Here is a 57,671-nt window from a genome sequence, read left to right as displayed (position 1 = left end):
ATTGATTTTATTTCAAGTTCTATTCGTAAGCGGATTATTTAATTTGTTTTAAAAGCATCTAATTCAGATGCTTTTTTGTATTTTTAAAGGTTATCAAAAAGGAGATATATCAGAAATTAGTATATTTGTATAAATATACAGATAATTATATTTATTTTTAAAATAAAAACAATTAAAAAGTATGTCATATTGAATGCCCATACATTCCCTGAATCACTGTGTTTTTTATGAAAAATCAAAAAAACATCAACATATTTGTCGATACATGTTGTATAATCTTGCGTGGGAAGCTATCATATAAATGTATAAAACGTTTACTAACATACGCGAAGGGAAGAATAGCATGTCACATTCAATCGAACAACTTTCTATCAACACGATTCGCACATTATCCATTGATGCGATTGAAAAAGCAAACTCTGGTCACCCAGGAATGCCAATGGGTGCAGCACCAATGGCTTATACATTATGGACTCAATTTATGAAACACAATCCAAATAACCCAACGTGGTTTAACCGCGATCGTTTCGTATTATCTGCAGGTCATGGCTCAATGTTACTATACAGTCTACTTCATCTATCTGGTTATGACTTAACAATGGATGATTTAAAGAACTTCCGTCAATGGGGAAGCAAAACTCCAGGACATCCTGAGTATGGTCACACAGCAGGTGTAGACTCAACAACTGGTCCACTTGGACAAGGTATTGCAACTGCTGTAGGTATGGCAATGGCTGAAAGACATTTAGCGGCTAAATACAACCGTGATGCGTATAATGTAGTAGATCATCATACATACGCTATTTGTGGTGATGGAGATTTAATGGAAGGCGTTTCTGCTGAAGCATCTTCATTAGCTGCTCATTTACAATTAGGTCGTCTTGTTGTACTTTACGATTCAAACGATATTTCATTAGATGGCGATTTAAATCGTTCATTCTCTGAAAGTGTAGAAGATCGTTACAAAGCATACGGATGGCAAGTAATCCGTGTTGAGGATGGAAATGATATTGAAGCAATCGCAAAAGCAATTGAAGAAGCGAAAGCTGACGAAAAACGCCCAACGCTAATTGAAGTAAGAACGACAATTGGTTTCGGTTCTCCAAACAAATCAGGAAAATCAGCTTCACATGGTTCTCCACTTGGTGTAGACGAAACAAAATTAACGAAAGAAGCATACGCTTGGACTGCTGAACAAGACTTCCATGTAGCAGAAGAAGTATATGACAACTTCCGTAAAACAGTACAAGATGTTGGTGAAACGACGCAAGCTGCGTGGAACACGATGCTCGGTGAATATGCACAAGCATATCCAGAATTAGCAAACGAACTGCAAGCAGCAATGAACGGTCTTCTTCCAGAAGGTTGGGAACAAAGCTTACCAACTTATGAATTAGGATCAAAAGCAGCAACACGTAATTCTTCAGGTGCTGTAATTAATGCAATTGCAGAGTCTGTACCATCATTCTTCGGTGGATCTGCTGACCTTGCTGGTTCTAACAAAACATACATGAATAACGAAAAAGACTTTACAAGAGCTGATTACAGCGGAAAAAACATTTGGTACGGTGTACGTGAGTTCGCAATGGGTGCAGCAATGAACGGTATCGCACTTCATGGCGGTTTAAAAACTTACGGTGGTACGTTCTTCGTATTCTCTGACTACTTACGTCCAGCAATTCGTCTTGCAGCATTAATGCAATTGCCTGTAACGTATGTATTTACACATGACAGTATTGCTGTTGGTGAAGATGGTCCAACACATGAACCAGTTGAGCAATTAGCAGCGCTTCGTGCAATGCCAAATGTATCTGTTATTCGTCCAGCAGACGGTAACGAATCAGTTGCAGCTTGGAGACTAGCTCTAGAATCTACAAAAACACCAACTGCATTAGTGTTAACTCGTCAAGATCTTCCAACATTAGAAGGTGCAAAAGACGATACTTATGAAAAAGTAGCAAAAGGTGCATATGTAGTTTCTGCAAGCAAGAAAGAAACTTCTGATGTAATCTTAATTGCAACTGGATCTGAAGTAAGCTTAGCAATCGAAGCGCAAAAAGCTCTAGCAGCAGACGGCGTTGATGCAGCTGTTGTTAGCATGCCATCTATGGATCGCTTCGAAGCTCAAACTGCTGAGTACAAAGAATCTGTACTACCAAAAGCAGTAACGAAACGTTTCGCAATTGAAATGGGTGCTACATTCGGATGGCACCGTTACGTAGGCCTTGATGGAGATGTACTAGGTATCGACACATTCGGTGCTTCTGCTCCTGGTGAGAAGATTATGGAAGAGTATGGATTTACTGTAGAGAACGTTGTTCGTAAAGTAAAAGAAATGCTTTAATGATTTTAGAAAAATCTCTCCAGCATGGGGAGATTTTTCTATGTAATTGAGTTTTTTCGACAGGAAAAGTTTTTTCTCTCTCCGTAGTCAGACAATCATTGCAAATCTTCTCTTATATAATGTAGGGAAAAGGTTGTCCAGATCGGGAGGGGAAAAATGAAAACGTATGAATTGTATTTAATTCAAGAGGATATTGCGAAAGCTTACTTTGGTCGTGAATATTTGTTTTTTGATTTATTTGCTCGATTTTCAGAATCTGGGTTCCTTTCGGAGAAGAAAGTATTATATAAACAAATGACGTATATTACGATGCCGTTACAAGTAATGAAAATTCATCATAAATTAGAACAAGCTTTGCGTGTTCTTGGTAAATATGAAAGAACAAATCATACTCATACGCTTTATACAGGAGCCGAATACGGAGAAATAATGGTGAAACCACAATATATTCGAATAAATACTTCTGGAAATGTATCCATGGAAACAACTTTCTTTGAGGTGCTTAGAAAGTGTGAGTTAACATTTTTAGCGATGGATTATGAAAATAAAAAGTACGGTTGGTTAAATCCTCTCAAACAAGTACGAACATATGTGTAAAAAATGTCGAATAGTATCTTGTCTTATTGAAAAGGTTTTAGTACACTGTAAGGTAGACAACATGAAGGAGGAAAAGATATGCCAATGTGGTTAGGTATTCTAGTGGGCGTAGTAGCACTAGTAGCAGGCGTGGCGTTAGGATTTTTCATTGCCCGCAAATACATGATGAATTACTTACAAAAAAATCCACCAATTAACGAACAAATGTTAAAAATGATGATGATGCAAATGGGACAAAAACCTTCCCAAAAGAAAATCAATCAAATGATGAGCGCGATGAACAAGCAACAAACAAAATAAGCGCCAAAGGGCACTCTTACCGAGTGCCCTTTTCTTTTGGTTATAAAACATATTTAAAACTTTTAAATATTCTGTATTTTTGTTACACTGAAAACATCGCTCATTTTAAGGGAGGAGGATAAATATGAAAGTGTTTTTTAATTTAGCTTGGTTTTTTAAGCAAGAAAAACGAGCGTACATAATCGGAATTATTATGTTATTTGGTGTCGCGCTTCTTGAACTTGTAGCGCCAAGAGTACTAGGGATTGTAGTAGATGAAATTAATAGTGGAACATTAACGTCTGAAAAATTGTTGAACTGGGTTATTCTATTAGTAGTTGTAGGAATTATGATGTATATATTACGTTACTTATGGCGTATTATGATTTTTGGATCTTCTTTAAAACTAGCTCGTCAACTGCGAAAGAATCTATATGAACATTTTACTAAGATGAGCCCATCCTTTTATCAATCACGTCGCACAGGCGATTTGATGGCACATGCGACAAATGATATTCAGGCGATTCAGCAAACTGCGGGGGCAGGTGTTTTAACACTCGTTGATTCATTAGCTGTTGGAGGATGTGTACTCGTAGCGATGGGATTTACAATTAGTTGGAAGTTAACGTTATTAAGTTTAATTCCGATGCCAATTGTAGCTATTTCTACAAATTATTATGGAACTTTATTGCATAGAAGATTTCATAAGGCACAGCAATCGTTTTCTGAAATCAATGATAAAGTACAAGAAAGTATGAGTGGGATGAAGGTAATTCGCTCACTTGGACAAGAGAAAGAGGATTTACAAGCGTTTCGGAAAAAATCTGAAGATGTCGTACATAAAAATATGCTAGTTGCACGTATTGACTCGTTATTCGATCCAACGATTTCCCTAATTGTCGGATTTTCATTTTTGATCGCAATTTGTTACGGATCATTATTAGTCGTACGAGGTGAATTAACTGTAGGGGAATTAGTAACATTTACAACGTACTTAGGGACACTTGTATGGCCAATGTTAGCTTTTGGATGGCTATTTAATATTATGGAGCGTGGACGTGCTTCGTATGATCGTGTGGAGAAAATATTTTCACAAACTTCAGATGTAGTGAATAAGGAAAATGCTATACACGCTATAGCAAGTGGTGATGTTTCGTTTGCTGTTGATTCGTTTTCTTATAAAAAGAATGAACTATTAAACTTAAAAGATATTTACTTTAACTTAAGAAAAGGTGAAACGTTAGGAGTTGTAGGGCGTACCGGTGCAGGGAAGACGACGTTATTAAAATGTTTAATTCGAGAGTATGATCATTTTAATGGTGAATTAAAAGTTGGGGAGCGGGATATTCGAGATTTAACACTTCACGGTGTGCGTTCTGCAATTTCATATGTACCGCAAGATCACTTTTTATTTTCAGCGAGTATTGGGGAGAACATTGCTTTTGGAAAGGCCGATGCTACATATAAAGAAATTAGCAGGGCTGCTGAGATTGCTTGTATTCATAATGATATTATTCAATTTTCGGAAGGATATGAAACGGTAGTAGGAGAAAGAGGGGTTTCGCTATCAGGAGGCCAAAAACAGCGGATTTCAATTGCACGTGCGTTATTAACGAATGCTGAAATTTTAATTTTAGATGATTGTTTATCAGCTGTAGATGCAAAAACAGAAGAAACTATTTTAACTGCATTGAAACGAGAAAGAGCAGAAAAAACGACGATTATTACTGCGCACCGTTTAAGTGCGATTCAGCATGCAAATCTTATTCTTGTTATTGATGAAGGTAAGGTTATGCAGCGAGGAACACATGAACAACTAATGAACGAAAATGGTTGGTATAAGGAAATGTATGAAAGCCAGCAGTTAGAGGCGTTGGTGGAGAAAGGAGGCGTATGATGGCTGAGAAAAAGCGGAGTGATTTAAGGCGATTGCTTTCTTATATGAGACCATATAAAAGGTTATTAGCGCTAGCATTTTTATTTCTAGTTGGTGCAACTGTAACTGAAATGATGGGTCCTTTTTTAATTAAACAATTTCTTGATGAACACTTAGTACCACGTAACTTTGAACAATCAGCACTTGTAACCCTATTTGTAGTGTATATTATTGCTCATTTATTAAAAGTATTATTTACTTATTTAGACTTATTGTACTTTCAAAATATCGCTTTTAAGATTGTCCAAGATATGCGAGTTGAAGTGTATGAACATGTTCAAAAATTGTCATTAAGCTTCTTTGATCGTACGCCGATTGGTACGCTCGTATCTCGCATAACGAATGATACAGAAGCGATTAAGGATTTTTATGTTAGTGTACTATCAACATTCGTGAAAAATGTAGTCTTTTTAGTAGGGATTTTAGTAGCGATGTTTTTATTAGATGTAAAATTAGCGCTATTTTCGCTCATATTAATTCCGGTAATGTTTGCAATTATGGTGTTGTATCAACGGAAAAGTGCAGCTTTTTATTTAGAGGTACGTAATCAGCTGAGTATATTAAATGCAAAGTTAAATGAGTCCATTCAAGGTATGAATATTGTTCAGGTGTTCCGGCAAGAAAAGCGGATGAGAAAAGAATTTGAAGAAGTGAACAATAAACATTTTAGTGCTGGACGTCGTACATTGAAATTAGATGCATTACTTTTACGTCCAGCAACAGATCTTGTTCATATTGTAGCAATTGCGTTAGTACTTGGTTTATTCGGAATCGATGCTTTAAAGAGTCCTGTTGAAGTAGGGGTTTTATATGCTTTCGTTAACTATATTCATCGTTTCTTCCAGCCGGTAAATGAGATGATGATGAAACTATCTTTCTTCCAACAAGCGCTTGTTTCATCATCGCGTGTATTTCATTTAATGGATGATAAAGATTTAGCTCCTGTTCAAATGGGGAGTGAACAGCCAGGAATAGCTAATGGGGAAATTCAGTTTAAAGATGTTACTTTTTCATATGATGGAAAGCGTGACGTTTTAAAAAATGTATCTTTTCACGTAAAGCCAGGGCAAACGGTTGCTTTCGTAGGGCATACTGGTAGCGGAAAGAGTACGATTATGAATTTATTAATGAGATTTTACAATATTAAATCAGGAAATATTGTAATAGACGGAGTAGATTTAGAGAAGTTTGAAGAACAAGAAATTCGAAAGAAAATTGGTCTTGTGCTGCAAGATGCATTTTTATTTGCTGGAAATGTAAAGCAAAACATTCGTATGTATAATGAAGAGATTACGGATGAAGAGATAGAGGAAGCAGCGCGATTTGTGCAAGCGAATACGTTTATTGAAAAATTACCAGAGCAGTATGATACAGAAGTAGTCGAAAGAGGAGCTGCATTTTCTAGTGGTCAAAGGCAATTAATTGCTTTTGCTAGAACGATAGCAACTAATCCGAAAGTATTAGTGTTAGATGAAGCGACGGCAAATATTGATACAGAAACAGAGGAGGCTATCCAAACGGCATTGCAGCAAATGCGAAAAGGCAGAACAACGATAGCGATTGCGCACAGATTGTCTACAATCCAAGATGCGGATCAAATATTTGTTATGCATGAAGGGGAAATTGTAGAAAGCGGAACACATCAAGAGTTACTTAGTAAACAAGGACTTTATTACAATATGTACTTACTGCAAAATAAAGGTAGTTTGCAAAAGGCTTTGTAATTACAAGGCCTTTTTTGCGGTGTTAAAAGTGTATTAATGGAGTTTTTGGTGAAGGGTGGTTTCAATTTCACTTTTTTCTTAAACAACTCGACAAAATAAATGTATTAGAACTTTATTACTATAGCATAAAAGTCGTGTCCTCTAACCGAAGTTGTACATATTGTATACGGAATAAAAAAATTTGATAGGAGCTTTTATATGCAAAATAGATCCAGTTCAAATGTTACGTTTATCGATGTGTCTCATTGGGAAGGAAACATTGATTGGAATGCTGTGAAGTCATCTGGTATTCCAGCGGCGTATGCAAAAGCGACGGAAGGTGTGAACTATATTGACCCTACTTTCGTTCAAAATGTACAAGCTGCGAGAAATGCGAATGTATTAATTGGTGCATATCATTTTGCGCACCCAGAACAAAATGATGCCATTTCAGAAGCGAAATATTTTGTGAATATATTACAGAGTAATCAGACGGACTTAATTCCTGTTTTAGATTTAGAATCGCCAACGGATACTAGCAATAGTAGTTTAACGGGTGCGACTATATCGAATTGGGCAAGAAGTTTCGTAAATTATGTGAAACAAGCTACTGGGAAAAATGTAATGTTATATACAGGAGTTTGGTATATTAATGAATTTGGAATTAGCGGATTAAGTGACATTCCACTATGGATTTCCAGATATTCTAGTATACCGCCTGCTGATGCTGGTGGATGGACAGAGTGGACAGCATGGCAGTACACAGATTCTGGGCAAATTTCAGGTGTAGGAAATTGTGACGTATCAGCAGCTGTTTCATTAGAAGCTTTACAAGGAAATGGAGCAAGTGGTGGAGGGAATGTTTCCACGCCTAATAATGCGACTCCAGTATACGGAGTTGCTGTAATTAATGGAGATAATGTGAATTTACGAAGTGGACCATCTTTACAGTCTAGTGTAATTCGCCAATTGAATCGTGGCGAATCATATGAAGTTTGGGGAGAACAAAATGGATGGCTCTGCTTAGGGACAAATCAGTGGGTATATAATGATTCAAGTTATATTCAGTATAAACATTATGTAGCAACTATTACTGGCGATAATGTGAATCTGCGAGATGCTCCATCATTAAACGGGAATGTTATAAGACAGTTACATCATGGTGAATCATATCGAGTATGGAGTAAGCAAGATGGATGGCTTTGCTTAGGGACAAATCAATGGGTATACTATGATTCAAGTTATATTCAGTATGGTGTACAATAAAGTGAATCTAAAAGGTATCTCGACTGAGGTGCCTTTTATGAAAAATATATAATTTTTACAAAGTATATATTGATAACATAGTATAATGTAATTGATATATGTTTAAAAATAATCGGAAATGAAATAAAGGAGTAATAATATGGAGTATGTGCTAATAGGTGGGATTTTAATATTATTAGCTGTAGTGTTTGTACTGTTTTATAAAAATAAACAGTTAGAATCAGAGAGTCAGCAAGTAGAGTTTGAAAAGAAACAAGCGATTGAAACGTATGAAAATGAGATTGCAGCTACGATTACAGGGCATAAAGAACAACAGGATACTTTAAAGAATATGGAACAGAAAAAATATAATGATTTACAAGTGAATACAGCTAGAGAACTTGAAAATATGCGTATGATGAAAAATCAATTGGCTGTTCAACATAGTAAAGAACGTAGTGAAATGCAAGATAAGCATAGTAGTGAAATACATATGTTTCAAAATTTAATTGCGGATTTACGAGAATATACCAAAAATGGTGCTGAAGTGAATGCGCATGAAACATTACATTATATGAAGCGAGGTTTCGTTGAGCAAGGAATAATACTAGAAGAAGAGTTTCATATTATACCGAACGTTTTTATGATACGCAATAAATATAGAGATAAACGTGACATAAATGATAATCGAATTCATCACCTTATCTTATGTAAAACTGGTATTTATCTACTTGAGACGAAAGAATGGACAGGGAAATTAATCCATGGCTTAACGAGAGAAAATGCGGGTATATATTCATTTATGATTGAGGAAATTGGTAAGTATCAACATGAAATTGAAAAAGAAGAGACATTTGAATTTATTACGGATGGAACTTCATTAACTTTGCAAGTAAGAAATGAAGGGAATCCAGCGTATAAAGCGAAAATGCTATCTCAAACTTTATATAATTGTTTGGAAGAAATGCAAGTAGATATTGTAAAGGAAAAAGTAAAACCAATTGTATATTTTGAAAATGAGAGTGGAAAAGAAGTTATTGATCTTTCTAATGAAGAATTGCCGAGATTTAAAGATAGAGAGCAAATTGTAATGTTTTTCAGAAATGAAGTTTTAACAAGTAAAGTAATATATACAGCACGAGAACTACAAAAGATTAGAGATATGATTGGCCAGATGAATTATGTTGCGAAGTGAAAAATAAAGTAAAACTTTAATTAGTGGGGGTTTATGGGCAACACGACTTCTACCCTTTACAGCCGAATTTTGAGGTGGGAGTCTAACTGCCCGCAAATAGCGGGATAAAGTAGGTGTTATTTGGGTGGAGAAAGGTAAAAGCTCTATATTGTGGGGAATGTTGTACATTTATATTTGTTTGCATATATTAATGTACATTGCGTTTATTTTCGTTATTGATATGGTTCATGTGTCATTGAGTGTAATGAGTATTTTGGTGGTAGTAATGCCTTTTATTTTATTAGTTATTATTCAAAAGTCTATCTTACATGTTTCGGCAAGACGTGATAAAGGTAAGAAACAACTGTTCACTATAATGATGGTAGGTCTCATTCCATTGCTAGTATGCACCGTACAATTAAGTATAAATAAATACACTTCAAATTTTAATCAGGATCGGTGGTTAAATTATGAAGAAAAACGAGTACATATGGTAGATGACCTATTACAGGAGCATAAATTGATAGGGAAATCAAACGAGGAAATTACAAAATTGTTAGGGGCCCCTACGAAAACAAGCAGTTTGGAAACGGGAATTACTACACTATACTATCTTGGGAATGAACGTGGTTTCATTCCTATAGATAGTGAATGTCTTGTTTTGCAATTTGATAAAGATGGTAAAGTTGTGAAATATGAGATGCAAAGAGATTAATGAGATTTAAAGAGAAGCTATATATTATAGCTTCTTTTCTATATTCCAATATAGAAAAAATAGGCAAATAGTAGTCATTCCTATCTATACGAATGAGATAGAGTTTGTTATATTGTAAAGGGTTATTTAGTTTAGAAGTCTGCTAGATAGCCTTAAATATTTTAGATTAGGGAGGGAAGTTAACACGAATTAAGATATAAACGTGTTAAATAATTAGTATGAAAAAAGAATTTTATAATGTTTTAGCTGCATCAATTGTATTTAGTATGGTAACGATTCCAAGTTTTTCCTATGCAGACACAGTAGAAAAGACCGTAACAATTTCAACAGACGAGCAAGCATTAAAAAGTATTGAAAGCCATATGAAAGATGAAGATGGACGTGGAGAGAGCAAAGGAATAACAAATGAAGTACAAGGAGATTTTTTTGTACATATAATAGGTTCAGCATCTTTATTTGATTCTGCTGAATTACAAAAAGCGACAGGTGTTCAGCTTTCTAATCAAGTAGTGAAAGCCGAAAAACAAAAAGGAAACGCTTACTATATACAAACAGAATCTGGAACTGGGTGGATACAAAGTAGTGAAGGAAATGTAGAGGTTAAGGAAGTTTATCACTTGGCAAACGAAAAGTTAGTAATTAATGAAGAGACAGCTACATATTCCGCACCATTTAATTCATATAAAGAAGAGAAAGTGTTACAACCGCAAACAATTATTGCAATTGGACAAGTTGGAGAGTGGTTCCAAGTTCAAATAGATAATGAGGTGAAATGGATTTATTCACCTTCAGCAAAATTTGAGGGTACAAAAGCATCTCTTATTCAAAGCACAACTCCAACTCGTACGAAACGTGCAGCGGTTATGTATACTGCACCAATAGAAGAGAAAACAGCGGATATTTACGGTGTACCATTAAAGGAAATGATTGTACCAACAGGTAATGAAAATATTCGTCCAGGTTATGCGATGAAACCAAAATACATTACAATTCATGAGACAGATAATTATAGTGTTGGAGCAAATGCTAGAAACCATGCACAATATTTATACAGTCAAGCAACAGGAACGACTGACCGTTCAGCATCTTGGCATTTTACAGTAGATGATAAAGAAATTTATCAACATCTACCATTAAATGAAAATGGTTGGCATGCTGGAGATGGATCAGAAGGAACCGGTAACAGAGAATCAATTGCAATTGAAATTGCTGTCAATCAAGATGGTGATTATAATAAAGCTGTGGAAAATGCTCGCAAACTAGCAGCCTATTTAATGGGGGAATTAAATATTCCTTTAGAAAATGTGAAAAAACATCAATTTTGGAGCGGAAAGAATTGTCCGGCCATTATGATAAGGAATAATGCGTGGGAGCCATTTTTACAGGGAACGAAAGCTTATTATGATGCGAATCATAAAGATGATATAACTGGCGGTTGGTATGAAGCAGATATTCGTGAATTAGATAAAAGAGGTATTATGGTTGGAGACGGTAAGGGTTCTTACTGGCCAGAACGTCTTGTAACACGTGGTGAATTTGCGAATTTAGTTTCAAGATCATTGCAATTACCAGAGGGGAAATCGAATTTCAAAGATTTAAGCACAGCTCATCCATCGCTAGTAGATGGTATTAATCGTGCAGCTAGTGCTGGGATTATAAGTGGACGAGGAAATGATATATTTGCTCCGAATGATACGATTAAACGTGATGAAGCTGTCATTATGATTGATCGTGCATTGCAATACAAAAATATTAAAGGTAATTTAGTTCCATTACCATTTACGGATCAAAATTTAGCGTATGATAAACAGGCGGTTCAACGTGTTTATGGGTTAGGTATCGTAAAAGGGAATGAGAATAATGAGTTTATGCCAAAAGGTTCTGCAACACGTGGGGAATCGGCAGCATTTATTAATAGAATGTTAAAAGTAATAGAGAGTAAATAATGGAAAGGCATTCGCTTTGGCGAGTGCTTTTTATTTTTCAATATGTTATAGAAAGGGGATGTGAATTTTGGCTGGAATAAGGAATGAAAGTGGAGGTGATGCATATATTTAGATGCATTGGGTAGTTTTTTGTAATTTCGTATAAAATGAAAAGGAGGTAGGGCGGTGAAATCAATACCGACTGATGTCCTGAGTAAGGAATTGATGGAAAGAGAAGGGGTTATATCTATTACAGTGATGGAATTTGAAAAGATAGAAGTGGCTGGAGTAGTTGTTTCTGGTCCAGCTGTTATTTTGATTAATCAAGAGTAAGTACATATTATTAATATAGAAAAGTAGAAAGAGCATCCATTTAGGATGCTTTTTGTTTGTATAGAGGTGCGCATGTGATAGATAATTGGAATATTGGAGGGGGAATATGTGGCAATTATTATAACAATGCTATTAATGGGAGTTTTATTAGGGTTTGTCGGAGCAGGAGGAGCTGGATTTATCATCGCGATACTCACTGTAGTATTCCATATCCCTATTCATGTTGCTCTTGCAACATCTCTAACTGCGATGGCATTTACGACATTATCTGGAGTAGTAAGTCATTACCGAGAAGGGAATGTTGTGCTTGTAATAGGCGGAGTTGTTGGGGGATTTGGCGCGTTTGGATCCTATATTGGTTCAAAGTTTGGTTCGTTAATACCAGCACATCTGTTGCATTGGTTTACAGCTGGTATGTTATTTTTATCGGCAATTTTTATGTTTATTCGGTTGATTATGTTTCAAAAAAGATCACAGTCGTCTTTAAAAGGGCATAAAGAACTTTCGAAAGATAACGTGATTAAATGTATATTCCTCGGATTGGTGACTGGAATTTTAGCAGGTGCATTTGGTATTGGCTCAGCACCTTTTATCCAACTCGGATTAATGGTTCTATTAGGTTTAACAATCCGTCAATCTGTAGGGACGACAATGCTCGTTATATTACCAATCGCAATTGGAGGTGGGTTTGGATATAGTTCGGAAGGGTATTTAGATTATGTATTATTAGTACAAGTTTTAATCGGGACAATGTTAGGAGCATATATAGGAGCTAAGTTTACAAATTATGCACCTCGCATGCTTCTAAGGTTTTCGATGATTATGACACCAATATTAGCTGGATGTATGTTGTTAGTAGAGTAAAGAAAACTATTAATATATTTTACGAATGAATTATATAAGTAATTCATATTTCTCATATAAAAGGATTTGCTTTAATATAATGAGTATAAAGTTCGAGTATTCGAAGTATTACTTGAATTATATCCCTATCCCTTTTCTAAAAATGCGAACAAGTTTTGCCCTATTCTATTCAATAGTTTATTGTATAGAAATATATTGTTCGATGACCATTATGGAACGCACATAATGGGTAAATCCCGATCCTTAAAGAGGATGCCCCTAATCTTCATGTGAAAATATGATCGGATAAGAAAGCTGGCCAATTTATGGTCAGCTTTCTTTTTGTTCAATGAGTAAGTCTTCTTTAATTTCTGTTTGCAGTAATAAAGTTTTTCCGAAGCGACGTTTACATTCAGCTCGTACTTTTTGAATGGCTAGTAGCTGAGAAGTAGCAGGCACTGTGACAATGGCTTGCCGAGGTTTTCGGTTTTCTTCACAAAAAACACATTCCACAACATATTTAGAAATCATAATTTCATCCTTCCGGTTTGAATTTCTAAGAAGGGACTGCTCATGAAGTTGATGTAAACTTTCGGCATCTTTTTACTTATTTCCTCTTTTTTTTCAAAGGGGAAATAAAAAAGAAGGTGAATTTTAGTAGGGGAGGGATGTATATGGAGAGATGGATAGGTACGGCAGCTATTTGTATGAATGAAAGAAATGAAATTTTAATGGTATTGCAAGGAAAAGAAGGGGAAGAAAAAAGGTGGTCTGTCCCAAGTGGAGGACTTGAAAAGGGAGAAACACTAGAAGAATGTTGTATCAGGGAAGTTTGGGAGGAAACAGGCTACAATGTGGAGGTTGTAAATAAAATATACGAAAAAGAAGGTATTACATACGGGATTCCGGTGTATGTTCATTATTACTTTGTTAAAAAAATAGGCGGTAATATGAAAATCCAAGATCCGGATGAGTTAATACATGAGATTGATTGGAAAGGGATACATGAAGTTGGAAAATTATCGTTAGCTTTTCCGGAGGATTACGAGCTAATATACCGATATATAAATAAAAAAGCAAGTGTGTAAATACTTGCTTTTTTAGTGTATCCAAGATAAGAAAAGTGGAACGATAACTAAACTAGCTCCAGCTGTTAAAAGCATTGATAAACTTGCAATTGTACCTTCTACAGGACCGATTTCAAATGCTTTTGATGTTCCGGTCCCATTCGCGCTAGTACCTAGCATTATACCTTTTGCGAGTGCTGTTTTAATACGGCATATGCGTATGAGTGTAGGGCCGAATAACGCTCCAGTTAAGGCAGTTAATACAACGAAAACTGCTGTTAATTGTGACATGCCGCCAATCATTTCTGAAATAGCCATTGCAATAGGTGTTGTTACAATGTGCGGTGCTAAACTTTGTTCTATTGTAGAGTCAATTTGAAAAAAATTAGCTAGTAGTGCGGAAGTAATAACAGATAGAAAAGAACCGACAATGACATTAATTAAAATAGCAGTGCCGTGTTTTTTTAATAGATCAAAATGTTTATAGATTGGCCATGCGAAAGCAACTGTTGCAGGTTTTAATAATTCTGTTAGCCAATGACTACCAGATTCGTAGGTTTCGTATGGTGTATCTAATCCAAGTAATAAAGCGATTAAAATGATTGGGCATACAAGAAGGGGAGAAAGCAAACTCCAATTCCAGCGTTGATACATTTTTTTAGATACCCAATATGTGAATAGTGTTAATAGTAAACAAAGAAAGCCGATCATTGTGTTGATCCTTTCCGCTTTAATAGCAATTCTGTTAAAAGTCCTGTTACGAGAGTGACACAAAGTGTACTAATCACGATAATTAAAATGAGATCGATTCCATACTGTGATAATGTATCTTTGTAACGAATGACAGCGACTGCAGAAGGGATGAAAAATAAAATAAGTTCTTTTAATAAAAAGTCTGCACCGTCTTGTATCCATTCTTTTTTCACTATATTAAATTTTAATGAGATTAACAATAAAAAAATACCGATTATACTTCCTGGAACTGGGAGGTGTGCCTGTTTTGCAATCCATTCACCTGTCCAAGCGAAACAAAATAATAATAAAATTTGTCCGCTTAACTTCCACCATTTCATACAGTAACCACCTCTTTGTTTTTTACATAAAAATTGTAAAAAAGAATTAACAATTTCTACTATACGTTCATTCGAAATATTTGTCTAATATATAAATTATATGTTATTAATATATTAGATGTATTAATCGAAAGTGAAAAGGGTGTCCAAAATGGAATTACGGCATTTGCAATATTTTGTTGTAGTGGCAGAGGAATTACACTTTGGACGAGCAGCTGCTCGTTTACAAATGACACAACCACCGCTTAGTCAACAAATTCAGCAATTAGAAAAAGAAATGGGAGTTATGTTATTTTCAAGAACGAAGAGAAAGGTTGAATTAACAGAAGCAGGAGAAATGTTTTTAAAAGAAGTAAAAAAAGCGTTTGAACAAATTGAAAAAGCAGTAGAAGTTGCACAAAGTGCTCAAAGGGGAGAAGTTGGATCACTTTCAATTGGTTTTGTAGGTGCGGCGATATATGATATTTTACCATCAATCGTCAGAGAGTATAGAAAGAAATTTCCGAGAGTTTCTGTAGCATTACATGAATTGTCCACACCGGATCAGGTGCATGCACTTCATGATAATCGAATTGATATTGGATTTTTACGTCCGCCAATTCCAACGCAATTACTTGAGTTAGAACCAATTCAAAAACTTTCATGTACGTTATGTTTACCGAAGGCACATCCTCTTGCTGAAAAGGACGAAATACATATCGAAGATTTAAGGGATGAACCGTTCGTATTTATTACGAGACCAGTATGGCCAGCGTTATATGATACAATTTTATCGCTTTGCCGTGATGTAGGTTTTAGTCCGCACATTGTACAAGAAGCAACGGAGTATCAAACTGTTATGGGGCTTGTAGCGGCAGGTATTGGAATTACGGTAATACCTGTATCCGCAAATAAATTGTATAAAACAGAAGTTGTATATAAAGAGTTATGTGATTCTAATTTTGTTGCAGAAATGTCAGTGGCTTATAAAAAAATGAATAACAATCCAGAGTTGTTAGAGTTTTTGAAAATTGCAAGAGAGAAAAAAAGGATTGAAGTGGAAGATGCGAAGGCTGAATAGTTGATGAAGTTACAAGGTAGTCATGATAATTAAGTTATATAAAGATTCACCTCGTTAAACAAAAAACGGAAATGTAACTAAAGTGCATTTCCGTTTTTTGTTTTTTTGTTCAATGCTAAAGAGGTAAATATGCTTGGTTTCTAGGACTAAAGGCTTAGTAAAGATTCCGATTGAAGTGCGATGTTTAAAATGTCATATTCTTATACACTAGTAGTATAGAATGCGTATGTTATGAAGTAAGGTAGGGGGAAATTATGTCTTTATTTCGGTTAGCGAGAAAAAATATACAAATATTTGCTACCAAAAGGTTAAAACAATTTATGTGGATTGCTATGAATACAATGATTTGTTTTTTTATGATATCATTCCGATTTAATGAAGCTGTAATAAGTAAAGCGGAATATACACCTATGTTTGTAAAGTGGTTTTATGCTATGTTTCTATTTATAGTTTTTGTGTGTATTTTCGTTACATATAAAATGACAACCTCTCTTTTACAGGTAAGAAGAGAGGAGTTTAAATCGTATGAAGTAGTGAAGATGACAAGAAAAGAAATGTTATGTTTATTATGTCAGGAGCAATTATTAACTTACGGAGGAGCTTTTGTTTTCGGATTAATTCATGGTATGTTATTTTTGAAATTATTTATTATTATTTTTATGAAAGCAGTAGGAATCCAAGGGATAACCAATGCACCGATTACGATGTATGCGGTAGTGATAACAGCAGTTGTTATGATAACCGTCATTATAATATCAATGTGGCAATGTTGTAGGTTTACACAAAGGTTAAAGGGTGAAAAGTCATATGAAACGAGGAGAAAGGCATGAGAAATCATGGCTTTTTCTTCATTTTACACATGTTATTAATCATGATACAGTGGGAAGAACTGAAAAAAAGAGTTAAGAAGAAAGGTTGTATGGAATGATAAATGAGCAAGCGATCGTAAAAGTTGATCGATTAACAAAGCGAATTGGTTCAAAGACGTTAGTAGAAAATATTAGTTTTGAAGTGAAAAAAGGTGAAGTAGTTGGCTTATTAGGACCAAATGGTGCTGGAAAAACGACATTAATGCGAATGATGGTCGGAATGATCCGTATGACAGAAGGGGAAGTATGGATTGATGGTCAATCTGTAAAACAGCAATTTGAAAAAACTGCTGCGAAAATTGGTGCTGTAATTGAGACACCAGAATTTTATCCTTTCTTAAGCGGCTATGAAAATTTAACATATTTCGGACGAATGAATGGGAATGTGACTGAAGAGCGTATCGATGAAGTAGTGCAATTGTTAGGAATGGGACAAGTAATTGACCGTAAAGTAAAAGCATATTCACTCGGTATGAGACAGCGTTTAGGAATTGCTCAGGCACTTATACATAATCCAGATGTATTAATACTAGACGAACCGACGAACGGATTAGATCCTAGTGGTATACATGAAATGCGGATGTACATAAAGAAAATTGCGCATGAACAAGGAAAAGCTGTCCTTGTTTCTAGTCACTTACTCTCAGAAGTTGAATTAATGTGTGACAGGGTTATTATTATTCAGCATGGAGAATATGTCGCAACACAAAATATTCAAAGTGATAAAAAGGAAGAAACAGAAGAAATACATATACGTGTAGATGATGCGAATAAAGCGGCAGAGGTTTTAGAATACGATGTTTTAGTAAAAGAAAACGAATTAATTATAAACGTGAAAGATGAAGAAGTTCCAAATATTCTTCGTACATTGATGGAGAAAAACATTCAAGTTTATCGTGTATATGAAGAAAGAAAAACGCTAGAAGAGCAGTTTTTAGAATTAACAGGAGGAAAAGATATTGTTTAATTTAGTTTATAACGAGCTGTATAAAATATTTAAGCGAAAGCGAACGATTATTCCTTTTGCAGTTATTGCGGTATTAATTATTGGATTAGGATGGGTTACGGTAAAATATTTAGAGCCAGAAACAAAAGGGTGGAAAGCGGATTATACAGAACGCACTGTAGAAATTGAGAAAAAGCTCGGCATGAAAAAAGAGGATATTTTAACAGAAAAGTCAGGAGACGAGCTTGTAAAGGAATACCAGCTTAAAATGAAGCATTTAGATACGAATACAGCGCCAGCAAGTAGTTCTCCGCTTTCATTTATGAGAGATACAGGTTTTATCGTATTTCCAATTTTACTTCCGTTTATTCTCGTATATGCGAGTACGATTTTTGCGAATGAATATAGCTGGGGAACATATAAATTTTTAACAATTCGTCCAGCGAGCCGATTTAAAATTTTAACATCTAAGTTTTTGGCAATCGTTATATTTGCGGCATTATTATTTATATTTAATATGATTTTTTCCGTATTATGCGGGTTGATTATTTATAAATTCCAACAACCAGCTTGGGCTGAATTTGTCGTTCAAAATGGAAATATAATAAAACAAAATATTTTCGTAGAAGCAAGTAAATATTATATTTTATCTTGGTTACCAACTCTTGTGTATGCTGCATTTGCCTTTATGATTTCCGTTTTAACGAGATCGAGCGGAGGTGCAATCGGGATTTCTTTATTTCTTGCATTATCAGGGGGAATAGCGCTAATTCCGGCAGCAAGATATGAATGGGCGAAATATTTATTACCAGCGAATACAGATTTATATGGGCTTTTAAAGGGTGGAAGCTTTATTGATGGAGTAACATTCCCATTTGCTTCTTGTATGCTTCTTCTATACTTAGCTGTATTTTTAGGGGTTTCCTATACTGTATTTATAAAACGAGATTTAACAGCATAAGCAAAAGCCGTTAAGGGTAACTTAACGGCTTTTTGTTTGTAATAATTGATGAATAGCTTCTTCGGCTAATAGGGCGAAATACTCTGCGCTAATAGGCAATGCTTTTTCATCTACTGTAAAAGCTGGATGATGCCATTCATGTGTACCACTTGTTCCCATAAAGACGAATGAACCTGGTATTTCTTGTTGGTAAAAAGAAAAGTCTTCTCCTGCCATTGATGGTGTAGGAGAGATAACGTTTAGATTCATTTTCTCTGCAATATGAATAGAAAAATCAGTGAGTACTTTATCGTTTTGAACGGCAGGAGGACCTGGATAAAATCGGAATTCTGTTTTTACACTTAGTGCATCAGAAACGCCTTTAATGATACGTTTCATTAATGCCGGAATCTTTTCACGTGTTTCAGCTTGGAATGTACGGACAGTTCCTTCTAATATTGCTTTTTCGGGAATAACGTTCCACGTATTCCCTGAATGAATGTTTGTTACACTTACGACAGCGTTATGAGAAGAACTAATATTTCGGCTTACAATCGTTTGAAGTGCCATAACGATTTGAGATGATGCAACGATAGGATCGACGCCGGCATCAGGCACAGCTGCATGTGTACCAACACCATGGATTTCAATTTCAAATCGATCAACTCCGGCCATTAGTGGCCCATCTTTAATGCCGATTGTACCTACTGGTAAATCAGGTTTATTATGCATACCGAAAATAGCTTGCACGCCACGTAAATGCCCAGCTTCAATAACTTTGCAAGCGCCATTACTACTTTCTTCAGCTGGCTGGAATATAAGGCGGACAGTTCCGTTAAGAGAAGATTCTTTTTCCTTTAATAAATAGGCTGCACCAATAATAGCAGCTGTATGAAAATCATGCCCACAAGCATGCATTTTACCTTGTATTTTTGAAGTGTATGGAAGGTCTGTTTCTTCCTGGATAGGAAGGGCATCGATATCAGCACGAAGCGCTACAACCGGTCCGTTTTTATTACCAGAAATTTCAGCGATAACTCCTGTTTCTAAATTGGAATCAATAATAGTGATATTGGCCTCGTCTAACCAATTTTTTATCGCTTTTGTCGTTTCAAATTCTTCGTATGATAGTTCTGGATTTTCATGTAAATGCCGGCGAATGGAAATAAGTTTTTCTGTTAATTGATCAGGAATAGATGCCACTTATTATGCCCTCTTTCTTAAGTGAAATATTTGTATTAATTATACAATAATAAAAGAGAGGATTCTCAAATGAAAATCCTCTCTCGTTTTATGCTGCAACTTTTTTATGAGTATGCTGTTTTTTATAACGTCCACGCATTGCGTATGCAATTTGCGGAATTGCGATACCGATTAAAATAAGTGATACACCGATCCATTGTGAAGATAGTACAGCTTCTTTTAAAACGAATACAGACATAATTGTTGTAACTGGCAGTTCTGCTGCACCAAGAATAGTTGCTAATCCAGAACCGATTTTTGGAATGCCAATTGTAAAGGCAATAGATGGAATAACGATACTAAATATTCCTAATCCTAAGCCGTATTTCCAAAGGCCTTGAGAGATCGCCCCATTAAAAATAAATGTTGGCGGGAATACGATCATGACTAAAGTTAAAGCGCCAGCCATTAAAAGGACACCGCGTGTTAATGAAGGTACTTCAACGGCAACTTTCCCGCTTACGAAAATGTATGTTGCAAATGTAACAGCAGATAATAAGCCTAAAATGATTCCAGTCGTATCGAAATCACCAGCTGATGTTTCTAATAACCCACTTGATAAAAATGTACCTGCAAGTAAGAAGATTACTGAAATAACTTTTTCTCTTGAAGGTAATGTTTTTGTTGCGACTGCTTCAATGATAATCCCAACCCAAACGAACTGGAATAAAAGTATAATTGCAATAGAAGCTGGTACAGTTTTTAAAGAAGCGTAATAAAAAATTCCAGTAAAACTTGCAGACGTTCCTGCGACGAATAAAATTAACATTTGTTTTAGTGGAACACGATGTCTAGAAAATAGAAGTGTAATAGCAAGTAAAATAATCCAACCGAACAAATACTGGCTACCAATTACCTCTCCAAGTGAAAACCCTTCTGCATATGCAAGTTTAACAAAAATAGCTAAAACCCCATAACTACACGCTCCTAATAAAACTAAAAGAGAATAACGAAGCATGAAAAATTCCTCCCATCTATATGAAATTGTTCCGTGACGGACATATATAACTAGAGGGAAGTATACAAAATTAAAAATGAAGGGTCAAATGAAAGAAAAGTGCAAAATTTTATAGAATAATAATAAAAGTATGATATTTATGCATAATCTTGAAATTAATAATAATTAAAGTATTGTAAAATCAGCTTTATGTTGTATAAAGACAGCATTTGAAAAAAAAATTTAAGGCCAATAGGTGTGAAGTCAATTGTAATGTGCTAATCATTTGAGAAACTGTGGAACCTTTGTTATGTTAGTAACAATTAGAAAGAGTTTCATAATTCAATTGAGATTTTTCTATATAATAGAAGGGAATGAAAACGTTTTATTAGAAAATGTGTGAAAGGGTAGTTTTTCTTATTGTCATGTTGGAAAAGTGAATTCATGAAATGTCCATAGTATTTTCAATTGTTTTTGCTACAATATTGAAGAGGAGAGGAGTGGAATAATGCAAGATATTAGTATTTTTTTAGCGTTTGGAGCTGGGTTCTTATCATTTATATCCCCATGTTGCTTACCGCTTTATCCGGCATTTTTATCATACATAACAGGTATGTCGGTTTCTGAATTGAAAGAAGAAAATGCAATGCTTCGCAAAAGAAGTATGATACATACAGCGTTTTTCTTACTTGGTTTTTCAATTATTTTTATTGCAATTGGATTTGGTACAAGTTTTATTGGAGGCATCTTTACAAATTATAAAGATTTAATTAGACAGTTAGGCGGTATATTTATCATCGTGTTCGGTCTTATTATTGTCGGTGTATTTAAGCCGAAGTTTTTAATGCAAGACCGTAAATTTACGTTTAAAAATCGTCCGAGTGGCTATTTTGGATCCGTTCTAATTGGGTTGGCCTTTGCTGCTGGATGGACACCTTGTACTGGGCCTATATTAGTGTCTGTCATTGGATTAGCAGCAACAAATCCAGAATCGGCAATGATTTATATGATTGCTTACATACTTGGATTTGCTATCCCGTTTTTCGTACTTTCATTCTTTATTACGAAAATGTCTTGGATTAAAAGAAATAGTATGAAATTCATGAAGATTGGAGGATACGTTATGATTGTCATGGGTATCTTCCTATATTTTAACTGGATGACGAAAATTATCGTATATTTCTCAAGTTTATTTGGTGGTTTTACCGGTTTTTAGTATTATTCTGTGAAAATGTTGGAAATACTAACGGAAAAGCATATAATAAAATTATATTTTGCATATAGCCACAAAAAAGGATGAGAAAATATGAACATAGTTCTGTTATCAAGTATCGTTGCTGTTTGTATGGCTGTCGGTGCGATGTTTATTCGTTTAAAAGCAGCTAAGAAACCTGCAACATTGAAAAAAATTATACTTCCCCCATTTTTTATGAGCACGGGAGCGTTGATGTTTGTTTTTCCTGAATTTCGATTAACTCCAGCAGAAATGTTAGAAGCAATTGGCGTCGGTTTGTTTTTCTCTATTTTTCTTATTAAAACATCTAAATTTGAAATTAGAGGACAAGAGATTTATTTGAAGCGTTCAAAAGCATTTGTTTTTATACTAATTGGATTACTTGTCGTGCGGATTGTATTTAAAACATACTTAAGCCAATCTCTTGATTTAGGACAACTTAGTGGCATGTTCTTCTTACTTGCGTTTGCAATGATCGTTTCATGGAGAATTGCAATGTACCGTTCCTTTACGAAATTACAGAAGGAAATGGAAAAAGAAGATGGTTTTTATAATGAAAAAGATATGAAGTTAACGTAAAGAGTGTTATATGTATAAAGAAACAACGTCTGATTAGACGTTGTTTTTTGTTAATCACTGAAAGGTAACTTCCTCAATTCTAGTTGTGATGTATAAATTGTCGACCATCGAAGAAGGAATTTAAGTTTGACGTTACGAATGGACCGATATAAGGAATACTATTTGGTTTGAAGTTTTATCACCGGTAATTGATGGCTAAGTTAGATTAGGTTGGATCGTATAGGAGACGTTCCTTCATTAACAATTACTCCACTTGATGGTACTGATACAACATGAAAGTGGAATGTTAATGACGAAATTTCACTTAGCTTAAGTGTCTTGAGCCGAATCTAATATTGCAAATATAAATGCAACAGGATGAATTGCTGCGAATACAACATATACCTCTGTAAATATTACAGGTACTGGTGATACGATTTATACGAGTGCTGTAGGGTTACAGATAGATTTAGCGAAAGCGAGATTAATTGCTACAAAATCAGTAACTGTAAGTTGAGCTTATAAAAAAGATTGCTATAAAATAGCAATCTTTTTTTACGAAGGGTATTTTGTTAGTAAAGATTGATAATGAGAATAATCAATCTTTTTTTCTTGTAGTTTTTTAACTAAAAATTTATGATCACGCTTTGGTGTGGCGATGATATATCCTTTAATAATTAAATCTTGTGTAATTTTAGAGGCATTTTCTTGTAATGCTAGTTCTCCGATTTTGCCAGCAATTTTTGACTTAGCAACATCGCGAAATAATTCCGGAACGGGACTTACTAGTTCTTCTAACAATTGTTTTTGTTCGTCAGCCCATAAGTGTCTTGTTTTATTAATATAGTGATCTTCCCAATCCAAAATGGACATACCGTCTTCTTTCGGTAACCGTTTTAGGAATTTTCTGAACATGAAATATCCACCAATGGACATAAGCCCTAATAATACAACAGTCCAAACGACTATAAACCAACTAAACCATCCTTCAAGCAATTGTATGCCCTCCTTTAACGAAAGCAATATTTTGTATTTTATTTATATTATAAGCAATGAGATTCATAGAAAGCAAGAACGCTTGGTCAATTTGACCAAGCGTTGTAGTTTAAACGAAGTATAGTTGTTCAACACATAAAATATCATTGTCATTTTCTACATATTCAATGATGAGTGTGCCAACTTTACGATCTTTATCTTCAGTTGTGAAAATAGAGTAAGAAGTAAAACGTGCTGTTGATAGGCCGCTTATATGTGTAGGTAAAGGAATGTAGTCGTTATCGCGGAAGAATTCCATTAGTTCAGTATCTTCAAATTCTTTTCGGTCAACTTGTTTGTTTGTATAGCGGCGTTGAAGTTGTTTTAAAGATGCATTCCAAGAAATTGCTTTTGTGTCGTATACCATTGTTCTATCTCCTTACTGTATGTAATTATTAAGAACATACGTTCTAATCTAGTATACTCTTTTTATAAGAAAAGGGAAAGCAAAAAATAATGTAAGCTTGGATTTCCAAGCTTACATTATTGATGCGTCCGTCATAATCTCTATTTTTTATTATAAGTTAGATAAGAATAAGAAACAAGATGATATGTATCTTGTTGATAGTTTTCAAAATTCTGTTTATTATTTATGTATTACAGTACAAGGGAATGAGAGAGATGACATACGTAATTTCACTCCAAGGACCGATGACAAGTGGAAAAACAACATTGGCCAAAAGCTTAGAGCGATGTGGGCTTTCAGTTATATATGAAAACCCTTATCCAATTGTAGAAAAGCGGAAAGAATTAAATTTGGATATTTACACAAAAGAGGGGTTTATTACAAATCAAAAAATGTTTATTGAAGCAAAAATAAAAGAGTTTCAAAATGTGAAATCAGTCATGATTTTTGACCGCGGACCAGAAGATATTGAATTTTATACACTCTTTTATCCGAAGATGATAGGGAAAGAGTGGGATATAGAAACAGAATTAAAAGATGAATTGTATAAATTAAGAGAATGCCGTTCGGATGCAATTTTTTATTTAGATGTTTCGAAAGAGAGTTTGTATGATAGGAGAAATAATGATAGGACAAGAAATCGAAGTACATTTGAGGAACAATTTAAATTAGTAGAAGTTGAAAAAGAATGGTATAAACAATTTCCCGTAACTTATGTGGACACTAATATATTATCAGTGGACGAATTAGAGGCATATTTTATAGGGTGGCTAAGGGAGAAAAGGCTATGAAAAAAATATTATTATTCGTATACCCGACATTTGCAGAGTTTGAAATAACGGTAGCAACAGCATTGCTGAAAAAGAAATATGAAATCATTACAGCGGGTTTAACAAAAGAAATGATTATAAGTGAAACAGGCTTACAAGTACAGCCGCATATAGAATTAAGTGAAGTGCGTGTAGAAGAATATGAGGGGATTATCATTCCGGGCGGAGATGAAATACATATGAAAGAGGCGAAACCGCTTTTTTCAGTTATTCGTCAATTTTCTGAGCAAGGAAAATTAGTGGCAGCGATTTGTGCTGGACCGTATGCGTTAGCAAGAGCAGGTTTATTTAAAGAAATCTCTTATACAGTGACCATAGATTATCAAAAATTAGATTGTTTTCCAGTAGAAAATTTTGTGTATACAGAAGTTGTACAGCACGCAAATATTATTACAGCACAAGGACATGCATTTGTGCCATTTGGACTAGCGATTGCCTCCTATTTTGGAGTAGTGAATGAACATAATACAAATTTTTATAGTGGAAATGGCAATATAATGATGGAGAATCTTTTACCGGAAAACGTGTAAAAGCTAGCGAATGCTAGCTCTTTTCTTTTTTACATCGATAAATCACTAACGTTTTCGGATCGCGCCATATACCGTTATGAAATGATAAATCATTTTCTATTTCTTCTTTTAGCCATTCCTTCATTTCGGTGTGAAGGGACATATTATCAGGTATATTCAGCGACGGGAACATGCTAGAAATATAGTTAACGATTGGAGTGGCATGATGAAAAACAAGTGCATTATGAATAATTGTTTCTTCAACAGTTGAAAAAACAGAGTGTAATAGATCTTTACCATTTTCTAAACAAAATGGAGCTACTGACGGTGATGTTTTCGGTAAATCAAATGTGACTAACATTTTGTTACACATTTCATCTATACGAGGTAATGAAACTTTAGAATTTGTTGTAGCTAAAAGGGCGCCGCCAGGACGAATTATCTTATGGAATCCTTGAATAGTTTTTTCGACATCTTTCATGTGGTATAGCATATGCCTTGCGATTAGCAGGTCATAACAATTAGCTTCGAAAGGAAGTTTACTAGCGTCACCGAGTTTCCATTCAATCATATTATTCGTTATAGCAGCTTCAGAAAGCATAGTTTCGGATTGATCAAAACCAGTTAGATGTCCTTTATGACCATTAGTTTGCAAAAGGGAAAGAAATTTTCCGTTAGCACACCCGACCTCTAATATTTTTTCTTCACCTTGGAGTTGTAAATGTTCAATGACGACTTCATCTACATTCACTTGTTTTTCTTCGTAATGTTTATGCGTATCGATACGTGTTTGTAAATGGTTACTTACGTTGTATTGGCGTTTTACATCATTCATTTTTTCACATTCCACCTTTATGCAAAATTGCTGAATCGCATGTGTTAATACATCTGTTTTATTTAAACCTTCGTAATGGAGTGCGTCTTCAAACCTTGTAAGTAATTTTTCTTCAATTCGAAAATGAATATCTTTTCGCTTCGCCACTGAAATTTTGCCCCTTTGCATCTGTTAGTGAGACTATAGCACGTCTGAAAAAAATCTGTAAATAAATTGTGTACACAAGTACAAGTATGAGAGGGATAAAAAATTGCTTGAATAATATTTTAAACTATTGACGATTTAACCGTTTTCATATATTCTTAAATTAAGTAATATTCAAATAATTCAAAAGAAATGAGAGAGTCACATGCTTCTTCAAGGAACACATCGAATTGGTCGTATGGCCATGCTGTTGGCACTTGCGGATGAGAATGAAAGTCCCGTATTATCTATTCCGAAAGGTTGGAAATATTGTACTGGGAAAGTTGGTTCTATGAATTCGCAAAAAGTAGTAGCAGCAATGGAAACAGCGGCTAAGAGCAACCGAGTTATTGAAACAGATGTTTACAGAGAAACACATGCACTTTATCATGCAATTATGGAAGCTTTGTACGGAGTGACGAGAGGTCAAATTCAGTTAGCAGACGTTCTTCGTACAGTAGGACTTCGCTTTGCGATTGTGCGCGGTACACCATACGACGGAAAAAAAGAAGGCGAATGGGTTGCTGTTGCACTTTATGGAACGATTGGTGCACCTGTAAAAGGATCTGAGCATGAGGCGATTGGTTTAGGAATTAATCACATATGATTTGCCCATAGTCTATTAGTTAGAAGGGGGCCTTATTTTTTAGGACAGGAGTCTGTCTTAAAAAGATAAGGTCCCCTTTTGCCTTTATAAGGAGGAAAAAGAATGATTACGTTAACAGGACACACATTGACAGTTGAAGAAATGAAGAGGTTGTTACTTGAAGGTGAAGGTGTAACAGCTTGTCCAAATAGTATGCAACAGGTAGCAGAGTGCCGCGAAGTAGTTGAGAAAATCGTAGAGGACGGAAAAGTCGTTTACGGTATTACAACTGGATTTGGAAAGTTTAGTGATGTGCTTATTCAAAAAGATGATGTAAAAGCACTTCAGCACAACTTAATTCAGTCACATGCGTGCGGAATAGGCGATCCATTCCCTGAAGAAGTATCACGCGGTATGTTGATTTTACGAGCTAATACGATGTTAAAAGGAGTATCGGGTGTTAGACCACTTGTTGTAAACATGCTTCTTGAGTTTGTAAATCGTAAAATTCATCCAGTCGTTCCGCAACAAGGATCACTTGGTGCGAGTGGCGATTTAGCACCTTTATCTCATCTTGCTCTCGTTTTATTAGGTGAAGGTGAAGTGTTCTACAAAGGAAAACGAGTTCATGCGATGGTTGCTCTTACAGAAGAAGGACTTGAACCTATTGAACTTGAAGCAAAAGAAGGTCTTGCGTTAATCAATGGTACGCAGGCAATGACAGCGCAAGGGGTTCTTTCTTATATAGAAGCTGAAGCAAGTGCTTATCAATCAGAATTAATTGCATCGATGACAATGGAAGGATTACGCGGCATTATTGATGCATTCGATGAAAATGTTCATAAAGCGCGTGGTTATAAAGAGCAAGTCGAAGTGGCAAGCAGAATTCGTGATATTCTTCATGATAGTAAACTTGTGACAAAACAAGGAGAACTTCGTGTACAAGATGCATATTCACTTCGTTGTATCCCGCAAGTTCACGGTGCTTCTTGGCAAGTTTTAAATTATGTGAAAGAAAAATTAGAAATTGAAATGAATGCAGCAACAGATAATCCACTTATTTTTGATGGCGGGGAAAAAGTAATCTCTGGTGGTAATTTCCACGGACAACCAATTGCATTTGCAATGGACTTCTTAAAAGTAGGGATGGCGGAGCTTGCAAATATTTCAGAGCGCCGTATTGAACGCCTAGTAAATCCGCAATTAAATGACTTACCACCATTTTTAAGTCCAGAACCAGGACTTCAATCAGGTGCCATGATTATGCAATATGCAGCGGCTTCACTCGTTTCAGAAAATAAAACGTTAGCTCATCCAGCGAGTGTAGATTCAATTCCGTCTTCAGCTAACCAAGAAGATCACGTAAGTATGGGAACAATCGCTTCACGTCATGCGCATCAAATTATTCAAAATGCAAGACGCGTTCTTGCAATTGAGATGATCTGTGCGATGCAAGCAGCAGAATATCGCGGAATTGAAAACATGAGTACAGTTACAAAAACGTTCTATCATCAAGGTCGTCAGCAAGTGCCATCTATTACAAATGACCGTATATTCTCAACGGATATTGAAAATATCGCGCATTGGTTAAAAACGAATTATTCAATAAAGGAAAGATTGGATGTAAATGCAGCACTATAAAACGAGAAAAGGGAGAGATTGAAATGGAAAAAGTACAACAAACAATTCGTGCGGCAAGAGGTACTGAGTTACAAACGAAAGGATGGGTTCAAGAAGCTGCACTTCGAATGTTAATGAACAATTTAGACCCTGAAGTAGCTGAAAAACCAGAAGAATTAGTTGTATACGGCGGAATTGGCCGTGCAGCTCGTAACTGGGAAAGCTACCATGCAATTGTTGATTCATTAAAAACGTTAGAAAACGATGAAACGTTACTTGTTCAATCAGGAAAACCGGTAGCAATTTTTAAATCACATGAAGATGCGCCTCGCGTTCTTTTAGCGAACTCAAACTTAGTACCGAAGTGGGCGAACTGGGATCACTTCCGTGAATTAGAGAAAAAAGGTCTTATGATGTACGGACAAATGACAGCGGGTAGCTGGATTTACATTGGGACACAAGGGATTTTACAAGGAACATATGAAACATTTGGTGAAGCGGCACGTCAACATTTCGATGGTTCATTAAAAGGTACTGTAACGATTACTGCTGGTTTAGGTGGCATGGGTGGCGCACAACCGCTTGCTGTAACGATGAACGGCGGTGTTGTAATTGCTATTGATGTAGATAAGCGTAGTATCGATCGTCGTATTGAAAAGAGATATTGCGATAAGTATACAGAATCATTAGAAGAGGCATTGGCTATTGCAAACGAATATAAAGAGAAGAAAGAGCCTATTTCAATTGGATTATTAGGTAATGCAGCAGAAATTTTACCTGAGTTAGTAAACCGTAATATTATCCCTGACTTAGTTACGGATCAAACTTCTGCCCACGATCCATTAAACGGTTATATTCCAGTAGGTTACACAGTAGAAGAAGCAGCGAAGCTTCGTGAAGAAAATCCAGAACGTTACGTACAATTATCAAAAGAAAGTATGAAAAAACATGTAGAAGCAATGCTTGCAATGCAAGAAAAAGGCGCGATTACATTTGATTACGGAAATAACATTCGCCAAGTTGCTTTCGATGAAGGATTAAAAAATGCTTTCGATTTCCCGGGATTCGTTCCAGCATTTATCCGTCCATTATTCTGTGAAGGAAAAGGACCGTTCCGCTGGGTAGCACTTTCTGGTGATCCAGAAGATATTTATAAAACAGACGAAGTTATTTTACGCGAGTTCGCGGATAATGAACATTTATGTAATTGGATTCGTATGGCACGTCAGCAAGTTGAGTTCCAAGGTCTTCCATCACGTATTTGTTGGCTTGGTTATGGCGAGCGTGCGAAATTTGGCCGCATTATTAATGAAATGGTGGCTAATGGTGAATTATCAGCACCGATCGTTATCGGCCGTGACCATTTAGATTGTGGATCAGTAGCATCTCCAAACCGTGAAACAGAATCTATGAAAGACGGTAGTGATGCAGTAGCAGACTGGCCAATTTTAAATGCATTAATTAACAGTGTAAACGGTGCAAGCTGGGTATCTGTTCACCACGGTGGTGGCGTTGGTATGGGGTATTCACTTCACGCTGGAATGGTTATCGTTGCAGATGGAACAGAAGCAGCGGCAAAACGTATTGAACGCGTATTAACTTCAGACCCTGGTATGGGTGTTATTCGTCACGTTGATGCTGGCTATGACTTAGCGGTTCAAACTGCGAAAGAAAAAGGCGTTAACATTCCAATGATGAAATAAGGAGGAAGAAACATGCTGGACACTTTACTAATAAATATCGGTCAATTACTAACAATGGATCAAGAAGATGGCTTGTTAAGACGGGAAGCGATGAACACGCTTCCTGTTATTGAAAACGGTGCTGTTGGAATTGAAAATGGCGTGATTACTTTCGTTGGAACAGCGGAAGAAGCTAAAGGATTACAAGCGAAAGAGGTTATTGATTGCGGCGGGAAAATGGTTTCTCCTGGTCTTGTAGATCCGCATACTCATCTTGTATTTGGTGGATCTCGTGAAAATGAAATCGCGCTAAAATTACAAGGAGTTCCATACCTAGAAATTTTAGAACAAGGTGGAGGTATTCTTTCAACTGTAAATGCAACGAAACAGGCATCGAAAGAAGAACTTGTTCAAAAAGCAAAATTCCATTTAGACCGTATGCTATCTTTCGGTGTAACAACCGTAGAAGCGAAGAGTGGTTACGGATTAGATGATGAGACGGAATGGAAACAATTAGAGGCAACTGCACAATTACAAAAAGAGCATTCAATTGATTTAGTTTCAACATTTTTAGGCGCTCATGCAGTTCCGAAAGAGTATAAAGGAAGATCGAAAGAATTTTTACAATGGATGCTAGATCTATTACCAGAAATGAAAGAGAAGCAATTAGCTGAGTTCGTTGATATTTTCTGTGAAACAGGTGTGTTCTCTGTAGAAGAATCAAAAGAATTTTTATTAAAAGCGAAAGAGCTTGGCTTTGACGTGAAAATTCACGCGGATGAAATCGACCCTCTAGGTGGTGCAGAAGCAGCAGCTGAAATTGGTGCAGCATCAGCGGATCATTTAGTTGGCGCTTCTGATAAAGGAATTGAAATGCTTGCGAATTCTAATACAGTAGCAACTTTATTACCAGGAACAACTTTCTATTTAAATAAAGAAAGCTTCGCACGCGGCCGCAAAATGATTGATGAAGGTGTTGCAGTTGCTTTAGCTACAGACTTTAACCCAGGTAGCTGTCCAACTGAGAATATTCAGCTTATTATGAGCATTGCGATGCTGAAACTGAAAATGACACCAGAAGAAGTCTGGAATGCGGTAACAGTGAACTCATCTTATGCCATTAATCGAGGCGATGTAGCTGGGAAAATTAGAGTTGGTCGTAAGGCGGATTTAGTTTTATGGGATGCTTATAATTACGCTTACGTACCGTACCATTACGGCGTAAGTCATGTAAATACAGTATGGAAGAATGGGAATATCGCATATACAAGAGGTGAACAATCGTGGAGCACGGCCACTATTTAAAGAAAAATGCAAAGTTTATCGATCGTGAAGTGACGAAATGGAGCGAAATGATTAAAAATTGGGAGGAAGGAGTGGAAATATTCGGTGCTGCCTTAATTGGAGCGCCCCTTTCTAAACCATCTATTAGTCATTCAGGAGCATGTTTTGCGCCAAAAACAATTCGTTCAATGTTGGATGCATATAGCACGTACGCAATTACAGAAGAACACGATATGAAAGAAAGTGTTCTTCATGATTGCGGTGATATTACGATGCATGTGACAAATATAAAAGAGAGTCATAACCGAATTGCGAAAACAGTTGGTCACTTGACGAGAGTAAATCCGAAAATGATACCAATCGTTCTTGGTGGTGATCACTCGATTAGTTTTCCGAGTATAACTGGTTTTGCAAATAGTAAAGGGAAGGTCGGTATTATTCAATTTGATGCTCATCATGATTTACGTAATTTAGATGATGGTGGTCCATCAAATGGTACACCGTTCCGTAGTTTGCTAGAAAATGATGTGATTACAGGAAAACAACTCGTTCAAATTGGGATTCGTAATTTTTCAAATGCACGAGCGTACCATGAATATGCAAAAGAGCATGGCGTGACAGTGTATACAATGAAAGATGTAAGAGAGCGAAAAATAAAAGATCTTATTTCAGAAAGTATTGAAGTATTAAGAAAACAAGATGTGACTTCTATTTATATTTCCCTTGATATGGACGTACTAGACCAAGCGTTTGCGCCAGGCTGTCCAGCAATTGGCCCTGGTGGGATGGATAGTACAACTTTACTTGATGCAATTGAATTCCTTGGTAAAGAGCCACTCGTTCAAGGGATGGATATAGTAGAAATTGATCCAACTCTTGATTTTAGGGATATGACGAGTAGAGTAGCTGCGCAAGTGATTATGAGTTTTCTTTTAGCGCGAGAAACGATTAGTAAACAGGTTAGTATATAAGCGAAGGATCGTGTGTGAAGTTTTGAAGCAACCGTCTTTGTCAGTATATGAAAATACATCGCTACTTATATGTAGTGATGTATTTTTTTGTTTTACAAGGTATATAAAATTGGAGAAAATGGGTGTAGAAATGTAACAAAATCGCGGGTTTTTTAGTGTTTCTGTACAGCTTGAATTTTTATGTGTAAATAAATTGACATAGAAAATAATTTTGTGATATTATAAAAATTTTGCTAAAAAAATAAATGTGTGTTAAGATTGAGAAGGTTACCATATATGGAGGTGGATTATTTGTTTCAAATTGGCGATAACATCGTTTATCCAATGCACGGAGCAGGTATAATTAAAGCCATAGAAGAAAAGGAAATCTCAGGAGAAAAAAGACAGTATTATGTTATAAAAATGTCGGCTAGTAATATGGAAGTAATGATTCCTATGGGGAAAATATTGAGTTCAAATATACGACCAGTTACAGATATAAAGGCATTAACAAACATAATAGATATTTTTCAGCATGGGGAATCAGATAGATTACTTACGTGGAAACAAAGGTATAAATTAAACACTGATAAAATAAAAACGGGTAAAATACAAGAAGGTGCTGAAGTTGTACGTGATTTATTACGTATGCAGAAAGAAAAAGCACTTAATGCAAGCGAAAAGAAAATGTTAGATAACGCACATGAATTTTTGATTAGTGAGCTGGGATTAATTGAAGGTATCACAGAAAATCAAATAAAAAGCTTTTGTTAAGATTCATTGTAGATAATGTATTACATCCCAAAAAAGATCTTGAATTTTTTGGGAATATAATTATAGAAAATCAATCATTTCAAAGACATTCAACTCTTTCAAACCACTTTTAGAGCATTAACCTCTTTTGTTATTACTACAATTTAATCCATTTTTATTTTTTAATTTCTTTTACGAATGTTCGAAGTTTAATTAAATAACTCAATAAAATAGTTACTTGATTTTTGCAATCCTGATTCACACTGGCACGGACGAGGAGCCGTAAGGATGAAAGAGAGGTAGGGCTTTCATTGTTTTAGGTATATAAGTTATTATTTTTAGAAGAATACTGAACCACTCCCACTTCTATTGTTAAGAGATTTTCCATATGTGAGGAGATAATAATTGCTTATTTTCTTTATTTAAAAGAGATAAACGAATTGTTAGCCTTATATGGTCAACTAAAAAAGGTTTCCTGCTTAGGAAACCTTTTTAATTTTTGTTTTTATCATTTTATTTGTTTAATATTCGAATATTTAGTGGTAAAGACGTATAAATTGACGTTACTATCTAAAAGTAAGTATGATGCGATTATAGTTAGATTTTTTTAGGGGGAAGAAAAATGACAAGTTCAAATAATAAAGCGGCAAGTATTTATGAAGGAACAAATATAAACGCTTGGGGGTCTTTTGAAAATATTGAAGAAACGAAGTTATTTCATCCGATTCAAATTGGATCTTGGTCTCTTCGTAATCGCATAGCGATGGCACCGATGACGAGATGTTTTGCAAATAATGAGACTGGGGTAGTTGGCACTGATGTAGTAGAGTATTATCAAAAACGTGCTGCTGATGGGATTGGATTAATTATTACAGAAGGAATTGTCATTAGCCCGAGAGCAAAAGGGAATCCGGGAGTACCAGGTATTTATACACAAGCGCAAGTCGATTCTTGGAAACCTGTTACAGAGGCAGTACATAAAGAAGGTGGAACGATTATTGCTCAAATATGGCATGTTGGACGTATGAGTCATCACGAAATAATTGGTGGTCAAATGCCGCAAGCGCCTTCTGCTATTGCTGCGGAGGGGAATGTTCCGCGTTTTCGTAAACCGTTTGATACACCAGAAGCAATGACAATAGAAGAAATAAAAGAAGTTATCGGTCAATATGCACAAGCCGCAAAGAATGCGATAGAAGCTGGATTTGATGGTGTAGAAATTCACGGTGCACACGGATATTTAATTGACCAATTTACTTATGAATTTGCGAATAAGCGTACTGATAAATACGGCGGTGACTTAAAACAAAGGTTAACGTTTATGAAAGAAGTTGTTCAGGCTGTAATTGAAGCAGTTGGAGCTGATAAAACGCTTCTTCGCTTCTCTGCCTTTAAAGGTGATAATCCTACTTATATGTGGGAACATCCTGAACTTGCAATTGAAACGTTTGTAAATATGTTTAAAGAAGTTGGATTAACGATGATTGACCCTTCAACGATGAATTATACGCAAGTTATTGCTGACGGCAAGAATTTTCATCAATTAGTAAGAAAGTATTGGGATGGTACTATCGTAGGAGTAGGTAATTTGAATCCGAAAGAGGCAGAAGAAACACTGCAAGAAGGAACAATTGATGTAGCGGCGTTCGGAAGACCATTAATCGCTAATCCAGATTTTGTTCAGCGAATTAAAAATGCTGAAAGTTTGGTTGAATATGACGCGAAAGAGCATCTTGCTACGTTAGTGTGAATAAGGATAAAAAGAGAACACATGGAGTGTTCTCTTTTTATTATGGAATTTCATATATAGGGGGAAGCGGAATGAGTGAAGCGCTACTCATTATTATTAGTATATTGCTCTTTTTGATGCTACTTTTAATTGTCTTTTTTATCATTACATTTTTTATTAAAAAACGGACGCATCATTCTATATTAAAACTGCATCCATACTTAGGTAGAATGCGCTATTTGCTCGAAAAAATAGGCCCGGAATTTCGGCAATATTGGTTTGATCATGATACTGACGGAAAGCCCTTTTCGCGCTACGATTTTCAAAGTGTTATGTTTCTAGCAAAATACCGTTCTGAAATACTTGGTTTTGGATCAAAACGAGATTTTGAGGAATCTGGCTATTATATTGCTAATACATTATTCCCCACATTAACAGATGAATTAAGTGTGAATCTCACGCAAGAACGTGAGGGGAAAAAATATATGATTCATAAAGAAGGGTTATTTTCAAGAAGAGAAAAATTGACAGCGGATACAACAAACCTTTGGTTGTATGAAGAAGAAGATGCAATTATAGTCGGCGAAAATCGTAAATATCCATGGAAACTGTATGGGATGTTTGGAGCGTCAGCGACATCTTACGGTGCGATTGGAGAAAATTATATTTTATCAGCTGGGTTTGGTGCAAAAATGGCAGGTGGTTCGTGGATTAATACTGGGGAAGGGGGCGTCATTCCAGAACATTTACATACGGGTGCAAATATCGTTGCCCAAATTGGTCCGGGATTATTTGGATACCGTGACGAGGACGGGAATTTTTCGATGAAGGAATTTATGGAGAAGGCGAAAGAAAGTAATATTAAAGCGTTTGAATTGAAATTTGGGCAAGGAGCAAAAATACGTGGTGGTCATTTAGAAGGACAGAAGGTAAATGAGAAAATCGCTTCCGTTCGGAAAGTACGAGAAGGAGAAACGATTAATTCGCCAAATCGTTTTTCATTTATTAGTAGTGCCGCAGAGGCTTTATATTTTATTCAAGATTTACAAGAAAACGGTGGTAAACCAGTAGGTATGAAAATTGTAATTGGTCAACAGAAGCCTTTGGAAGATTTATTAAAAGCAATGAAAGAATTAAACATCTATCCAGATTTTATTACAATCGACGGTTCAGAAGGTGGATCAGGGGCAACATATAAATCGATGGCAGATAGTATGGGGCTTCCGCTTATACCGGCACTACTTACATTTATTGATACAGCAAATCATTACGGTGTCAGGGATAAATTAAAGGTGTTTGCCTCCGGGAAATTAATCACGCCAGATAAAGTAGCGATTGCTTTAGCTATCGGTGCAGATGCCGTAAATTCAGCACGTGGATTCATGATGGCAAGTGGTTGTATTATGGCACTTCAATGTAATTCAGGGCAATGCCCATCGGGGGTTGCAACTACGAATCCACACTACCAAAAAGCATTAGATCCGTATGAGAAAAAATGGCGAGTAATGAACTATGTTATTAGTATGAGATATAGTTTGTTTTCATTAGCGGCAGCAGCAGGGGTAAAGAGCCCACGCCACTTAACGAGAGAGCATATTGTGTTTAAAGATGAGATGGGGAGAGTAGTTCCACTTTCGGAATTGTTTCCTTCCGTAATTGGGAAGTAAATATGTAGCTGAACAAAAAATAATCAAAAAAGTCATACATTTGTATGGCTTTTTTTGTTATAGGAAAAGTAGAAATTTATTACATGAATGTTCCCGCTTTTCGGTTGGTCTTTTTCCAACAGATTATTTGATGGATATAACTTATCAGAATATTGTTTTTGATGAAAAAATGAAATGATATCCGCATTGACAATAAAAACTAATTAGACTATAATAAATCTCGAATTCAAGATATTTTTTGAAGGATAGTCAAAATCATAAAATCAATATTTAAAATATAATCATAAGAACTATAGTTTTTTTGTGGATTATCTCGAATTCGAGATAATTTTTGAACTAAATGAAATGTGTTAGTTTTTTAGAGAAATACCTCAATTTTGAAAAAGATAGTATTGCGGATTGAACTTTATCATATGGACAAAATGAATAATGAATTTTAGCGAATAAACGTTTTTTGTAATGAAATAAAAAAAGGGGTGGAGAAAGTGGAAAAGAAAACGATGGGAATTCATCACATTACAGCAATCGTAGGTCACCCACAAGAAAATGTAGATTTTTATGCAGGTGTATTAGGATTGCGTTTAGTAAAACAAACAGTGAATTTTGATGATCCAGGTACGTATCATCTTTATTTTGGTAATACAGGAGGAAAGCCTGGAACAATTATTACGTTTTTCCCATGGGCAGGTGCTCGTCAAGGTATTATTGGGGACGGTCAAGTAGGCATTACGTCTTATGTCGTACCAAAAGGCACAATGGAGTTTTGGGAAAATAGATTAGAAAAATTCGACGTACCGTATACAAAAATGACTCGGTTTGGAGAACAGTATATAGAATTTGATGATCCACATGGTTTGCATATAGAATTAGTTGAAAGAGAAGAGGGCGAATTAAATAATTGGACTTTTGGGGAAGTTACGCCAGAAGTAGCAATTAAAGGATTTGGCGGTGCTGTTCTTTTATCTGCACAACCTCAAAAAACTGCTGAATTGCTAGAGCATGTTATGGGTCTTGAGAAAGTAGGAGAAGAGGGAGAGTTTATGCGGTTCCGTTCTTCTGCTGATATTGGAAATATTATCGATTTGAGATTATCAACAATTGGACGTGGGCAAATGGGTGTTGGTACAGTTCATCATATTGCTTGGAGAGCGAATGATGATGCTGATCAATTAGACTGGAAAGAGCATGTGTCTCGCTTTGGATATGGTGTAACCCCTGTACAAGATCGAAACTATTTTAACGCAATTTATTTTAGAGAACACGGCGAAATCTTATTTGAAATTGCAACAGACCCTCCTGGTTTTGCCCATGACGAATCTTTAGAGACGATGGGTGAGGAGTTAAAATTACCGGATCGATATGAACAACATAGAAAACAAATTGAACAGACACTCTTACCATTTGAAGTGAGAAATCTAGATTAAAGTGATTGAAAGGGGAAAAGGAATATGATGAAACATGTTTTTCAAAAAGGAAAAGATACGTCAAAACCAGTGTTGTTATTGCTTCATGGTACAGGAGGAAATGAATTAGATTTATTACCGCTTGCAGAAAGAATTGATCGGGAAGCTTCTGTATTAAGTGTTCGTGGAAATGTATTAGAAAATGGGATGCCTCGTTTCTTCCGCCGATTAGCAGAAGGTATTTTTGATGAAGAAGATCTTGTTTTCCGTACGAAGGAATTAAATGAATTTTTAAATGAAGCAGCAAAAACATATGAATTTGATAGAGATAATATCGTAGCTGTTGGGTATTCAAATGGAGCAAATATTGCGGCGAGCCTATTATTCCATTACAAAAATGCATTAAAAGGTGCAGTCCTTCATCACCCCATGGTGCCTAGAAGAGGAATAGAATTACCTAATTTAGCAGAGAAATTCGTATTTATCGCTGCTGGAACAAATGATCCAATTTGTTCACCTTCTGAGTCAGAGGAATTGAAGATGCTATTAGAAAATGTAGATGCTAATGTAACAATGCATTGGGAAAATAGAGGACATCAATTAACGATGAATGAAGTAGAGAAGGCAACAGAATGGTATGAAAAAATATTTTCACATGCATAAATAGTAGACTAAATCGAGTGTAAAATCATAAAGATTTTATACTCGATTTTTTTGTTGCAATTTAAGGGGTTAAAAGAGAATAGGAAAGTTATGTTAAAATATAAAGAAAATGTAGAATAATGGAGGGGAAGTATTAGATGTCAAACTACGAAAAGGAAGAAATGCTAACGGGAGGGAATGTCTCAAACGTATATCGTTCGGAAGATACTGTTCGACGAGAATTAAAGCAAGGCAGTACCAAAATTCATAAGCTATTAAATCATTTGGAAAACAAAGGTTTTAGTTATGCACCAAAGTTTTTAGGTATTGATGATAAAGATAGAGAGATATTATCATTTATTGAAGGAGAAGCTGGTAATTATCCTTTAAAAAAGTATATGTGGTCTAATGATGTTTTAAAAGAAATAGCGAAGATGCTCCGTCTTTATCATGATGCTGTGAGTGATTTCCCGTTATCAGATGATTGGAAACCGATGGATAATACTCCAAATAAAATAGAGGTTGTATGCCATAATGATTTTGCAATATACAACATTATTTTTAATAACGAAAAGCCAGTAGGTATTATCGATTTTGATGTTGCTGGTCCTGGACCAAGACTTTGGGACATAGCCTATACTCTTTACACTTGTGTCCCATTAAGTAGAGTTTATTATAAGGAAACAGGTGAGGCAGTTTATTATAGTTCATTACAGCATGCAGACCGCATAAAGCAAAGAGTTAAATTATTTTTTGAGTCCTATAAAAGTGATGGCATCGCCGAGGATTATTTGGAGATGGTACTTCTACGATTAGAAGGATTATGTAAATACATGAAAAGAAAAGCACTAGAAGGCGATATGAACTTCCAAAAGATGATAGATGAAGGGCATCTTGAACATTATGAAAATGATATTCAGTTTATTCGTAAACATGGAAAAGAGTGGATTTAATAAAATAAATCGTATACAAAAATAAAGCTCAGAGTCATATAGGGACTTTGAGCTTTTTAGTGTAGATGTTTTCCACAATAACTGAACTACTTATAATATCTTGTAGATGTATAGTTAAGAGTTTGTTACAGGATGAGCTGTAGCAATCGGTAATTGGATATCGACAGTTGTTCCTATGTTTAATTCACTGGAAATGAATAATTTCCCGTGATGCTCTTGAATGATTTTATAGCACATCATTAAGCCAAGGCCAGTTCCTTTTTCTTTCAAGCTATAAAAAGGTTCGCCAAGACGAGCCATGCGCTCTTCAGGAATCCCACAACCTTCATCCATAATGCGTATTGAAACAAAATCATTTTCTAACGAAGTTGTTTGAATGAAAATGTTACCACCATCAGGCATCGCCTCGATTGCATTTTTTAATATGTTAATCAAAACTTGTTTTAATTGATTACTGTCACATTGAATGTCAGAAATATAATCGAAATGATCCATGATGATATGAACGCTATGCATAATTGCTGTTGGTAAAATAAAAGTTACAACTTCTTCAATTAATGTTTGTACGTTGCATGTATGAATAAATAACACTTGTGGTTTAGACATCGCCATAAATTGGCTTGTTATAGATTCCATTTGTGAAATTTCACTCAACATAACGTCCACATACCATTTATTTTCCTCATTTATTTCTGGATGTAATAACGTTAAAAATCCTTTTAATGAAGTGAGCGGGTTTCTAATTTCATGGGCAATTCCAGCTGTCAGTTGTCCTACTACTGCAAGTTTTTCGGATTTCCGTAATAACTTTTCAGTTTCTTTTAGTTCGGTAACGTCTCTTCCCATCACTATAAGACCTTTGCGTGAGCCATCAGGATGGAAGAGTGGGACTTTTGAAATGCTTAAAACTAGGTCGAAATCATTTCTATGTATAATAAATTCCTCTCCGTGAAGAATTTGTCCTTTTTGCCATGTTAGTTCATCGACTTCTTCACAATGCAAAAAAGATTCGCGGTATGCTTCGTTATATTGAATGAGTTCATTATCTCTTTTTCCATGATAAGGAACGTTATGGAAATTGAAACAAGAAAGCGCATAGTCATTCGCTTCAAGCCAGCGTCCTTCATGGTCCTTAAAAATAACAAATGCAGGCATTGAATTCATTAATGTGCGTAATCGTTTCTCACTCTCTTGTAATACTTTCTCAATTCTTTCTGATTTTTCAAGGGGTTTCATAATGGCGTATACACCTGTTAAACGGTTTTTAACAAAAATAGGAACTAATTTTGTTACGACATCTAGTAAATATCCGTCTTTATGATAAATAGAGACGATATACTCTTTTTGATTGTCAGCTGCAGCATTTTTTATGTATTGTAGCACTTGATCAGAAATATGTGCTTCTAAAATAGAAGTGATTGTTTTCCGCTCTAATTCGTTAGAAGTATAACCTAATATTCTTTCCGCAGAGGGGTTAATATGTAAAATAACTCCTTCTAAATTCAATGAAATAATACTATCAGGGTTATGTTCAAAAAGAGATGCATACATTTCTGCTAAAGAACGATTTTGTATATGGTTTCGCAAGCGCTCCGATACGTTTGGGTGACGCTTTTTTTGCGTAGATGAATGTTTTTTACGACTCATAATATTTCCTCCGTACAACTAGCATCTAAAAAAGATGAATCTAGTACTAACTATAATATAGGTGCAATGTGTATTTCTATAAAAAATGGAAATTATATAATAAATTTTCTTTTTTATTTTTAGTGGAAGGTAAAAAAAGGTAGTAATAAGAGAATCTTATATTGCTTTATTAATATTTTCTAAGTTACATGAATGTATTTTCGTTATAACATTAGAATAGAAGAGGGGGAAGGAATATGAAAAATTATATTCAAGGAATTGATCATGTACAAGTAGCGGCGCCAGTAGGATGTGAAGAAGAAGCACGAGAATTTTATGGTAATAAAATTGGTATGGAGGAAATCCCAAAGCCAGAGGAATTAAAGAAGCGTGGTGGGTGTTGGTTTAAGTGTGGAAATCAAGAGATTCATATCGGAGTTGAGCAAAATTTTAATCCAGCTAAAAAAGCGCATCCAGCTTTTTATGTTTTGAAAATTAATGAATTTAAACAAGGGTTAATAAAGCAAGGTATTGAAGTAATAGATGATCATGCGCGACCAGATGTAATCAGATTTTACGTGTCAGATCCGTTTGGAAATCGAATTGAATTTATGGAAAATAAAAACTAGGTGGAGATCTACCTAGTTTTTTACACTTTTCTAAACAATCCTAATACTTCAACAGTCTCCGTAATATTAACGAATGCATGAGGATCAATTTCCGAAATCGTTAGTTTCATACTTGCTAATTCTTCACGTGAAACGACTGTCATAAGTACACGTTTTTTCTCGTTTGAATAAGCACCTTCACCATCAAGTAACGTAATTCCACGTACTACAGTTGAAAGAAGCTTTTTTTTCATTTCTTCCGCTTGATTTGTTACAATCATAAGTGTAACTTTACGATGTTTTGTATGAACGGCATCAATTACTTTACCAGTTACATAAATTGAAAGTAAGCTTGTAAGGGCAACATCCCAAGTGAAGAAAAATCCTGCAATGACAACAACAACTGTATTTAATGCAATAAGGAATCCACCAAGTTTAATATCTCGCTTGCGAGATAACAACATACCGATAATATCAAAGCCACCAGTTGAACCATGGCAGTTAAAGACAAGGCCAATACCAGCGCCGGCGATGACACCGCCAAATACAGATGATAAAAGTGGGTCTGTTGCTACGACTTTTATTGGAACATAGTATAATGCAACAGATAATACAATTACAGAAACAACCGTGTTAAAAATCACTTTTTTTCCAAGACCTATGTATCCTAAAATAAGGATAGGTAAGTTCAATACAAAGTTAATAATACCTGTGTTTACAGGGGTTACAATCCCTAAAATAATAGCAATTCCGCCAATTCCACTACTTAAAATTTTATGGGGGATAAGGAAAAGATTAAAGGCAATTGCGATAATAATAGAACCAAAAATAACACCAAGAAATCTGACCATCTCTTTCCCGTCCTTCACTAAATAATCATATTATTTCAAGATTATATATGAAATTGAAAGTTTTCGGGAAAAACAGTTTATTTCGGAAAATTAGATTAATCTAAATAGTTAGAGTGTTTGATAAATTGGGAGGGGATACAGATATGAAGATAACGACGTATCAACAGAAGAGTCCTTTAAAACAAGAGTGTGAGGATTCATTTTTTTGGAATGAAGATAAAATAATTTACGGTGTATGCGATGGAGCAACACCGTTAGTTCCATTTTGTGATGAAGAAGGACATAATGGAGCATACATCGCTTCACATTTATTTGCAAGTCATTTTACTTCGCTACGAGAGATCAATAGTTTACAAGATGAAGTTGCAAAGGCGAATGAATTATTGCAAAACAAGATGCTAGAGTACAAGGTTGATACGAGAAAAAAAGACCATCTGTGGTGTACATGTATTGCAGCAGTTCAAATAGAAGGCGATAAGCTTGAATATGCACAATTAGGTGATTGTATGATCGTTGCAATATTTCAGGATGGAGCGATAAGAGTATTAACGAAAGATACAGTTAAGGGAATTAGTAAACGCGCAAAAAAGAAGAGAGAAGAGGATCGTAAAAAAGGATTACCAGTCCCGGAAGAACATGTTTTTCAAGATGTTCGGGAGCAGTTGAAATACAACCGCTATCTTGCGAATGTGCCACACGGTTACGCAGTTGCAAATGGGATGAAAGAAGCGATGACTTATTTACAACATGGGGAATTACATGTAGCTGATGTAAGTGGGATCTTTATTTGTTCGGACGGATTGTTCCATCCGGAGTGGTCGTTAGAACAAATTGTGATATATATAAGAAAGAATAGTATAAAAGAATATGTAGCAATCATTGAAAGGCTAGAAGGAGAAAATAGAATAAGACCAGATGATAAAACAATTATTATAATTGATTTTTAAGGGGAGGAAGTTCAAATGGAAATTAAATGTGTAAATTTAACATTTCAAAATGAGTTAGTTCCTTTAGAAAAAGTAAATAAACTGATCATCCACCATACGTCAGAAGATGGCTGGGATGTGTATAAAACTCACGAATTTCATCAAAAGGTAAGAGGATGGAGCGGGATTGGTTACAATTATTTTATTGAAGAAGATGGAACTGTAGTCGAAGGACGAGGTTTACATATTGGAGCACATGCGAAAGATAATAATAGTGATACAATTGGAATATGTATGACGGGGAATTTTGATAAATATGATCCAACTGCTGCACAAATGAATTCATTATATTCTTTATGTAAAATGTTTATGAAGCAGTTTGCCATAGAGAAAGAAAATATACTCGGCCATAGGGAGTTAGAAGGGGTTACAAAAACTTGTCCAGGAAATCGCTTTTCTATGGTAGAGTTAAGAAAAGTATTATCTTAAATATAGAGGAGTAACGAATGATGATGAACATAAAAATACCGACTGATAAAAAAGAAGAGCTTGTAGCACAAATTCAGCAATTTTTCGTTGAAGAAGATTTAGATGAAATTGGACGTTTCCAAGCAGAACGTTTAATAGAAGAAATGATAAAGTTAGTAGGACCATTTGCATACAATCAAGCAATTGGAGATGCAAGAAAACTTGTAAGTGAGAAATTAACGAATATTGAAGAAGATTTATATGTGTTAGAGAAGAATGAAGGGAAATAAAAAAAGACTAGAAATTCTAGTCTTTTTTTATTTGATTAGCAGAAAAAAACATGGAAAAAACACGGAAAGGACATTGGAAGTACATCTTTTATTTTTAGAATATTCTTAGTTTTAAAATATTTTAGAAAGGAAGATTGTAATGAGATTAACTCCAAGAGAAATTGATAAACTGCTGGTAGTTGTTGCGGCTGATTTAGCTTATCGACGAAAGGAGAGAGGGCTTAAGTTAAACTATCCAGAAAGTATCGCTATTATTACGTATGAAATTTTGGAAGGAGCAAGAGATGGTAAAAATGTAGCGGAATTAATGGAGCTTGGAAAAAATATTTTAAGTGCTGAAGATGTTATGGATGGGATTGCAGACATGATATCAGATATTCAAGTTGAGGCAACTTTTCCTGATGGAACAAAATTAGTAACTATTCATCAACCAATTCATTAAAGGAAGTGAATGTTATGATCCCAGGGCAATATATCCTTGCGGAAGAAGACATAGTATGTAATGGAAATAAAAAAGCAACGAAAGTTAAGGTGTTAAATCAGGGAGATAGACCGATTCAAATTGGGTCTCATTACCACTTTTATGAAGTGAATGAGGCGTTAAAATTCAATCGTAGTGTAGCAATTGGACAACATTTAAATATTCCAGCGGGTACAGCGGTAAGATTCGAGCCTGGGGATGAAAAAACGATTGAATTAGTTCCGTACTCAGGGAAGCAAGAAGTATATGGATTTAAAAATAAAGTGGATGGCGATATTGAATCTTATAAAAAAAGAGGGAGATAGCATGAGTTTTAAGATGTCACGTAAACAATATGCTGATTTATATGGTCCAACTACAGGAGATTCTATTCGTTTAGCGGATACACAATTATTCGCACATATTGATCAAAATTACACCGTATATGGTGATGAAGCTGTCTTTGGTGGAGGAAAATCAATTAGGGATGGTATGGGACAAAATTCGCAACTTACAAGGGAACAGGGTGTTGTGGATGTTGTTATTACGAATGCAATTATTATTGATTATACAGGAGTATATAAAGCGGATATTGGTATAAAAGATGGAAAGATTTCAGCAATTGGTAAGAGTGGTAATCCTTCAGTTATGGATAATATTGATATCATCATTGGAACATCAACGGAAGTAATTTCTGGTGAACGAAAAATCGTTACAGCTGGAGGTATTGATACACACGTGCATTTCATATCCCCACAACAAATTGATACAGCATTAGCTTCAGGTATAACAACTTTAATTGGGGGAGGAACAGGACCGGCAGAGGGTACTAAGGCAACTACAATAACGCCTGGATCTTGGAATTTAAGAAAAATGCTAGAGGCAGCAGAAGCTTTTCCTATAAATCTTGGGTTTTTAGGGAAAGGAAATAGTTCAAGTTTACCTGCCCTGGAAGAACAAATATTTGCAGGAGCTATTGGATTAAAAATTCATGAAGATTGGGGAGCGACTTCTTCAGCAATTAATCACTCGTTACAGATTGCTGATAAATATGATATTCAAGTTGCTATTCATACTGATACGTTAAATGAATGTGGTTTTGTGGAAGAAACGATAAAGGCTATTGATAATCGTGTTATTCATACGTACCACACTGAAGGGGCTGGTGGTGGGCATGCACCAGATATTATAAAGATTGCTGCACTGAATAATATTTTACCTTCTTCAACGAACCCGACCTTGCCCTATACAGTGAATACGTTGGATGAACATTTAGATATGCTCATGGTATGTCATCATTTAAAAGCAAATATTCCAGAAGATGTAATGTTTGCGGATTCAAGGATTCGAAAAGAAACAATTGCGGCAGAGGATATTTTGCAAGATTTAGGGGTTTTCAGCATGATTAGCTCTGACTCGCAGGCGATGGGAAGGGTTGGAGAGGTTATTATTCGCAATTGGCAAACCGCCGATAAAATGAAAAAGCAGATTGGTAGTTTAGAGGGAGATAAAGAGTATAACGATAATAATAGAATTCAACGCTATATAGCTAAGTATACAATTAATCCAGCTATTACACATGGGATTTCAGAATATGTCGGCTCTATTGAAGTTGGGAAATATGCAGACCTTGTAATATGGGATCCACAATTTTTCGGTGTTAAGCCAGATATGGTTTTGAAAAACGGGATGGTAGTGATGGCATTAATGGGAGACGAGAATGCTTCGATCCCCACACCACAACCATATTATGAAAAAAAGATGTTTGGTGCATATGGAAAAGCGGTACAGTCAAGTTCGATTACATTTGTATCTAAAGTAGCTTATGAGAATAATATTAAAGAAAAATTAGGTTTAAATAAAGTTGTATTACCTGTTAGAAATACGAGAGAGATTTCTAAGCAAGATATGAAGCTGAATAATGCAACACCAGAAATTGAAGTAGATCCGCAGACATATGAAGTTAAAGTTGATGGACAAGTTATTACGTGTGAAGCAGTAGATGTATTACCTATGGCTCAAAGATATTTTTTATTTTGATATAACGGAGGAGATAAAATGATTATTGAAAAAATTAATAACAACGTATGCAATATGAATGATTTTGCAAATACAAAAAAGCATCTTGATAGAATATTGATTTCTAGTGAGCTTTTACTAAAGAGGGTTCAGAAATTATATTCAGAATCTGGTTTTGAAATTGGGGTGTCTTTAGATAATGGAGAAACATTAAAGAACGGTGATATTTTATATGAAGATGAACATCGTATTGTATATATTGAAGTGTTACCAGAAGAGGTAATTGTAATTACTCCAACGTCAATAAAAGAAATGGGAATTATTGCGCATAACTTAGGAAATAGACATTTGCCAGCACAATTCGATGAAGGGTGTATGATTTTGGCGAACGACTACTTAGTAGAAGATTTACTCAAAAAGGAAGGTGTTCCTTATCAAAAAGAAAATAGAGTATTACCCAAACCGTTCAAGCATGCTTCACACAAACATATTTAACCTACTTAACCTACTCCAAATTAGTGATTCGAACTTCCCAACAGGAAGTTTTAGTCACTCTTTTGGATTAGAAACATTTATTCAAGAGGGACAAGTTACAAATAAAGGAGAATTTTTCAAATGGATTAATCGATATGTAAAAGTGCAATTAACACACACGGACGGCTTAATTTGCAAATATACTTACGAAGCCACTAAGAATAATGATGGAAAACAAATTACATTTTTAGATGATTTAATAACAGCACAAACATTGCCTTTTGAATGTAGAAGAGCAAATAGAATGATTAGTAAAAGTACTTCTAAACTATTGTGTGAACTGTTCTCATTTGCAAATTTAAATATATACAAAGAAGATGTTATGGGTAATAAATTAGAAGGTCATCCGAGTATCGTATACGGAATATTAGGGGCGGAATTGAAAATGACAGTAGAAGAAACGCTCTTAGTTTTCTTATATTCAAGTGTTGGAAGTATAATTCAAAATGGTGTGAGAGCCATTCCTCTTGGACAAACAGATGGTCAAAAACTATTACAAGAATGCCATGAATTGATCTGTGAATCTATTGATAGAATTCAAATACTTTCATTAGATAATTTTGGATTGAATGATCCTGAATTCGAAATAAATCAAATGCAACATGAAGATGTAAATGTAAGAGTCTTCATGTCATAGGGAGGAAAAATAAAATGATAAAACCTATTAAAATTGGTATTGGTGGCCCCGTAGGTGCTGGGAAAACAATGTTAGTTGAAAAGTTAACAAAATATTTAAATACAGATTATGAAATTGCAGCAATTACAAACGATATTTATACGAAAGAAGATGCAAAGATTTTATTGAAAACGGGTGTTTTACCAGAAGATAGAATTATTGGTGTAGAGACAGGAGGGTGTCCACATACAGCAATTCGAGAGGATGCTTCTATGAATTTTGAAGCAATTGAAGAGCTCATGATTAGACATAGTAATTTAGATATTATTTTTATTGAAAGTGGGGGTGATAATTTAGCTGCCACATTTAGTCCAGAGCTAGTGGATTTTTCAATTTATATTATTGATGTAGCACAAGGAGAAAAGATTCCTCGTAAAGGTGGACAAGGAATGATCAAATCTGATGTATTTGTGATTAATAAAACGGATTTGGCACCTTATGTAGGGGCTGATCTTGGAGTTATGGAGCAGGATACGAAAAATTACCGACATAATAAACCATATTTTTTTACAAATTTGAAGGATGAGGAAGGCTTACAGGGATTAATAAATTGGATGCGACAAAACATCATGTTAGAAGGATTGAAGAAATGAAAGCCCCTACAGGTGTCTTAAACATTGATGTGATGGAAAAGAGACATAAAACGGTACCTATTAAGGTTTATCATAAAGATGCCTTAAAAGTAACGCAGCCAATATATTTGGATGATTATGGTAGAGCATATTGCTATATCATGAATTCTGGTGGAGGTTATTTAAAAGGAGACTTCTATTCTATAAATATAAATGTTCATGAAGATGCGAAAACATATATAACAAGCCAATCAGCAACGAAAATTTACAAGACTCCAAATAGTTATGCTTTGCAAGAATTGAATGTTTATATTGGTGAAAATGCTGTTATGGAGTATTTACCAGATCCGTTGATTATGTACAAGGATGCAGCATATAAGCAAAAAACAAATATATATATGCAAAATAATTCTACATTGATTTTATGCGATTCAGTTACGCCTGGTTGGTCTCCAAATATGGAGAAGTTCACATACCAGTATTTTGATTCGCTAACAAAAATATATATGGAAAACAAACTTGTAGTTTACGATCATCTATTGTTAAACCCTTTCAAAGAGCCGCTAGATCAAATGGGAATATTAAATCAATATTCCCATTATGGTACTTTCATGGTTATTAATGAGAACATTACAAATGATTTAATTGCAGCATTGAAAACTTCGCTTTCTAACACTAACAATATGAAGATTGGAATATCTTCTATGCCATGTAAAGGCTTTGTCATACGCATACTTAGTCATAATACAGAGGATATGGAGTCTATATTTTTTCAGTGTCATCGTTTTGTTAGAAAGAATTGTCTGCATGAAGAATTAACATCCTATCGAAAATATTAAGTAGGAGAAGGGGATACTATGACTAATGTGGGATTATTATATGTCGGTGCAGTTCTATTTATGAATGCACTAGCAGCTTTTAAACTCATTGATAGCAAAAGTGTAGGGTACTTCAATTTATTTGTAGGGGCATTACAAACTTTGACACCACTATATTTATTATTTACAGGAAGTCAATCTAATGAGTGGACTATCCTATCTAATGGAACTATTTTTTTATTTGGTTTTACTTATTTATATGTTGGCCTTACGAATATATTAGAACTTGATTCTTCAGGTGTAGGCTACTATTCTCTTTGGGTTGCTATTATTGCAACGGTTATGGGAATAGCGAATCAATTACATGAGAGTGGAAGTCTACAAAGTACAATAATTTGGTTCTTTTGGGCGTTCCTTTGGTTTTTATTTTTCTTGCAAGATGGGTTGAAAAAGAAGATTCATATTTATGTAGGGATTGTTTGCTTCATTGAATCCTGGATTACTGCAACGATACCAGCCCTGTTAACACTTACAAATCATACAGGCATGTTAAATGATTTTGTAATTATTTTAGTGACTATTATAACGATTGTAGTTTTTATTATGGCACTTTTCTTTTTCAAGAGTATTCAATCTAAAGTAGAAAGGGTTAGTAACTATGTGGAAAAGTGAACTGAAAAAAGCAACTAATTTTTTTGTTATTATTATATTTCTTCATGTGCTTGGAATTCTCTTATTATTACCTGCACTGTATAAAGGCAATAGCATAATTGGAATGGCTATTATTGCATATTCTTTAGGATTGCGTCATGCGTTTGATAGTGATCATATTGTCGCAATTGATAATACTGTTCGGAAATTAATTGAAAAAGGTAAAAACTCACAGGGGGTGGGGTTTTACTTCTCATTAGGACACTCTACTGTAGTATTTGTGATGATCGTATTAATTGCTTTAATTGGAAAAACAGCAAAACATGGAATGGAGAGTTTTTCTACTATAGGCGGTATTATCGGCACAATTGTTTCTAGTACATTTCTTATTATTATTGGGCTTACCAATCTGTTGTACCTTATTAAAGTGTTACCAAGCCAAGAGGATAAGCAACCAGAAAACTTAGGATTTATATATCGTTTCACGCAGCGCTTATTTAGGTTTATTGATAGTCAAAAGCAATTGTATATGATCGGTTTTTTATTTGGGCTTGGTTTTGATACAGCAAGTGAAATCGGATTAATTGCTCTTTCTACAGTAACTGCAACAAGTCAATCTATCCCGCTTGTAAGTATATTTGCTTTTCCCATTTTGTTTGCTGCAGGAATGTCGTTGATGGATACATTAGATAGTACATTCATGAATACGAATTATAAGTGGGCAATGGAAAATAGTCGAATTAGAAATTCATATAACGTATTAATTACCTCAATATCTGTTATAACGGCTTTTTTAATAGGGGGTTATCAACTATTATCTTTACTTATTGAAAGCTATAATTTACAGGGCCCGTTTTGGAATCTCATTCAGGTAGTTAATTTTGATTATTTGGGTATATGTCTTGTTGTATTCTTTATTATTTCTCTTATTGTTTTTGCTGTATGGAATAGAAATGCATTTAAAGAACCACTTACAAAGAGTATAGAGAAATAAAAATATACCGTGTGATATTTGGTTAATTATGTATATAAACTGAAATAAAAAACACGCTAGATGAAAATGCATCTAACGTGTTTTTTTATTATTTATGTTCCTTATATTCATGTGCTTTTTCTTTTATATTACCAACCGTATCTTTAGCAGTGCCTTTCACCTTATCCCATTTTCCCTCGGCTTGTAATTTTTTATTGTCAGTTACTTTCCCGACAACTTCTTTTACTTCACCTTTTACCTTATCAATGGCACCTTCTACTTTTTCTTTTAAACCATGATCATGCTTTGTCATACATTTCTCCTCCTTGTATTTTGATTAGAATTCTCTTTTCATATTGCAAGTTGAATGATGTATCTAGTAATAGCGTAACAAATTTAGTTTGAATATTCAAATGAGTAACAGGATAGAAAGGTAATTGTCATAAAATGTATACATTCGTAATAGAAAGAAAAAGAAAGTTAATTATATGTCTTTCGCAGTCCATATTGATTTTGTATAAGCAATTTTCATATGGGCACGTTCCATATTATTTTGACTGCCGCTACCGAATCTTGCTTGTCCAACTATTAAATTACAATTGGATGCAACAGCGGTCTCAATTCGTTTTTGAATTAATAAGGTATGACAACCTTTACGTTGAAATTCTGGCAAAGTAGCAGAAGCAGCTAATGAAGCAACACCTTTATTTATATAAAGTACCCCTATACTAGCAGGAGTGTTTTGAACTTCGGCTATGAAAAAATGCCATCCTGGTTTATTGTAAAGAATTTCATTATTTTGACGAACACCATTTTTTGTAAAGGTAACGCCTTTTACTGTGTTAAAAGCAGGACCAGCAATTATTTTTGATGAAAAGGCAGTGGCACTCCCGAACTTTTTCATTTGTACTTGCATTGGGTTGCCGCTTATTGTTTGTAGTGCCTCTAATCTAGAAGAAAGCATATGTATTTCTGCGTTTTCAATTTCTTGTGCTGTATTGACTGTCATAATTGTACTCATACGATTCCTCCGTCAATTAATATAGTTCATAGTACATATACGATTTTTCTTCTGAGATTCCTGTTGAAATGTAAGAGAATAAGAGGTTTTTTGGAAGGGAAATGGAAGCGAACTGTCGAAGGGAGTGGAAACAGATTAAAGGTGGTGCTCTCATGAAACAGAAAGACGTGCAGACATGCTCTCATTGCGGTTCTCAAAACATAGGAGAAGGTGAGTTTATCGGTTATGCACAAATACGGAAAAAGGAAACGATGTTCACATCTTCACCAGTGGATGCTTATATTTGTACAGATTGCGGGAATATCCTTTCATTAAAAGTACGGAATTATGAAAAGTTTAAGCAGAAGCCGTTATGATTGTTAAGAAGTGGTAATATAAAACGTCGTATACGAAAGATCTTACATTAAGTTAATTTAATATAAGTGACATTTTACATATATATGAGTACGCCTTAAAAAAAGAGATAAAAACATATACTGTATGAGATGCTCATCATTCATTACATGACACAGAAAAATATATAGAAGAAAAAGTAGTCATCTTAGAATGGTTCATAACGAAAACTCCTTTAAATGAATAAAGGAGTTTTTTTGTTTTTTTATAACAATAATTCCCTTTAATTGTTATAATTGGTCATTGAGAGTAATTATTTTATTAACGCCATAATTATAGAAGAAAAACAGCTAAATCGTATTTAAAACCGCTATATAACACAATCGCAACCGTAAGTTGACAAAGTGCAACCACAGGAAGATAGAGATAAGAGCAATGTTTACCTACAATTTAGTTAAGAAAACAAAGGGGGACACACATATGGAATTTGGTGAGAAGCTTTTTAAATTAAGAAAGGAAAAAGGCCTTTCTCAAGAAGCGTTAGCTGAGAAATTAAACACAACAAGACAAGCGGTTAGTAAATGGGAAAATGGTCAAGGTTTTCCTGAAACCGAAAAACTAATAATGATTGGAAATGTATTTGAAGTATCTCTTGATTACTTATTAAAAGAAACTGCTGAGCAAAGTAATGAAAAGGAAAATGGTTATTATGTAAGTAAGGAAATGGCGGAAGGGTATATAGTGTATGGGCAAAAAATTTCTAAATATATCGCATTAGGATTTAGCTTGCTTATTTTATCTACAATACCGTATTTATTATTTAAAGAAAATGCAACAATGTCTACATTCCTTGTCATTATCATTGCTGTCCTTGGAATTGGAGCAATGATGGTACCTGTAACTATAGAAGAGAGTCGATACAATGTATTAAAAAAAGAAGAATTACTATTTGATCCAAACTTTTTAAAAGAATTGACAAAAAGATATGCGACTATTAAAAAGAAGTATGCTGCAGTAGTAATTGTTGGACTTTGTTTCATAGCAGCAGGAGCGATACCATTTTTATTTGAGAAAAAACGAATTACTTCAGGAGAGCTCGTGCAGTATTATCCTTATTGTGTTGTACTTATTGCTATCGGGTTTTATCTTTTTGTTCGTGTTTTAGGAGTGTTAGAGACGTATCGGATTTTAGTAGAAAATAAAGAATATAGTAATCGTGTCATTTTTAAATTAAAAAAGAAAGTAAGAAAAAAGGTAGATAGTTTTTAAATAGGAGAGAACCATGTTTTGTATCGTATGTATTCAAAACATGGTTTTTATTTATTAGAATTATTTCCAAAGAAATAATTCAGAAAATACAGAAAAATATCGTAATTATTTGTAGAAGTCTGTTATAATATACAGAAATGAAAACGCTTTAAAGGGAGGCTATAAACAATATGATGATGAATGTACCGCTAACAATTAGTTCTATGATGGAAAGAGCAGAGAAACTGTTTTCGAAGAAAGAAATTGTTTCACGGACACATGATATAGTTACGACGTTAACGTATAAGCAGTTAGGTGAAAGGACGAGAAGACTTTCAAGTGCGCTAAAAAAATTAGGAATTAAAGAAGGCGAGCGTATAGGAACGTTAGCGTGGAATCATCATCGACATGTGGAGGCGTATTTTGCTATTCCAGGTATTGCTTCCGTTTTACACACAATTAATATTCGTTTATCTCCTCAACATATTTCATACATTATTCAGCACGCAGAAGATCGCATTTTACTCATTGATGAAGATCTCGTACCACTTGTTGAAAATATTCAATCACAATTATCAACTGTACAAGCCTACATTATTATGACTGATAAAGACGAACTTCCAAAAACTACACTGGAGCCTGTATATCATTATGAAAAGCTATTAGAAGAAGGCGATCCCAATTTCCAATTTGTAAAAGATATTGATGAAAATACACCTGCTGGTATGTGTTATACGTCAGCGACTACAGGGAATCCAAAAGGTGTTGTTTATACGCATCGTAGTACGGTTTTGCATTGTATGGCACTCGGTTTAGCCGATACAGCTGCTTTATCGGAAAGTGATGCGGCTATGGCAATTGTACCGATGTTCCATGTGAATGCTTGGGGGCTTCCTTTTGCAGCTACTTGGTTTGGAACTAAACAAGTTCTGCCAGGACCAATGTTTACTCCGAAAATTTTATTAGAGATGATTCAAACTGAAAAAGTAACGATAGCAGCAGGTGTGCCGACAATTTGGCTAGGTGTATTACAAGAGTTAGAAAATAATAGTTACGATTTATCTAGTATAACGAGAATATTATGCGGTGGTGCTGCTGCACCGAAAAGTGTTATTAAAGCATTTGAGCAAAAATATAATGTTCCTTTCGTACATGCATATGGTATGACTGAAACAAGCCCACTCGTAACACTTGCACGTTTAAAAAGTTATGAAACAGAATTATCATATGAAGAGCAATTAGAAATCCGCTCAAAACAAGGATATCTTGTCCCTGGTGTAGAGATGAAAGTAGTCGGTACAAACGGTGAAGTGAAGTGGGATGGTACTGAGATGGGAGAGTTATGCTTACGAGCACCTTGGATCGCTGAAAGCTATTATAACGATGATCGTACTGTCGAAGGATTCCGAGACGGTTGGTTATATACTGGTGATGTTGTTACAGTTGATGAGGAAGGCTGCGTGAAAATTGTTGATCGTACGAAAGATGTTATTAAAAGCGGAGGAGAATGGATTTCTTCAGTGGATCTTGAAAATGCTTTAATGGCACATGATGCTATATTTGAAGCGGCTGTCGTTGCAATTCCTCATCCGCAGTGGCAAGAACGCCCAGTTGCCTGCGTTGTTCAAAAGAAAAATAGTACGGTTACAAAAGAAGAAATATATGAGTTTTTAAAACCGCAGTTTGCGAAGTGGTGGTTACCAGATGATATTGTATTTATGGAAGAAATACCGAAAACATCTGTTGGGAAGTTTTTAAAACAGGCACTTCGAAAAGAACTTGAGCATTTGCATAAAGAGAAATAACCGAACTTTTATTTGTAAACTTATTTTTAGTTACGGTTGACAAATGTCGAAGGGAAAGATAATATAACTCCTATAATATGTTATCTAAAATCTGATTTAAGTTTACAAATAGGAGAAGCAAATATGAATACAAAAAACTTAGTTTTCGTCGCTTTATTTAGTTCTATTATGGGAGTGTTAGGGTTAATACCTCCAATTGCTCTTGCTATTACACCAGTTCCAATTACATTACAATCACTCGGTGTTATGCTTGCTGGTGGGTTGTTAGGCTCACGGCTCGGTGCGTTAAGTCAGCTTATTTTCTTACTTATAGTTGGAGTTGGAGCACCATTACTTGCTGGTGGGCGCGGGGGACCAGGTGTATTTGTTGGGCCAAGTGCAGGATATTTACTTGGTTATATCGTTGGAGCGTTTGTCATTGGATATTTAATTGAGCGTTTGCGTGAAGTTTCTATTATAAAAGTACTATGCATTAATATAATTGGTGGTATTTTCGTAGTTTATGTATTTGGTATCATTGTCCAAGCTTTCGTAATGGATATTTCCGTATGGGAAACGATGAAAGTAAGTGTCGCATTTTTACCAGGTGATTGCATAAAAGCGACTATAGCAGCGATTCTTGTGACAAGATTACATCGCTCATTGAAACATATTATTACGCCTGCTTTGAAGAATAAAAAAATTACAAATGCAGGGTAAGAAAAAGGAAAAACACGTTACTTGCGTGTTTCTTTTTATTATTTTGTAAAGGAAGGAAGTCTCATATGGGGATTACAAAAGAATATAAAAAGTATGCCTCTTTACAACCAAATAAAATAGCGATTAAAGAAAATGATAGAGTATTAACATATAAAGAATGGTTTGAGTCAGTTTGTAAAGTAGCAAACTGGTTGAATGAAAAAGAATCGCAGAATAAAACGATAGCAATTTTATTAGAGAGTAGTATGGAATTTTTACAACTATTTGCTGGTTCTGCTATGGCTGGATGGGTTTGTGTGCCGCTAGATATAAAATGGAAACGAGATGAACTTAAAGAAAGAATAGCGATTAGTAAACCGGATATTATTGTGGCGGAGCAGTATAGGCTTAGTGATATATCGTGCGAAGAAGGAAGGATTATTGAGATTGAAGAATGGAAAGAAATGATTGAGAACTATCTTCCTGCATATCATTCTGTAGAAAATGTACAAAACGCTCCTTTTTATATGGGATTTACATCAGGATCGACTGGAAAAGCAAAAGCGTTTTTACGTGCTCAACAGTCGTGGGTACATAGTTTTGATTGTAATGTACATGATTTTTATATGAAAAAGGAAGATTCTATTTTAATAGCTGGGACGCTTGTTCATTCTCTTTTCTTATACGGGGCAATAAGTGCATTATTTCTAGGACAAACGGTACACATAATGAGAAAGTTTGTACCAGTTCAAGTGCTATCTAGTATAAAGATAGAGAATATTTCTGTAATGTATACAGTTCCTACAATGCTTGAGTCTTTGTATAAAGAAAATAAAGTAATTGAAAGTGAAATGAAAATTATTTCGTCAGGAGCGAAATGGGAAGTTGAAGCAAAAGAGAAGATGAAGAATGTGCTTCCTTATGCAAAAAGATATGAGTTTTATGGTGCGTCTGAGCTAAGCTTTGTAACGGCATTGGTTGATGAAGAGAGTGAAAGAAAACCGAATTCAGTAGGGAAACCTTGTCA

62 protein-coding genes (2 of these 62 only partly in view) are annotated in these 57,671 nt (G+C 35.1%); 50 read left to right on the top strand and 12 right to left on the bottom strand.

The genetic code is table 11. The features are described 5' to 3' along the window. The 12 genes from phnE to I6L50_RS24025 all read left to right on the top strand — a co-directional run. Positions 1-42: the final stretch of a phosphonate ABC transporter, permease protein PhnE gene (phnE, locus tag I6L50_RS24080; RefSeq protein ID WP_002066554.1), read on the top strand. The gene continues 762 nt to the left of window position 1, outside the view; 42 of the gene's 804 nt are visible here — the last part of the coding sequence; its start codon lies off the left edge, out of view; it ends in the stop codon at positions 40-42. A gap of 301 nt (positions 43-343) precedes the next feature. Then, positions 344-2,344: a transketolase gene (gene tkt / locus I6L50_RS24075; protein ID WP_002087884.1), complete on the top strand. Its 2,001-nt coding sequence runs from the start codon at positions 344-346 to the stop codon at positions 2,342-2,344. Positions 2,345-2,500: 156 nt separating this feature from the next. Continuing rightward, positions 2,501-2,941, top strand: a complete 441-nt coding sequence (gene sirA / locus I6L50_RS24070) for a sporulation inhibitor of replication protein SirA (protein ID WP_002014415.1) — start codon at positions 2,501-2,503, stop codon at positions 2,939-2,941. Positions 2,942-3,019: 78 nt separating this feature from the next. After that, complete coding sequence (locus I6L50_RS24065; RefSeq protein WP_001132292.1) at positions 3,020-3,241, top strand: YneF family protein; 222 nt, start codon at positions 3,020-3,022, stop codon at positions 3,239-3,241. Positions 3,242-3,365: 124 nt separating this feature from the next. Further along, entirely contained in the window at positions 3,366-5,117 is a 1,752-nt protein-coding gene (locus I6L50_RS24060) for an ABC transporter transmembrane domain-containing protein (protein ID WP_219303329.1), read from the top strand. Further along, positions 5,117-6,880, top strand: coding sequence for an ABC transporter ATP-binding protein (locus tag I6L50_RS24055; RefSeq protein ID WP_113936928.1), 1,764 nt, complete (start codon positions 5,117-5,119; stop codon positions 6,878-6,880). Before I6L50_RS24060 ends, I6L50_RS24055 begins: the two co-directional genes overlap by 1 nt. A gap of 198 nt (positions 6,881-7,078) precedes the next feature. Beyond that, positions 7,079-8,125 carry a GH25 family lysozyme gene (locus tag I6L50_RS24050; protein WP_219303328.1) on the top strand — a complete coding sequence of 349 codons (1,047 nt, stop codon included), beginning with the start codon at positions 7,079-7,081 and terminating at the stop codon, positions 8,123-8,125. A gap of 139 nt (positions 8,126-8,264) precedes the next feature. Beyond that, positions 8,265-9,299, top strand: coding sequence for a nuclease-related domain-containing protein (locus tag I6L50_RS24045; protein ID WP_219303327.1), 1,035 nt, complete (start codon positions 8,265-8,267; stop codon positions 9,297-9,299). A gap of 124 nt (positions 9,300-9,423) precedes the next feature. Beyond that, positions 9,424-9,993 carry a hypothetical protein gene (locus I6L50_RS24040; protein WP_002033489.1) on the top strand — a complete coding sequence of 190 codons (570 nt, stop codon included), beginning with the start codon at positions 9,424-9,426 and terminating at the stop codon, positions 9,991-9,993. 218 nt (positions 9,994-10,211) lie between these two features. Further along, positions 10,212-11,939 (top strand): S-layer homology domain-containing protein, encoded by a 1,728-nt coding sequence (locus I6L50_RS24035; protein ID WP_219303326.1) that lies wholly within the window; start codon positions 10,212-10,214, stop codon positions 11,937-11,939. Positions 11,940-12,104: 165 nt separating this feature from the next. After that, positions 12,105-12,251, top strand: a complete 147-nt coding sequence (locus I6L50_RS24030) for a BC1881 family protein (protein ID WP_002033491.1) — start codon at positions 12,105-12,107, stop codon at positions 12,249-12,251. Between the two features lie 108 nt (positions 12,252-12,359). After that, the gene (locus tag I6L50_RS24025; RefSeq protein ID WP_219303325.1) at positions 12,360-13,115 is read left to right on the top strand and encodes a sulfite exporter TauE/SafE family protein; all 756 of its coding nucleotides are present in this window, start codon (positions 12,360-12,362) and stop codon (positions 13,113-13,115) included. A gap of 309 nt (positions 13,116-13,424) precedes the next feature. On the opposite strand, the gene I6L50_RS24020 is transcribed toward I6L50_RS24025, so the two are convergent. Next, a complete protein-coding gene (locus I6L50_RS24020; protein WP_002137765.1) occupies positions 13,425-13,625 on the bottom strand; it encodes a DUF3903 domain-containing protein in 201 nt (66 codons plus the stop codon). A gap of 143 nt (positions 13,626-13,768) precedes the next feature. Between I6L50_RS24020 and I6L50_RS24015 the strand changes: the two genes are divergently transcribed. Then, positions 13,769-14,182 (top strand): NUDIX hydrolase, encoded by a 414-nt coding sequence (locus I6L50_RS24015; RefSeq protein WP_002142750.1) that lies wholly within the window; start codon positions 13,769-13,771, stop codon positions 14,180-14,182. A gap of 12 nt (positions 14,183-14,194) precedes the next feature. Here the strand turns inward: I6L50_RS24015 and I6L50_RS24010 are convergent, their stop codons facing one another. Both I6L50_RS24010 and I6L50_RS24005 read right to left on the bottom strand, forming a co-directional pair. Beyond that, positions 14,195-14,872 carry an LrgB family protein gene (locus I6L50_RS24010; RefSeq protein WP_002137763.1) on the bottom strand — a complete coding sequence of 226 codons (678 nt, stop codon included), beginning with the start codon at positions 14,870-14,872 and terminating at the stop codon, positions 14,195-14,197. Beyond that, positions 14,869-15,234, bottom strand: a complete 366-nt coding sequence (locus tag I6L50_RS24005) for a CidA/LrgA family holin-like protein (protein WP_000872360.1) — start codon at positions 15,232-15,234, stop codon at positions 14,869-14,871. Before I6L50_RS24005 ends, I6L50_RS24010 begins: the two co-directional genes overlap by 4 nt. A gap of 151 nt (positions 15,235-15,385) precedes the next feature. Between I6L50_RS24005 and alsR the strand changes: the two genes are divergently transcribed. The 4 genes from alsR (at position 15,386) to I6L50_RS23985 (ending at position 19,070) form a co-directional block, all read left to right on the top strand. Further along, positions 15,386-16,294 carry an acetoin biosynthesis transcriptional regulator AlsR gene (gene alsR / locus I6L50_RS24000; protein ID WP_002033496.1) on the top strand — a complete coding sequence of 303 codons (909 nt, stop codon included), beginning with the start codon at positions 15,386-15,388 and terminating at the stop codon, positions 16,292-16,294. Between the two features lie 254 nt (positions 16,295-16,548). Next, positions 16,549-17,124: an FtsX-like permease family protein gene (locus I6L50_RS23995; RefSeq protein ID WP_002142748.1), complete on the top strand. Its 576-nt coding sequence runs from the start codon at positions 16,549-16,551 to the stop codon at positions 17,122-17,124. Positions 17,125-17,218: 94 nt separating this feature from the next. Continuing rightward, entirely contained in the window at positions 17,219-18,130 is a 912-nt protein-coding gene (locus tag I6L50_RS23990; RefSeq protein WP_002014392.1) for an ABC transporter ATP-binding protein, read from the top strand. Then, positions 18,123-19,070: an ABC transporter permease gene (locus I6L50_RS23985; RefSeq protein WP_002128553.1), complete on the top strand. Its 948-nt coding sequence runs from the start codon at positions 18,123-18,125 to the stop codon at positions 19,068-19,070. The genes I6L50_RS23990 and I6L50_RS23985 overlap by 8 nt, the downstream gene beginning before the upstream one ends. Before the next feature lie 21 nt (positions 19,071-19,091). Here I6L50_RS23985 and I6L50_RS23980 read toward each other — a convergent pair whose 3' ends face one another. Then, the gene (locus I6L50_RS23980) at positions 19,092-20,252 is read right to left on the bottom strand and encodes a M20 peptidase aminoacylase family protein (protein ID WP_219303324.1); all 1,161 of its coding nucleotides are present in this window, start codon (positions 20,250-20,252) and stop codon (positions 19,092-19,094) included. Between the two features lie 88 nt (positions 20,253-20,340). Continuing rightward, complete coding sequence (locus tag I6L50_RS23975) at positions 20,341-21,249, bottom strand: EamA family transporter (RefSeq protein ID WP_002033502.1); 909 nt, start codon at positions 21,247-21,249, stop codon at positions 20,341-20,343. Between the two features lie 487 nt (positions 21,250-21,736). Between I6L50_RS23975 and ccdA the strand changes: the two genes are divergently transcribed. Both ccdA and I6L50_RS23965 read left to right on the top strand, forming a co-directional pair. Continuing rightward, on the top strand, positions 21,737-22,444 hold the full coding sequence (ccdA, locus tag I6L50_RS23970; RefSeq protein ID WP_001152684.1) for a cytochrome c-type biogenesis protein CcdA: 708 nt from the start codon (positions 21,737-21,739) through the stop codon (positions 22,442-22,444). 90 nt (positions 22,445-22,534) lie between these two features. Then, entirely contained in the window at positions 22,535-23,041 is a 507-nt protein-coding gene (locus I6L50_RS23965) for a CcdC family protein (protein WP_002014224.1), read from the top strand. 534 nt (positions 23,042-23,575) lie between these two features. Here I6L50_RS23965 and I6L50_RS23960 read toward each other — a convergent pair. Both I6L50_RS23960 and I6L50_RS23955 read right to left on the bottom strand, forming a co-directional pair. Further along, entirely contained in the window at positions 23,576-24,016 is a 441-nt protein-coding gene (locus I6L50_RS23960) for a DUF2621 domain-containing protein (protein WP_061674208.1), read from the bottom strand. A gap of 109 nt (positions 24,017-24,125) precedes the next feature. Continuing rightward, positions 24,126-24,422 (bottom strand): hypothetical protein, encoded by a 297-nt coding sequence (locus tag I6L50_RS23955; RefSeq protein ID WP_219303323.1) that lies wholly within the window; start codon positions 24,420-24,422, stop codon positions 24,126-24,128. 254 nt (positions 24,423-24,676) lie between these two features. On the opposite strand from I6L50_RS23955, the gene I6L50_RS23950 reads away from it, so the two are divergent. Beyond that, positions 24,677-25,252: an AAA family ATPase gene (locus tag I6L50_RS23950; protein WP_219303322.1), complete on the top strand. Its 576-nt coding sequence runs from the start codon at positions 24,677-24,679 to the stop codon at positions 25,250-25,252. Then, positions 25,249-25,821, top strand: a complete 573-nt coding sequence (locus tag I6L50_RS23945) for a DJ-1/PfpI family protein (protein WP_219303321.1) — start codon at positions 25,249-25,251, stop codon at positions 25,819-25,821. Before I6L50_RS23950 ends, I6L50_RS23945 begins: the two co-directional genes overlap by 4 nt. A gap of 13 nt (positions 25,822-25,834) precedes the next feature. On the opposite strand, the gene I6L50_RS23940 is transcribed toward I6L50_RS23945, so the two are convergent. Next, entirely contained in the window at positions 25,835-26,782 is a 948-nt protein-coding gene (locus I6L50_RS23940) for a class I SAM-dependent methyltransferase (protein ID WP_002128544.1), read from the bottom strand. Positions 26,783-26,984: 202 nt separating this feature from the next. Here I6L50_RS23940 and hutP point away from each other — a divergent pair, with 202 nt between their 5' ends. The 11 genes from hutP to I6L50_RS23885 all read left to right on the top strand — a co-directional run bounded on the left by hutP (position 26,985) and on the right by I6L50_RS23885 (position 40,087). After that, positions 26,985-27,425, top strand: coding sequence for a histidine utilization transcription antiterminator HutP (gene hutP / locus I6L50_RS23935; RefSeq protein ID WP_000926519.1), 441 nt, complete (start codon positions 26,985-26,987; stop codon positions 27,423-27,425). A gap of 102 nt (positions 27,426-27,527) precedes the next feature. Beyond that, complete coding sequence (hutH, locus tag I6L50_RS23930) at positions 27,528-29,045, top strand: histidine ammonia-lyase (protein ID WP_063219752.1); 1,518 nt, start codon at positions 27,528-27,530, stop codon at positions 29,043-29,045. A gap of 23 nt (positions 29,046-29,068) precedes the next feature. Beyond that, the gene (gene hutU / locus I6L50_RS23925; protein WP_219303320.1) at positions 29,069-30,727 is read left to right on the top strand and encodes a urocanate hydratase; all 1,659 of its coding nucleotides are present in this window, start codon (positions 29,069-29,071) and stop codon (positions 30,725-30,727) included. 12 nt (positions 30,728-30,739) lie between these two features. Beyond that, positions 30,740-32,011, top strand: coding sequence for an imidazolonepropionase (gene hutI, locus I6L50_RS23920; RefSeq protein ID WP_000887531.1), 1,272 nt, complete (start codon positions 30,740-30,742; stop codon positions 32,009-32,011). Then, entirely contained in the window at positions 31,990-32,961 is a 972-nt protein-coding gene (hutG, locus tag I6L50_RS23915) for a formimidoylglutamase (protein WP_219303319.1), read from the top strand. The genes hutI and hutG overlap by 22 nt, the downstream gene beginning before the upstream one ends. 291 nt (positions 32,962-33,252) lie before the next feature. Then, entirely contained in the window at positions 33,253-33,714 is a 462-nt protein-coding gene (locus I6L50_RS23910; protein ID WP_170935206.1) for a CarD family transcriptional regulator, read from the top strand. 601 nt (positions 33,715-34,315) lie between these two features. After that, entirely contained in the window at positions 34,316-35,443 is a 1,128-nt protein-coding gene (locus I6L50_RS23905) for an alkene reductase (protein WP_219303318.1), read from the top strand. A gap of 71 nt (positions 35,444-35,514) precedes the next feature. Beyond that, complete coding sequence (locus tag I6L50_RS23900; protein WP_002167824.1) at positions 35,515-37,089, top strand: FMN-binding glutamate synthase family protein; 1,575 nt, start codon at positions 35,515-35,517, stop codon at positions 37,087-37,089. 485 nt (positions 37,090-37,574) lie between these two features. Beyond that, positions 37,575-38,513 carry a ring-cleaving dioxygenase gene (locus tag I6L50_RS23895; RefSeq protein ID WP_219303317.1) on the top strand — a complete coding sequence of 313 codons (939 nt, stop codon included), beginning with the start codon at positions 37,575-37,577 and terminating at the stop codon, positions 38,511-38,513. A 27-nt stretch (positions 38,514-38,540) separates the two neighbouring features. Next, the gene (locus I6L50_RS23890) at positions 38,541-39,155 is read left to right on the top strand and encodes an alpha/beta hydrolase (protein ID WP_002137739.1); all 615 of its coding nucleotides are present in this window, start codon (positions 38,541-38,543) and stop codon (positions 39,153-39,155) included. A gap of 137 nt (positions 39,156-39,292) precedes the next feature. Continuing rightward, positions 39,293-40,087 carry a phosphotransferase gene (locus I6L50_RS23885; protein WP_219303316.1) on the top strand — a complete coding sequence of 265 codons (795 nt, stop codon included), beginning with the start codon at positions 39,293-39,295 and terminating at the stop codon, positions 40,085-40,087. 114 nt (positions 40,088-40,201) lie between these two features. Here I6L50_RS23885 and I6L50_RS23880 read toward each other — a convergent pair whose 3' ends face one another. Further along, on the bottom strand, positions 40,202-41,734 hold the full coding sequence (locus I6L50_RS23880) for a BA3702 family sensor histidine kinase (protein WP_219303315.1): 1,533 nt from the start codon (positions 41,732-41,734) through the stop codon (positions 40,202-40,204). 236 nt (positions 41,735-41,970) lie between these two features. On the opposite strand from I6L50_RS23880, the gene I6L50_RS23875 reads away from it, so the two are divergent. Then, the gene (locus tag I6L50_RS23875; RefSeq protein WP_002087825.1) at positions 41,971-42,342 is read left to right on the top strand and encodes a VOC family protein; all 372 of its coding nucleotides are present in this window, start codon (positions 41,971-41,973) and stop codon (positions 42,340-42,342) included. 20 nt (positions 42,343-42,362) lie between these two features. Here I6L50_RS23875 and I6L50_RS23870 read toward each other — a convergent pair whose 3' ends face one another. Continuing rightward, the gene (locus I6L50_RS23870) at positions 42,363-43,172 is read right to left on the bottom strand and encodes a YitT family protein (RefSeq protein WP_219303314.1); all 810 of its coding nucleotides are present in this window, start codon (positions 43,170-43,172) and stop codon (positions 42,363-42,365) included. 143 nt (positions 43,173-43,315) lie between these two features. On the opposite strand from I6L50_RS23870, the gene I6L50_RS23865 reads away from it, so the two are divergent. The 12 genes from I6L50_RS23865 to I6L50_RS23810 all read left to right on the top strand — a co-directional run bounded on the left by I6L50_RS23865 (position 43,316) and on the right by I6L50_RS23810 (position 51,580). After that, positions 43,316-44,119 (top strand): protein phosphatase 2C domain-containing protein, encoded by an 804-nt coding sequence (locus tag I6L50_RS23865; RefSeq protein ID WP_219303313.1) that lies wholly within the window; start codon positions 43,316-43,318, stop codon positions 44,117-44,119. A 15-nt stretch (positions 44,120-44,134) separates the two neighbouring features. After that, on the top strand, positions 44,135-44,587 hold the full coding sequence (locus I6L50_RS23860) for a peptidoglycan recognition protein family protein (protein ID WP_219303312.1): 453 nt from the start codon (positions 44,135-44,137) through the stop codon (positions 44,585-44,587). Positions 44,588-44,604: 17 nt separating this feature from the next. After that, entirely contained in the window at positions 44,605-44,856 is a 252-nt protein-coding gene (locus I6L50_RS23855; protein ID WP_002087817.1) for a DUF2164 domain-containing protein, read from the top strand. A gap of 139 nt (positions 44,857-44,995) precedes the next feature. Beyond that, positions 44,996-45,298, top strand: a complete 303-nt coding sequence (locus tag I6L50_RS23850) for an urease subunit gamma (protein ID WP_001241327.1) — start codon at positions 44,996-44,998, stop codon at positions 45,296-45,298. Positions 45,299-45,312: 14 nt separating this feature from the next. Further along, positions 45,313-45,642, top strand: a complete 330-nt coding sequence (locus tag I6L50_RS23845) for an urease subunit beta (RefSeq protein WP_219303311.1) — start codon at positions 45,313-45,315, stop codon at positions 45,640-45,642. Between the two features lies 1 nt (position 45,643). After that, positions 45,644-47,356, top strand: coding sequence for an urease subunit alpha (ureC, locus tag I6L50_RS23840; protein ID WP_219303310.1), 1,713 nt, complete (start codon positions 45,644-45,646; stop codon positions 47,354-47,356). Between the two features lie 18 nt (positions 47,357-47,374). Then, on the top strand, positions 47,375-47,830 hold the full coding sequence (locus I6L50_RS23835) for an urease accessory protein UreE (RefSeq protein WP_000582803.1): 456 nt from the start codon (positions 47,375-47,377) through the stop codon (positions 47,828-47,830). Then, complete coding sequence (locus tag I6L50_RS23830) at positions 47,808-48,506, top strand: urease accessory protein UreF (protein ID WP_219303743.1); 699 nt, start codon at positions 47,808-47,810, stop codon at positions 48,504-48,506. The genes I6L50_RS23835 and I6L50_RS23830 overlap by 23 nt, the downstream gene beginning before the upstream one ends. 14 nt (positions 48,507-48,520) lie before the next feature. Then, positions 48,521-49,138, top strand: coding sequence for an urease accessory protein UreG (ureG, locus tag I6L50_RS23825; protein ID WP_000594929.1), 618 nt, complete (start codon positions 48,521-48,523; stop codon positions 49,136-49,138). Then, positions 49,135-49,956, top strand: coding sequence for an urease accessory protein UreD (locus I6L50_RS23820; RefSeq protein ID WP_219303309.1), 822 nt, complete (start codon positions 49,135-49,137; stop codon positions 49,954-49,956). The genes ureG and I6L50_RS23820 overlap by 4 nt, the downstream gene beginning before the upstream one ends. A gap of 18 nt (positions 49,957-49,974) precedes the next feature. After that, the gene (locus I6L50_RS23815) at positions 49,975-50,607 is read left to right on the top strand and encodes an AmiS/UreI family transporter (RefSeq protein ID WP_219303308.1); all 633 of its coding nucleotides are present in this window, start codon (positions 49,975-49,977) and stop codon (positions 50,605-50,607) included. Beyond that, the gene (locus tag I6L50_RS23810) at positions 50,594-51,580 is read left to right on the top strand and encodes a HoxN/HupN/NixA family nickel/cobalt transporter (protein ID WP_219303307.1); all 987 of its coding nucleotides are present in this window, start codon (positions 50,594-50,596) and stop codon (positions 51,578-51,580) included. Before I6L50_RS23815 ends, I6L50_RS23810 begins: the two co-directional genes overlap by 14 nt. An 88-nt stretch (positions 51,581-51,668) precedes the next feature. Here the strand turns inward: I6L50_RS23810 and I6L50_RS23805 are convergent, their stop codons facing one another. Both I6L50_RS23805 and I6L50_RS23800 read right to left on the bottom strand, forming a co-directional pair. Then, positions 51,669-51,872 (bottom strand): CsbD family protein, encoded by a 204-nt coding sequence (locus tag I6L50_RS23805; RefSeq protein WP_002137730.1) that lies wholly within the window; start codon positions 51,870-51,872, stop codon positions 51,669-51,671. A 171-nt stretch (positions 51,873-52,043) separates the two neighbouring features. After that, positions 52,044-52,580, bottom strand: a complete 537-nt coding sequence (locus tag I6L50_RS23800) for a GNAT family N-acetyltransferase (RefSeq protein ID WP_219303306.1) — start codon at positions 52,578-52,580, stop codon at positions 52,044-52,046. A 152-nt stretch (positions 52,581-52,732) separates the two neighbouring features. On the opposite strand from I6L50_RS23800, the gene I6L50_RS23795 reads away from it, so the two are divergent. The 5 genes from I6L50_RS23795 to I6L50_RS23775 form a co-directional block, all read left to right on the top strand. Next, positions 52,733-52,936 (top strand): hypothetical protein, encoded by a 204-nt coding sequence (locus tag I6L50_RS23795; RefSeq protein WP_012261408.1) that lies wholly within the window; start codon positions 52,733-52,735, stop codon positions 52,934-52,936. Between the two features lie 457 nt (positions 52,937-53,393). After that, positions 53,394-54,182, top strand: coding sequence for a helix-turn-helix domain-containing protein (locus I6L50_RS23790; RefSeq protein WP_002185167.1), 789 nt, complete (start codon positions 53,394-53,396; stop codon positions 54,180-54,182). A gap of 170 nt (positions 54,183-54,352) precedes the next feature. Then, positions 54,353-55,966 (top strand): long-chain fatty acid--CoA ligase, encoded by a 1,614-nt coding sequence (locus tag I6L50_RS23785; RefSeq protein ID WP_219303305.1) that lies wholly within the window; start codon positions 54,353-54,355, stop codon positions 55,964-55,966. A gap of 123 nt (positions 55,967-56,089) precedes the next feature. Beyond that, entirely contained in the window at positions 56,090-56,665 is a 576-nt protein-coding gene (locus tag I6L50_RS23780) for a biotin transporter BioY (protein WP_002014265.1), read from the top strand. A gap of 65 nt (positions 56,666-56,730) precedes the next feature. Next, positions 56,731-57,671: the 5' portion of an acyl-CoA synthetase gene (locus I6L50_RS23775; RefSeq protein WP_219303304.1), read on the top strand. It continues 523 nt past the right edge of the window; 941 of the gene's 1,464 nt are visible here — the first part of the coding sequence; its start codon is at positions 56,731-56,733; the stop codon falls past the right edge of the window.

The organism is Bacillus sp. FDAARGOS_1420 (assembly GCF_019344915.1).
GTDB classification, from domain to species: domain Bacteria; phylum Bacillota; class Bacilli; order Bacillales; family Bacillaceae_G; genus Bacillus_A; species Bacillus_A mycoides.
Note: the sequence above shows the minus strand (reverse complement) of the source record. Positions and strands in the feature narration are given on the sequence as shown.

Bases quoted from the DNA above. Each gene is read 5' to 3' on its own strand.
- tkt (WP_002087884.1), top strand. From the start codon at position 344: ATGTCACATTCAATCGAACAACTTTCTATCAACACGATTCGCACATTA.
- sirA (WP_002014415.1), top strand. From the start codon at position 2,501: ATGAAAACGTATGAATTGTATTTAATTCAAGAGGATATTGCGAAAGCT.
- I6L50_RS24065 (WP_001132292.1), top strand. From the start codon at position 3,020: ATGCCAATGTGGTTAGGTATTCTAGTGGGCGTAGTAGCACTAGTAGCA.
- I6L50_RS24060 (WP_219303329.1), top strand. From the start codon at position 3,366: ATGAAAGTGTTTTTTAATTTAGCTTGGTTTTTTAAGCAAGAAAAACGA.
- I6L50_RS24055 (WP_113936928.1), top strand. From the start codon at position 5,117: ATGGCTGAGAAAAAGCGGAGTGATTTAAGGCGATTGCTTTCTTATATG.
- I6L50_RS24050 (WP_219303328.1), top strand. From the start codon at position 7,079: ATGCAAAATAGATCCAGTTCAAATGTTACGTTTATCGATGTGTCTCAT.
- I6L50_RS24045 (WP_219303327.1), top strand. From the start codon at position 8,265: ATGGAGTATGTGCTAATAGGTGGGATTTTAATATTATTAGCTGTAGTG.
- I6L50_RS24035 (WP_219303326.1), top strand. From the start codon at position 10,212: ATGAAAAAAGAATTTTATAATGTTTTAGCTGCATCAATTGTATTTAGT.
- I6L50_RS24020 (WP_002137765.1), bottom strand. From the start codon at position 13,625: ATGATTTCTAAATATGTTGTGGAATGTGTTTTTTGTGAAGAAAACCGA.
- I6L50_RS24015 (WP_002142750.1), top strand. From the start codon at position 13,769: ATGGAGAGATGGATAGGTACGGCAGCTATTTGTATGAATGAAAGAAAT.
- I6L50_RS24010 (WP_002137763.1), bottom strand. From the start codon at position 14,872: ATGATCGGCTTTCTTTGTTTACTATTAACACTATTCACATATTGGGTA.
- I6L50_RS24005 (WP_000872360.1), bottom strand. From the start codon at position 15,234: ATGAAATGGTGGAAGTTAAGCGGACAAATTTTATTATTATTTTGTTTC.
- alsR (WP_002033496.1), top strand. From the start codon at position 15,386: ATGGAATTACGGCATTTGCAATATTTTGTTGTAGTGGCAGAGGAATTA.
- I6L50_RS23995 (WP_002142748.1), top strand. From the start codon at position 16,549: ATGTCTTTATTTCGGTTAGCGAGAAAAAATATACAAATATTTGCTACC.
- I6L50_RS23990 (WP_002014392.1), top strand. From the start codon at position 17,219: ATGATAAATGAGCAAGCGATCGTAAAAGTTGATCGATTAACAAAGCGA.
- I6L50_RS23975 (WP_002033502.1), bottom strand. From the start codon at position 21,249: ATGCTTCGTTATTCTCTTTTAGTTTTATTAGGAGCGTGTAGTTATGGG.
- ccdA (WP_001152684.1), top strand. From the start codon at position 21,737: ATGCAAGATATTAGTATTTTTTTAGCGTTTGGAGCTGGGTTCTTATCA.
- I6L50_RS23965 (WP_002014224.1), top strand. From the start codon at position 22,535: ATGAACATAGTTCTGTTATCAAGTATCGTTGCTGTTTGTATGGCTGTC.
- I6L50_RS23955 (WP_219303323.1), bottom strand. From the start codon at position 24,422: ATGGTATACGACACAAAAGCAATTTCTTGGAATGCATCTTTAAAACAA.
- I6L50_RS23950 (WP_219303322.1), top strand. From the start codon at position 24,677: ATGACATACGTAATTTCACTCCAAGGACCGATGACAAGTGGAAAAACA.
- I6L50_RS23945 (WP_219303321.1), top strand. From the start codon at position 25,249: ATGAAAAAAATATTATTATTCGTATACCCGACATTTGCAGAGTTTGAA.
- hutP (WP_000926519.1), top strand. From the start codon at position 26,985: ATGCTTCTTCAAGGAACACATCGAATTGGTCGTATGGCCATGCTGTTG.
- hutH (WP_063219752.1), top strand. From the start codon at position 27,528: ATGATTACGTTAACAGGACACACATTGACAGTTGAAGAAATGAAGAGG.
- hutU (WP_219303320.1), top strand. From the start codon at position 29,069: ATGGAAAAAGTACAACAAACAATTCGTGCGGCAAGAGGTACTGAGTTA.
- hutI (WP_000887531.1), top strand. From the start codon at position 30,740: ATGCTGGACACTTTACTAATAAATATCGGTCAATTACTAACAATGGAT.
- I6L50_RS23905 (WP_219303318.1), top strand. From the start codon at position 34,316: ATGACAAGTTCAAATAATAAAGCGGCAAGTATTTATGAAGGAACAAAT.
- I6L50_RS23900 (WP_002167824.1), top strand. From the start codon at position 35,515: ATGAGTGAAGCGCTACTCATTATTATTAGTATATTGCTCTTTTTGATG.
- I6L50_RS23890 (WP_002137739.1), top strand. From the start codon at position 38,541: ATGAAACATGTTTTTCAAAAAGGAAAAGATACGTCAAAACCAGTGTTG.
- I6L50_RS23885 (WP_219303316.1), top strand. From the start codon at position 39,293: ATGTCAAACTACGAAAAGGAAGAAATGCTAACGGGAGGGAATGTCTCA.
- I6L50_RS23880 (WP_219303315.1), bottom strand. From the start codon at position 41,734: ATGAGTCGTAAAAAACATTCATCTACGCAAAAAAAGCGTCACCCAAAC.
- I6L50_RS23875 (WP_002087825.1), top strand. From the start codon at position 41,971: ATGAAAAATTATATTCAAGGAATTGATCATGTACAAGTAGCGGCGCCA.
- I6L50_RS23870 (WP_219303314.1), bottom strand. From the start codon at position 43,172: ATGGTCAGATTTCTTGGTGTTATTTTTGGTTCTATTATTATCGCAATT.
- I6L50_RS23865 (WP_219303313.1), top strand. From the start codon at position 43,316: ATGAAGATAACGACGTATCAACAGAAGAGTCCTTTAAAACAAGAGTGT.
- I6L50_RS23860 (WP_219303312.1), top strand. From the start codon at position 44,135: ATGGAAATTAAATGTGTAAATTTAACATTTCAAAATGAGTTAGTTCCT.
- I6L50_RS23855 (WP_002087817.1), top strand. From the start codon at position 44,605: ATGATGATGAACATAAAAATACCGACTGATAAAAAAGAAGAGCTTGTA.
- I6L50_RS23850 (WP_001241327.1), top strand. From the start codon at position 44,996: ATGAGATTAACTCCAAGAGAAATTGATAAACTGCTGGTAGTTGTTGCG.
- I6L50_RS23845 (WP_219303311.1), top strand. From the start codon at position 45,313: ATGATCCCAGGGCAATATATCCTTGCGGAAGAAGACATAGTATGTAAT.
- ureC (WP_219303310.1), top strand. From the start codon at position 45,644: ATGAGTTTTAAGATGTCACGTAAACAATATGCTGATTTATATGGTCCA.
- I6L50_RS23835 (WP_000582803.1), top strand. From the start codon at position 47,375: ATGATTATTGAAAAAATTAATAACAACGTATGCAATATGAATGATTTT.
- I6L50_RS23830 (WP_219303743.1), top strand. From the start codon at position 47,808: ATGCTTCACACAAACATATTTAACCTACTTAACCTACTCCAAATTAGT.
- ureG (WP_000594929.1), top strand. From the start codon at position 48,521: ATGATAAAACCTATTAAAATTGGTATTGGTGGCCCCGTAGGTGCTGGG.
- I6L50_RS23820 (WP_219303309.1), top strand. From the start codon at position 49,135: ATGAAAGCCCCTACAGGTGTCTTAAACATTGATGTGATGGAAAAGAGA.
- I6L50_RS23815 (WP_219303308.1), top strand. From the start codon at position 49,975: ATGACTAATGTGGGATTATTATATGTCGGTGCAGTTCTATTTATGAAT.
- I6L50_RS23810 (WP_219303307.1), top strand. From the start codon at position 50,594: ATGTGGAAAAGTGAACTGAAAAAAGCAACTAATTTTTTTGTTATTATT.
- I6L50_RS23805 (WP_002137730.1), bottom strand. From the start codon at position 51,872: ATGACAAAGCATGATCATGGTTTAAAAGAAAAAGTAGAAGGTGCCATT.
- I6L50_RS23800 (WP_219303306.1), bottom strand. From the start codon at position 52,580: ATGAGTACAATTATGACAGTCAATACAGCACAAGAAATTGAAAACGCA.
- I6L50_RS23795 (WP_012261408.1), top strand. From the start codon at position 52,733: ATGAAACAGAAAGACGTGCAGACATGCTCTCATTGCGGTTCTCAAAAC.
- I6L50_RS23790 (WP_002185167.1), top strand. From the start codon at position 53,394: ATGGAATTTGGTGAGAAGCTTTTTAAATTAAGAAAGGAAAAAGGCCTT.
- I6L50_RS23785 (WP_219303305.1), top strand. From the start codon at position 54,353: ATGATGATGAATGTACCGCTAACAATTAGTTCTATGATGGAAAGAGCA.
- I6L50_RS23780 (WP_002014265.1), top strand. From the start codon at position 56,090: ATGAATACAAAAAACTTAGTTTTCGTCGCTTTATTTAGTTCTATTATG.